This window comes from Duganella rivi, assembly GCF_009857435.1.
Lineage (GTDB): Bacteria > Pseudomonadota > Gammaproteobacteria > Burkholderiales > Burkholderiaceae_D > Rugamonas > Rugamonas rivi.
Map to the genome: position 1 here is coordinate 861379 of NZ_WWCK01000002.1, position 48985 is coordinate 910363.

General features: G+C 61.9%; 47 protein-coding genes (1 of these 47 cut by a window edge). 16 read left to right on the forward strand and 31 right to left on the reverse strand.

Features of this window, described 5'->3' with window-relative positions; genetic code table 11:
• The 3 genes in view from GTP45_RS08425 to dctP are tightly spaced (each overlapping or abutting the next) and all read right to left on the reverse strand, a layout consistent with a single transcriptional unit that may run on beyond the window.
• A protein-coding gene (locus GTP45_RS08425; protein WP_161013388.1) for a TRAP transporter large permease crosses the window boundary here: on the reverse strand, window positions 1-471 show its 5' portion. It extends 879 nt beyond the left edge of the window; the window shows 471 of its 1350 coding nt (coding positions 1-471); its start codon is at window positions 469-471; its stop codon lies off the left edge, out of view.
• Window positions 468-1025 (reverse strand): TRAP transporter small permease, encoded by a 558-nt coding sequence (locus tag GTP45_RS08430; protein ID WP_161013389.1) that lies wholly within the window; start codon window positions 1023-1025, stop codon window positions 468-470. The genes GTP45_RS08425 and GTP45_RS08430 overlap by 4 nt, the downstream gene beginning before the upstream one ends.
• Window positions 1022-2044 carry a TRAP transporter substrate-binding protein DctP gene (gene dctP / locus GTP45_RS08435; RefSeq protein ID WP_161013390.1) on the reverse strand — a complete coding sequence of 341 codons (1023 nt, stop codon included), beginning with the start codon at window positions 2042-2044 and terminating at the stop codon, window positions 1022-1024. Before dctP ends, GTP45_RS08430 begins: the two co-directional genes overlap by 4 nt.
• A 120-nt stretch (window positions 2045-2164) precedes the next feature.
• Here dctP and GTP45_RS08440 point away from each other — a divergent pair, with 120 nt between their 5' ends.
• Window positions 2165-2827, forward strand: a complete 663-nt coding sequence (locus GTP45_RS08440) for a GntR family transcriptional regulator (protein WP_161013391.1) — start codon at window positions 2165-2167, stop codon at window positions 2825-2827.
• A gap of 5 nt (window positions 2828-2832) precedes the next feature.
• Here the strand turns inward: GTP45_RS08440 and GTP45_RS08445 are convergent, their stop codons facing one another.
• Window positions 2833-3285 carry an RrF2 family transcriptional regulator gene (locus GTP45_RS08445; protein WP_161013392.1) on the reverse strand — a complete coding sequence of 151 codons (453 nt, stop codon included), beginning with the start codon at window positions 3283-3285 and terminating at the stop codon, window positions 2833-2835.
• A 113-nt stretch (window positions 3286-3398) separates the two neighbouring features.
• Between GTP45_RS08445 and GTP45_RS08450 the strand changes: the two genes are divergently transcribed.
• Complete coding sequence (locus GTP45_RS08450) at window positions 3399-3644, forward strand: hypothetical protein (RefSeq protein WP_161013393.1); 246 nt, start codon at window positions 3399-3401, stop codon at window positions 3642-3644.
• A gap of 7 nt (window positions 3645-3651) precedes the next feature.
• On the opposite strand, the gene GTP45_RS08455 is transcribed toward GTP45_RS08450, so the two are convergent.
• Entirely contained in the window at window positions 3652-4836 is a 1185-nt protein-coding gene (locus GTP45_RS08455; protein ID WP_161013394.1) for a multidrug effflux MFS transporter, read from the reverse strand.
• Window positions 4837-4985: 149 nt separating this feature from the next.
• On the opposite strand from GTP45_RS08455, the gene epsC reads away from it, so the two are divergent.
• On the forward strand, window positions 4986-5909 hold the full coding sequence (epsC, locus tag GTP45_RS08460) for a serine O-acetyltransferase EpsC (protein WP_161013395.1): 924 nt from the start codon (window positions 4986-4988) through the stop codon (window positions 5907-5909).
• 151 nt (window positions 5910-6060) lie between these two features.
• Here epsC and GTP45_RS08465 read toward each other — a convergent pair whose 3' ends face one another.
• The 5 genes from GTP45_RS08465 to GTP45_RS08485 are packed head-to-tail and all read right to left on the reverse strand — an operon-like array spanning window position 6061 to window position 10919.
• Complete coding sequence (locus GTP45_RS08465; RefSeq protein ID WP_161013396.1) at window positions 6061-7413, reverse strand: LLM class flavin-dependent oxidoreductase; 1353 nt, start codon at window positions 7411-7413, stop codon at window positions 6061-6063.
• Window positions 7413-8225, reverse strand: coding sequence for a MetQ/NlpA family ABC transporter substrate-binding protein (locus tag GTP45_RS08470; RefSeq protein ID WP_161013397.1), 813 nt, complete (start codon window positions 8223-8225; stop codon window positions 7413-7415). Before GTP45_RS08470 ends, GTP45_RS08465 begins: the two co-directional genes overlap by 1 nt.
• A gap of 15 nt (window positions 8226-8240) precedes the next feature.
• Window positions 8241-8933, reverse strand: coding sequence for a methionine ABC transporter permease (locus GTP45_RS08475; protein ID WP_174821640.1), 693 nt, complete (start codon window positions 8931-8933; stop codon window positions 8241-8243).
• Window positions 8926-9723, reverse strand: coding sequence for a methionine ABC transporter ATP-binding protein (locus GTP45_RS08480; protein WP_161013398.1), 798 nt, complete (start codon window positions 9721-9723; stop codon window positions 8926-8928). The genes GTP45_RS08475 and GTP45_RS08480 overlap by 8 nt, the downstream gene beginning before the upstream one ends.
• On the reverse strand, window positions 9723-10919 hold the full coding sequence (locus tag GTP45_RS08485; protein WP_161013399.1) for an acyl-CoA dehydrogenase family protein: 1197 nt from the start codon (window positions 10917-10919) through the stop codon (window positions 9723-9725). The genes GTP45_RS08480 and GTP45_RS08485 overlap by 1 nt, the downstream gene beginning before the upstream one ends.
• Window positions 10920-11114: 195 nt before the next feature.
• On the opposite strand from GTP45_RS08485, the gene ssuE reads away from it, so the two are divergent.
• From ssuE to GTP45_RS08520, 7 genes are all read left to right on the forward strand, one after another.
• Window positions 11115-11702 (forward strand): NADPH-dependent FMN reductase, encoded by a 588-nt coding sequence (gene ssuE / locus GTP45_RS08490; RefSeq protein ID WP_161013400.1) that lies wholly within the window; start codon window positions 11115-11117, stop codon window positions 11700-11702.
• Between the two features lie 9 nt (window positions 11703-11711).
• On the forward strand, window positions 11712-12692 hold the full coding sequence (locus GTP45_RS08495; protein ID WP_161013401.1) for a sulfonate ABC transporter substrate-binding protein: 981 nt from the start codon (window positions 11712-11714) through the stop codon (window positions 12690-12692).
• Window positions 12693-12716: 24 nt separating this feature from the next.
• On the forward strand, window positions 12717-13862 hold the full coding sequence (ssuD, locus tag GTP45_RS08500) for an FMNH2-dependent alkanesulfonate monooxygenase (RefSeq protein ID WP_217363336.1): 1146 nt from the start codon (window positions 12717-12719) through the stop codon (window positions 13860-13862).
• A 1-nt stretch (window position 13863) separates the two neighbouring features.
• Window positions 13864-14631, forward strand: coding sequence for an aliphatic sulfonate ABC transporter permease SsuC (ssuC, locus tag GTP45_RS08505; protein WP_161013403.1), 768 nt, complete (start codon window positions 13864-13866; stop codon window positions 14629-14631).
• A 9-nt stretch (window positions 14632-14640) separates the two neighbouring features.
• Complete coding sequence (locus GTP45_RS08510) at window positions 14641-15465, forward strand: ATP-binding cassette domain-containing protein (RefSeq protein WP_161013404.1); 825 nt, start codon at window positions 14641-14643, stop codon at window positions 15463-15465.
• Window positions 15466-15673: 208 nt separating this feature from the next.
• Complete coding sequence (locus tag GTP45_RS08515; RefSeq protein ID WP_161013405.1) at window positions 15674-16240, forward strand: YceI family protein; 567 nt, start codon at window positions 15674-15676, stop codon at window positions 16238-16240.
• An 85-nt stretch (window positions 16241-16325) separates the two neighbouring features.
• Window positions 16326-18092 (forward strand): amidohydrolase, encoded by a 1767-nt coding sequence (locus GTP45_RS08520; protein WP_161013406.1) that lies wholly within the window; start codon window positions 16326-16328, stop codon window positions 18090-18092.
• Window positions 18093-18164: 72 nt separating this feature from the next.
• Here GTP45_RS08520 and GTP45_RS08525 read toward each other — a convergent pair whose 3' ends face one another.
• A complete protein-coding gene (locus GTP45_RS08525; RefSeq protein ID WP_161013407.1) occupies window positions 18165-18752 on the reverse strand; it encodes a chromate transporter in 588 nt (195 codons plus the stop codon).
• Window positions 18749-19327 carry a chromate transporter gene (locus GTP45_RS08530; protein WP_161013408.1) on the reverse strand — a complete coding sequence of 193 codons (579 nt, stop codon included), beginning with the start codon at window positions 19325-19327 and terminating at the stop codon, window positions 18749-18751. The genes GTP45_RS08525 and GTP45_RS08530 overlap by 4 nt, the downstream gene beginning before the upstream one ends.
• Before the next feature lie 133 nt (window positions 19328-19460).
• Here GTP45_RS08530 and GTP45_RS08535 point away from each other — a divergent pair, with 133 nt between their 5' ends.
• Window positions 19461-19652, forward strand: a complete 192-nt coding sequence (locus tag GTP45_RS08535; protein ID WP_229258378.1) for a hypothetical protein — start codon at window positions 19461-19463, stop codon at window positions 19650-19652.
• A 255-nt stretch (window positions 19653-19907) separates the two neighbouring features.
• Here the strand turns inward: GTP45_RS08535 and GTP45_RS08540 are convergent, their stop codons facing one another.
• The 4 genes from GTP45_RS08540 to GTP45_RS08555 form a co-directional block, all read right to left on the reverse strand.
• Window positions 19908-20801, reverse strand: a complete 894-nt coding sequence (locus GTP45_RS08540) for a PAS domain-containing protein (protein WP_161013409.1) — start codon at window positions 20799-20801, stop codon at window positions 19908-19910.
• Window positions 20802-20929: 128 nt separating this feature from the next.
• Window positions 20930-21085, reverse strand: coding sequence for a hypothetical protein (locus GTP45_RS08545; RefSeq protein WP_161013410.1), 156 nt, complete (start codon window positions 21083-21085; stop codon window positions 20930-20932).
• A 41-nt stretch (window positions 21086-21126) separates the two neighbouring features.
• Window positions 21127-21489: a hypothetical protein gene (locus GTP45_RS08550; RefSeq protein WP_161013411.1), complete on the reverse strand. Its 363-nt coding sequence runs from the start codon at window positions 21487-21489 to the stop codon at window positions 21127-21129.
• Window positions 21490-21575: 86 nt separating this feature from the next.
• Entirely contained in the window at window positions 21576-21947 is a 372-nt protein-coding gene (locus tag GTP45_RS08555) for a hypothetical protein (protein WP_161013412.1), read from the reverse strand.
• 116 nt (window positions 21948-22063) lie between these two features.
• On the opposite strand from GTP45_RS08555, the gene GTP45_RS08560 reads away from it, so the two are divergent.
• On the forward strand, window positions 22064-22750 hold the full coding sequence (locus GTP45_RS08560) for a hydrolase (RefSeq protein WP_161013413.1): 687 nt from the start codon (window positions 22064-22066) through the stop codon (window positions 22748-22750).
• Here the strand turns inward: GTP45_RS08560 and GTP45_RS08565 are convergent, their stop codons facing one another.
• The 4 genes from GTP45_RS08565 to GTP45_RS08580 all read right to left on the reverse strand — a co-directional run bounded on the left by GTP45_RS08565 (window position 22751) and on the right by GTP45_RS08580 (window position 25093).
• Entirely contained in the window at window positions 22751-23374 is a 624-nt protein-coding gene (locus tag GTP45_RS08565) for a response regulator (RefSeq protein ID WP_161013414.1), read from the reverse strand.
• Window positions 23353-24072 (reverse strand): sensor histidine kinase, encoded by a 720-nt coding sequence (locus GTP45_RS08570; RefSeq protein WP_161013415.1) that lies wholly within the window; start codon window positions 24070-24072, stop codon window positions 23353-23355. Before GTP45_RS08570 ends, GTP45_RS08565 begins: the two co-directional genes overlap by 22 nt.
• Before the next feature lie 105 nt (window positions 24073-24177).
• A complete protein-coding gene (locus tag GTP45_RS08575; protein ID WP_161013416.1) occupies window positions 24178-24348 on the reverse strand; it encodes a hypothetical protein in 171 nt (56 codons plus the stop codon).
• A 121-nt stretch (window positions 24349-24469) separates the two neighbouring features.
• Window positions 24470-25093: a response regulator gene (locus tag GTP45_RS08580; RefSeq protein WP_161013417.1), complete on the reverse strand. Its 624-nt coding sequence runs from the start codon at window positions 25091-25093 to the stop codon at window positions 24470-24472.
• Window positions 25094-25393: 300 nt separating this feature from the next.
• On the opposite strand from GTP45_RS08580, the gene GTP45_RS08585 reads away from it, so the two are divergent.
• Window positions 25394-25828, forward strand: coding sequence for a hypothetical protein (locus GTP45_RS08585; RefSeq protein WP_161013418.1), 435 nt, complete (start codon window positions 25394-25396; stop codon window positions 25826-25828).
• A 196-nt stretch (window positions 25829-26024) separates the two neighbouring features.
• Here the strand turns inward: GTP45_RS08585 and GTP45_RS08590 are convergent, their stop codons facing one another.
• The 4 genes from GTP45_RS08590 to GTP45_RS08605 are packed head-to-tail and all read right to left on the reverse strand — an operon-like array spanning window position 26025 to window position 28089.
• The gene (locus tag GTP45_RS08590; protein ID WP_166454553.1) at window positions 26025-26666 is read right to left on the reverse strand and encodes a phosphohydrolase; all 642 of its coding nucleotides are present in this window, start codon (window positions 26664-26666) and stop codon (window positions 26025-26027) included.
• Window positions 26667-26674: 8 nt separating this feature from the next.
• Window positions 26675-27226, reverse strand: coding sequence for a GNAT family N-acetyltransferase (locus GTP45_RS08595; protein ID WP_161013419.1), 552 nt, complete (start codon window positions 27224-27226; stop codon window positions 26675-26677).
• Complete coding sequence (locus GTP45_RS08600; RefSeq protein WP_161013420.1) at window positions 27223-27813, reverse strand: helix-turn-helix domain-containing protein; 591 nt, start codon at window positions 27811-27813, stop codon at window positions 27223-27225. Before GTP45_RS08600 ends, GTP45_RS08595 begins: the two co-directional genes overlap by 4 nt.
• 42 nt (window positions 27814-27855) lie before the next feature.
• Window positions 27856-28089 carry a hypothetical protein gene (locus GTP45_RS08605; RefSeq protein WP_161013421.1) on the reverse strand — a complete coding sequence of 78 codons (234 nt, stop codon included), beginning with the start codon at window positions 28087-28089 and terminating at the stop codon, window positions 27856-27858.
• A 147-nt stretch (window positions 28090-28236) separates the two neighbouring features.
• Here GTP45_RS08605 and GTP45_RS08610 point away from each other — a divergent pair, with 147 nt between their 5' ends.
• Complete coding sequence (locus tag GTP45_RS08610; RefSeq protein ID WP_161013487.1) at window positions 28237-29307, forward strand: flavodoxin family protein; 1071 nt, start codon at window positions 28237-28239, stop codon at window positions 29305-29307.
• On the opposite strand, the gene GTP45_RS08615 is transcribed toward GTP45_RS08610, so the two are convergent.
• Window positions 29285-30670: an MFS transporter gene (locus tag GTP45_RS08615; protein ID WP_161013422.1), complete on the reverse strand. Its 1386-nt coding sequence runs from the start codon at window positions 30668-30670 to the stop codon at window positions 29285-29287. The two genes, GTP45_RS08610 and GTP45_RS08615, sit on opposite strands and share 23 nt — an antisense overlap.
• Before the next feature lie 60 nt (window positions 30671-30730).
• Window positions 30731-33550 (reverse strand): hybrid sensor histidine kinase/response regulator, encoded by a 2820-nt coding sequence (locus tag GTP45_RS08620; RefSeq protein WP_229258379.1) that lies wholly within the window; start codon window positions 33548-33550, stop codon window positions 30731-30733.
• Between the two features lie 102 nt (window positions 33551-33652).
• Here GTP45_RS08620 and GTP45_RS08625 point away from each other — a divergent pair, with 102 nt between their 5' ends.
• The gene (locus GTP45_RS08625) at window positions 33653-34282 is read left to right on the forward strand and encodes a LysE family translocator (protein WP_161013423.1); all 630 of its coding nucleotides are present in this window, start codon (window positions 33653-33655) and stop codon (window positions 34280-34282) included.
• 133 nt (window positions 34283-34415) lie between these two features.
• Here the strand turns inward: GTP45_RS08625 and GTP45_RS08630 are convergent, their stop codons facing one another.
• The 5 genes from GTP45_RS08630 to GTP45_RS08650 all read right to left on the reverse strand — a co-directional run bounded on the left by GTP45_RS08630 (window position 34416) and on the right by GTP45_RS08650 (window position 45954).
• On the reverse strand, window positions 34416-35108 hold the full coding sequence (locus tag GTP45_RS08630; protein WP_161013424.1) for a YceI family protein: 693 nt from the start codon (window positions 35106-35108) through the stop codon (window positions 34416-34418).
• Between the two features lie 366 nt (window positions 35109-35474).
• Window positions 35475-38132, reverse strand: coding sequence for a M1 family metallopeptidase (locus GTP45_RS08635; RefSeq protein ID WP_161013425.1), 2658 nt, complete (start codon window positions 38130-38132; stop codon window positions 35475-35477).
• Between the two features lie 85 nt (window positions 38133-38217).
• The gene (locus tag GTP45_RS08640) at window positions 38218-39216 is read right to left on the reverse strand and encodes a CheR family methyltransferase (protein ID WP_161013426.1); all 999 of its coding nucleotides are present in this window, start codon (window positions 39214-39216) and stop codon (window positions 38218-38220) included.
• A complete protein-coding gene (locus GTP45_RS08645; RefSeq protein ID WP_161013427.1) occupies window positions 39216-44093 on the reverse strand; it encodes a hybrid sensor histidine kinase/response regulator in 4878 nt (1625 codons plus the stop codon). The genes GTP45_RS08640 and GTP45_RS08645 overlap by 1 nt, the downstream gene beginning before the upstream one ends.
• On the reverse strand, window positions 44086-45954 hold the full coding sequence (locus tag GTP45_RS08650) for a putative bifunctional diguanylate cyclase/phosphodiesterase (RefSeq protein WP_161013428.1): 1869 nt from the start codon (window positions 45952-45954) through the stop codon (window positions 44086-44088). Before GTP45_RS08650 ends, GTP45_RS08645 begins: the two co-directional genes overlap by 8 nt.
• 231 nt (window positions 45955-46185) lie before the next feature.
• Here GTP45_RS08650 and GTP45_RS08655 point away from each other — a divergent pair.
• The coding region (locus GTP45_RS08655) for a CHASE domain-containing hybrid sensor histidine kinase/response regulator family protein (protein ID WP_161013429.1) at window positions 46186-48985 on the forward strand (2800 nt) is incomplete at its 3' end.

Sequence of the window (48985 nt, forward strand, 5' to 3'; positions counted from 1 at the left end):
CGGCGGCAGCAGGATGCCCAGCGTGCCGCCGGCGGCGATGATGCCGGCCGCGAAGCCCGGCGAGTAGCCGCGCTTGCGCATCTCTGGAATGCCGGCCGAACCGATGGCCGAGCAAGTGGCAGGCGAGGAGCCGGCCATGGCCGCGAACAGCGCGCAGGCAAACACGTTGGCGATGCCAAGGCCGCCGGGGACTTTGTGCATCCAGGTGTGGATCGCCGAGTACAAGTCCCGGCCCGCCGGCGATTTGCCGATGGCCGCGCCCTTCAAGATAAACAAGGGAATCGACAGCAGCGTGATCGATGCCATTTCTTCGTAGACGTTTTGCGTGATCGTGTCCAGCGAAGAGGGCGGCATGAAGAAGTACATAAAGCCAGTGGCGACCACGCCGAGCGCGAACGCAATCGGCATCCCGGAGAACATCACCACCAGCGTCACGGCGCCGTACAAGGCGCCCAAGGTCAGTTCACTCATGCTGCATGCTCCGGTTTATTGGTGAGGCGGGCCAGCGTTTGCAGCAGCAGTTGCAGCGTTAGCAGGGTCACACCGGCGGCCATCATGGAGTAGGGTATCCACAGCGGCGGCGCGAAAGTAGAGGAGGTGGTTTGGCCGTCAACCCACGCTTCATGGAACAGCAGCCACGATTTCCACGTGAAGAAAGCGCAGAACAGCATGGATACCAGATCGACCAGGAACAGCCGCACGGCATTCACGCGGCGCGGCAGCAGGCCTGCCACCGCTTCAATGCCGATATGGCCGCGGTGGTACTGGACGTAGGCGGTGCAGAAGAAGGTGACGCCGACCAGCATGAACACCGAGGCCTCGTCCTGCCAGTCGGTGGGCGCGTGAAAGAAGTAGCGCGACACCACCGAGTAAGTCAGCACCAGGGCAGTCAGCACCAGCGCCACCATCGACAGCGTCATGAGCAGGCGATTGAGCTTGTCCATCCACGCCGTTAGCGCGGCGATGACTGGATTGTCCGGCGGCGCCGGCCCGCGCGATGGCGCGATATCTACGCCGTGGCTCACAGCGTTTTCTCCGCCAGTTTAAGCAGGTTGGCGCAGCTGGCGTTCTTCTCGCCGTAGTCCTTCCACGCGGTGGCCTTGGCGATGTCCTGCCATTTTTTCAGCGCGCCGGCATTCATGTCGACGACCTTGGCGCCGGTTTTTTGGTAGACGGCGGCGACTTGCTGGTCGTCTTCCTTGGACGATTTGAGCGCGAAGGCTTCCAGTTCCGCGCCCACGGCCAGCAGCAGTTGCTGCTGGTCTTTTGGCAGGCGGTCGAACACGGAGCGCGACATCATCAGCGGTTCCAGCATGAACCAGTAGGAGCCGGCGCGCGCGGTGGTCAGCGACTTCGATACTTCTTCAAGGCGGAACGAGATCAGCGAAGTGGAGGAGGTGAGCGCCGCTTCCATCGCGCCGGTCTGCATGGCGGCGTAGATTTCATTGGACGGCAGCGTGACCACGGCAGCGCCGGCGGCCTTCAGCATCAAGTCCATTTCGCGCGAGCCGCCGCGGATCTTCATGCCCTTGGCGTCGTCGGGATCGACCACCGGCTTGCCGCGCGAGGCCATGCCGCCGCCTTGCCAGATCCAGCTCAGCATCACGATGCCCTTGTCGTACAGGATGCGCGCCAGCTCCTTGCCGACTTCCGCATTTTTCCAGCCGTAGGCTTGATCGTAGGAGGTGACGAGGCCCGGCATCAGGCCGATGTTTACTTCCGGGACTTCGCCGCCGGCATACGACAGCGGCACCAGCGACAGATCGAGCGCGCCCTTGCGCATGGCGGAGAACTGGGCGTTGGTCTTCATCAGCGAAGAGCCGGGATAGATGGAAAACTTCAGTGCGCCCTTGGAGCGCTTTTCCACTTCGGCGGCGAACATGCGGGTCAGACGGTCACGGAAATCGCCTTCCGTCAGCGTCCCGCCGGGGAATTGGTGGGAGATCTTGAGCGCGGTTTGCGCCCAAGCTGGTTGCAACAACAACGGGCTGGCGGCCAGTGCGCCAATGGCAGCCAATGCGGACCTGCGGGTGATTGCGGTCATACGTCCTCCAAGGGTTGATGTAAGGAAATATTATCTACTTCGCATTTGATATGCAATAATTTGTTTTGTGTATACAAGAATAGCGGTTGCGAATACATTGTCAAGCGATATAATGCAGGCATGACCACCCATTCCGCCTCCCTCCGCGAGCAAATCGAAGAGATGATTGCCGTCGGCCAGCTCAAGCCGGGCCAGCATCTGGACGAGACCGAGCTCGCCACGCGCTTCGGCGTGTCGCGCACGCCGATACGGGAGACCTTGATCCAGTTGTCGTCGATGGGCCTGGTGGTGATCCGGCCGCGGCGCGGCGCCATCGTGGCGGAGCTGGGGCCGCAGCAGCTGGTGGAGATGTTTGAGGTGATGTCGGAACTGGAGTCGACCTGCGGCCGCCTGGCTGCGCGCCGCATGACGCCGGAGGAGCAGCAAGCCTTGCTGGCCGCGCACCAGGCCTGCAAGGAAGCGCTGGACGCGCAGGAGCCGGACGCCTACTACTACAAGAACGAAGTGTTCCACGAGGCGATATACACCGGCAGCCACAATCAATTTCTGATCGAGCAAACGCGCGCGCTGTACCGTCGCTTGCGTCCTTATCGCCGCCTGCAACTGCGGGTGCGCAACCGCCTGGCCACTTCCTACCACGAGCATGACGGCGTGGTGCAAGCCATCCTGGACGGCGACGGCGAGCGCGCCGCGCAACTGCTGCGCGAGCACGTCATGATCCAAGGCCAGCGCTTCTCGGACTTGGTGGCGTCGCTGCCGCAGCTGCGGCAGGACGCGGCGTAATCCCTTTAGTGCTTGGCCGCGTTGCGCATGATGCGTACCGGCTTGGACTCCGGGCCGGTGGCGGGCAGCATGTCTTCCAAGGTTTGCTGATCGAGCACCGCGAGGAAAGCGCGGGTGGCGTCGTTGAGCGTGTGTTTCAGCTTGCAGTTGGACGTTAGCGGGCAGGTGTCGCTGCTGCGGTCGAAGCATTCGGCCATAAAGAAATCGGTCTCGGTGGCGCGCACCAGTTCTCCGATGTTGATGTCCTTCGGTTCCTTGGCCAGCCGCAGGCCGCCGTTACGGCCGCGCACCGTCTCCACGAGGCCGGACAGGCCCAGTTGGTAGACTACCTTCATCAGGTGGTTTTTTGATATCACATGCAAATCGGCGATGTCCTGGATGGTAACCAGTCGATCCCGATTGGCTGCCAGGTAGAGCAGCGTGCGCAGCGAGTAATCGGTAAATGAAGTGAGGCGCATTCGGTGGATCAGGCTTATGGCAGATTAATGCGCCATTTTACATGCTTGTTCGTGATCTTGCGCACCGACGCCGGCGGCGGTCCGCCGTAGCCTCAGCTTAATAGGGAGGCCGTATGGACAAGGAAGAGGAACGTCGCCGCTTCATCGGCGAGTTGTGGCAGCGCTTCGAGCAGCTGCAAGCGTGGGCGGTAGAGAATTGGCCGGACAAGGAACAGCCGCTATCGAGCGCGGATTTTGTCGAGGCGCGCAAGGAGATACTGGGCTTGCGCAATCCCACCCCGGCGGCCGCGCCGCGCGCGCCGGAGCCGGAGCAGGGCGGGCCGCAGTATATCGATATGAATCCCGCGCCGTGGCCCTGATCAGCCGTTAGTCGTGCACTACCGGCTTGCCGGCTTGCGCCAGCAGCCACGCCAGCAGGCTGATAACCAGGCTGGCAAGCACGCCCCACGCCAGCTTCAAGGCGCTATCAAACAGCAGCGGCGCGACCAGGCCCGAGACCAGTGCAAACAACAGCATCTGGATGAAGGACTGCATCGAGGCGGCAAGGCCGCTATTGTTGGGGAAGTACTCCAGCGCGATCAGCGACAGCGGCGTCATGGCCAGCGCGAGGCCGAACGAGTAAATAAACAGCGGCATCACGGCCCACGGCACGGCGGCCACGAAGGCGGCGTTGTAGGCGACGTTGATCATGCCGGCGCTGATCATCACCGCAAAGCCCAGCCACACTTGCGTCTTGCGCGAGAACTTGTGGGCGAATTTGCCGGACAGCGCGGAGCCGATCACCATACCGCTAATCAGCGGCACAAACATCCACGCGAACGCGGTCTCCGGCAGGTGCAGGATATTCATCACGAAGTAAGCGGCGGAGCCGATGTACAGCGCCACGCCCGCAAAGCACATGCCAACGGCGACGGCCAGCAGCAGGAAGTGGTGGTGGCATAGCACCTTCCAATAATTCTTGGCGATGGCGCCGAGGTGGAACGGGTGGCGATTCTTCACCGGCAGGCTTTCAGGCAGTGCGCGGTACACGGCCAGCAGCATCAAAATACCGAAGGCGCTGAGGAACCAGAACACCGAACGCCAGCCGAAGCTCACTTGCAGCCAGCCGCCCAGCACCGGCGCAATCGCGGGCGCAAGGCCGAACACCATCATGATGTGCGACAGGATCTTCTGCGCGGCAGCGCCGGTGAAGCGATCCTGCACGATGGCGCGGCCCACCACCGAACCTGCGCCCGCGGCCAGGCCTTGCACGATGCGGCAGGCCAGCAGCACACCGATCGACGGCGCCATCGCGGCCACCACGGAGGCGGCGATGTACAGCACCAGCGACACGATGATCACCGGGCGGCGGCCGAAGGAATCGGACAGCGTCCCGTAGAACAGCATCATGAACGCAAAGCAGAACAGGAACATCGACAGCGTCTGCTGGATCAGCAGCGGGCTGGCGTCGAAATGCTGGGCAATGGCCGGGAAAGAGGGCAGGTAGGTATCGATGGCCAGAGGGCCGACCATGGACAGGCCGGCCAACAGCAGCGTCAGCAAAATATTCATGAATAGCGTATTGTTCGTTGAGCCCGGCATTTTACGCGATATGCGCCATCCATATATGAAACGGCGAAATCCTTCGTTCGCTTGCGGCGAGTGGGTGGTTATGCTGTACCTTGGGCGACTGCGCCCGGGTTATTCGAATTCGAGACATTATGACTATTGATACTTTTGACGGCACTTCCGTCAAGCCTTCGCACTGGAACCTTGGCAGCGTGATCGAGCAGCTGCGCGTATCGCGCGAAGCCACGCACAACATCCGTCACCACGGGCGCGTGCGCGAGCTGCCGTCGCGCGATGCGCTAACGACCATCGTCAACGGCCTGCAAGCGGTGTTGTTCCCGACGCATTATGGCCGCCCCAACCTGACCGACGAGAGCATCGACTTCTTCGTCGGCGATACCTTGAACACCACCTTGAACCGCCTGGCGGAGCAAGTGCGGCGCGGTTTGCAGTTTTCGTCGGAAGAGGCGATTCCCGATGAAGAGGCGCTGACCAGGCAAGCGCACGACATCACGCGCCAGTTTGCAGCCAGTCTGCCGGAGGTGCGGGCCTTGCTGGTGTCCGACGTGCAGGCGGCGTTTTCGGGCGATCCGGCGGCGACCTCGGTGGCGGAGATCATGCTGTGCTATCCGGGCACCATCGCGATCTTGTATTATCGCTTGGCGCATAGCCTGCATCGATTGGGTTCGCCATTCCTGGCGCGGCTGATTTCGGATATTGCGCACTCGCTGACCGGGATCGACATCCACCCGGCGGCGCAGATCGGCGGCAGCTTCTTCATCGACCATGGCACCGGCGTGGTGATTGGCGAGACGGCCATCATCGGCCAGCGCGTGCGCTTGTACCAGCACGTGACGCTGGGCGCGAAGCGCTTCCCGGCCGACGAGCAAGGCGCGCTGATTAAAGGCGTGCCGCGCCATCCTATCGTCGAAGACGACGTCGTCATCTACGCCGGTGCGACGATCTTGGGCCGCATCACCATCGGCGCCGGCTCCACCATCGGCGGCAACGTGTGGCTGACCCAAAGCGTGCCGCCAGCCAGCAACGTCTCCCAGGCCCAGATGCGCAACGACTGAAGATTGAGCGCCACAGCCAACCCAAAAGGTTGGGGTCTGACCCCGTACGGGGTCAGACCCCTGTTCGCCGCAATGCGGGTTTTGCGATTCCCGCACACTCAGCAGAAAAACAGAAACTGAACCCGCTTGGTTTGGCTTTGCGGGCTAAAACCTAAGAAATCTCAACCTTCCTGCCATGATGCGTGGGCGGGAGGCGCGAACCCCGGTTGAAGACTTGTTCACGCAGCGTGCCGGCGGTGTAGCCGGTGCGGTAGCGGCCCCGCTGTTGGAGTTCTGGCACGATGAGATCAACCACGTCGCGCATGCTTTCGTGGGCTAGCGCGAAGGCGAGGTTGAAGCCGTCGATGCCGGTTTCGTCTTGCCAGGTTTCGAGTTGGTCGGCCACTTGTTTGGGATCTCCTACCAGCACCGGGCCGCGTCCACCCAGGCCGATGAATTCGGCCGCTTCGCGGACAGTCCATTTGCGGTTAGGGTCTGCTGCGCTGAACGAGGCCAGCGCGGAACGGCCGGCGTCGGAATCGATGTATTCGATGGTGGCATCGAGCGCGAACTTGCTGAAGTCCACGCCAGTCCAACCAGACAACAAGGCCAGCGCCGCTTCGATGTTGATGTGGCGCTTGTATTCTTCGTGCTTGGCTCGGGCTTCGGCTTCGGTCGGCGCGGTGATGATCAGTGCCTGGGCGTAGATTTTGAGGTCGTCGCTATTGCGACCGGTGGCGCGCAGGTCGTCCACGTATTTCTTCACCACCCGAATACTCGGCCCGCTCACGAAGGTACACTCGGCATGCCGCGCCGCGAACGCCGTGCCGCGCGGCGAGGTGCCGGCTTGGTACAGCAAGGGCGTGCGCTGCGGCGACGGCTCGCTCAGGTGGAAGCCCGGCACCTTGTAGTACTTGCCCTCATGCCGAATCGGATGGATGCGCGACGGCTCGGCATAGACGCCGCGCTGCTTGTCGTTGACCACCGCATCATCATCCCAGCTTTTCTCCCACAGCTTGTAGACCACGTCCATGTACTCGTCCGCGAGGTCGTAGCGTTCGTCGTGGCTTAGCTGTTGATTCAGTCCGAGATTCCGAGCCGCGCTATCCAGATAGCCGGTGACGATGTTCCAGCCGATTCGTCCGCGAGTCAGATGGTCTAGCGTCGAGATGCGGCGCGCGAAGGTGTAGGGATGCTCATACGTCAACGCGCACGTCACGCCGAAGCCAAGGTGCTTGGTGGCTTGCGCCATCAACGGCACCAGCGCCAGCGGATCATTCAAAGGCGCTTGTACCGCGTGCCGCAGGGCCGCATCAGCGCTGCCCTGGTAGACATCGTAAGCCCCCAGCACGTCGGCAAGGAAGATGGCGTCGAAACGGCCGCGCTCCAGCAACTGCGCCAACTCAGTCCAATGATCAGGATCGGTGTAGCGATAGCTGGTGTCGCGCGGGTGAGTCCACAGCCCGGGCGACTGGTGGCTCACGGTGTTCATCTGAAAAGCGTTGAAGCGTATGAGTTTGCGCATTACTTTTCCAGCGCGAGCTGATAGTCGGTCTTGGCGTAGTCGGCGAAGTACTTATTCGTGACGGCGAGGAATTCGCGCGAACGGTAGGCGGCGGCGATGTCCTTGGCGAATTGCTTGTCCTTGTCGGCGGTGCGCACGGCCACGAGGTTGGCGTAGGCTGGCGAGATTTTCTCGGTAATCAGCGCATCTTTCAGTTTCAGGCCCGAAGCCAGCGCGTAGTTACCGTTGACGAAGGCGTAGTCGGCATCCTGCAAGGAACGTGGCAACTGTGCGGCTTCCAGCGGCAGCAGTTTGATTTTCTTGATGTTGGTGGCGACGTCTTTTTCGGATGCCTTGAGGGGATCGGTTTTCTCGCGCAGCTTGATCCAGCCCAGTTGATCCAGCAGCACCAGCGCGCGCGCCTGGTTGGTCGGATCGTTCGGCAGGGCGACAGTGGTGCCTTCTTTAACGTCGTTCAGGGTCTTGTGCTTTTTGCTGTAGATGGCAATCGGCGCGGTTGGGATTTTGATCAGTTCCGACAAGGCCAGTTTGTGATCGGTCGAGAATTTGGTCAGGTAGATGATGTGCTGGAAGATGTTGGCGTCCAGCGAACCTTCGGCCAGCGCGTAGTTAGGCTGGATGTAGTCGTTGAATTCCACCAGCTTGACCTTGTAGCCTTGCTTTTCGAGGATAGGCTTGATGCCCAGCTTTACTTGATCGGCGTATGGGCCGGAGCTGGTGCCGATCACCAGTTCCTTTGGATCTTTGGCGTTGACGGAGAAGCTGATGGCGGCGGCAACGGCGGTCAGCAGCAGGTTACGGCGAGTGTTCATTGGGTGGTTCCTTGGTTAGTGTTTGTCGATGCGTTTGGCGATGCGGTTGCCGGTGAATTGGATCACTTGCACCATCAGGATCAGGATGGCGACGGTGGCGACCATGATGTCGGTTTCGAAGCGGTAGTAGCCGTAGCGGATGGCGAGGTCGCCGATGCCGCCGCCACCCACCACGCCGGCTACGGCGGAATAGGAGAGGAAGCTAATCGACAGCACGGTCAGCGCCAGCACGAGGCCGGAGCGGGCTTCCACCAGCAGCACGCGCAGGATGATTTGCAGTTCCGAGGCTCCCATGGCGTGGGCGGCTTCGATCACGCCGCGCGGGACTTCGCGCAGGTTTTGTTCGACCAGCCGCGCGAAGTAGGGGATGGCGGCGAACGATAGCGGCACGGCGGCGGCCAGCGGGCCGATTGAAGTACCGGCGATCACGCGCGTGAACGGCACCAGCGCCACCAGCAGGATGATGAACGGGAAGGAGCGCACGGTGTTCACGATCCAGCCGAGTATCAGCGCGGCAGGGCGGTTTTGCAGCGACTGGCCGTCTGCGACCAGGAACAGGACGATGCCCAACGGGCCGCCGATCAGGATCGCGGACGAGAGGCCGATGCCAAGCATGACCAGTGTTTGGCCGAGCGCTTCCCACATTTCGGGCAGCATGGCGTAGATGGCGCTGGCCGACGCGGCCAAGGAGGAGATGAGTTCAGACATTGGCGGTCTCCGGGAGCGGTGCGAGGGCGGCGAGCGCGTTGGTGGCGACAGAGGCGGCGAGTTCGCGGCCGAGGGCTGTGAAGCGTGGTGCGGACAGGCTAGCGGCGTCGTCGAGTGCGAATTGTTCGGCGATGGCGCCGTTTTCGATGACGGCTACGCGGTTGCAAATCTCGCCGATCACGTCCAGCTCATGGCTGACGATCACAATGGTCACGTCCAGGCGTTGATTGATGTCCTTCAGCGTCGCCAGTAGCGCGCGCGTGGTTTCGGCGTCGAGCGCCGATGTCGGCTCATCGCATAGCAGCACCGCCGGCTTGCTGGCCAGCGCGCGGGCGATGGCCACACGCTGTTTCTGCCCGCCCGACAGCTGCGCCGGATAGCTGGCGCTCTTGTCGCTCAAGCCCACCAGTTCAAGGCAATCCGCCACGCGAGCGGCGATCTGCTGCTTGGTCTGGCCTCCGTGAATATGCAGCGGGAAGGCGACGTTATCAAACACGGTCGCATTTTGCAGCAGATTAAACTGCTGGAAGATCATGCCGATGTTGGCGCGCGCATCGCGCAGGTCGCGCTTGGACAGCGAAGTCAATTCGCGGCCATCGACCGTAATCGCGCCTTTATCCGGGCGCTCCAACAGGTTAATCAATCGCAGCAGCGTGGACTTGCCCGCGCCGCTTTTGCCGATCAGGCCAAAAATATCGCCTTGGGCCACGTCCAGCGATACATCGCGCACCGCGTGAAAGTCGCCAAAGGATTTGCTCGCATGCTCGATGCGAATCAGGGAAGTAGTCATTATGAGTATGCAGTTGGTTCGGGCAGCGTACCGTCGAGCGCATAGCGTCCGAGGTCGCGAATCTTGTAATCGACCGGATCGTGCAAGGTATGCACGCGCACATTGCGCCAGAAACGGTCGTAGCCAAATTTGGTGGAAGTGGAACGCGCACCCGTCAGCTCGAAAATCTCGCTGCTGACATCCACGCCGGCGGTATGCGCCAGCACCTTGGCCTCTGCCACCGACACCGCCAACTCGCCGCGCTGCTGCGCCGTGACAGCCGCACCGAGACGGAACAAGCGCTCCAGTTCATGCGCTGCCTGATCGGCCAGCACCGCAGCAGGCCGCAGCTTCAGCCACAATTGGCCGAAGCGATGCTGCGCCAGCGGATCGGCGCCCGCCTTATCAACGCCGGACGCAAACCACGGGCGCGCTTCTTTGCCGATGTACTCGCGCGCCGCTTCAAACGCGCCTTCGCCGATGCCGAGGTAAAGATTCGCCATCACCAGCTGCGCCACCTGCGAGCGCAAGGTGGCCTGCGCGGTCGGCTTCACGCCTGGCGCTTGCAGTACCTGCGTTGAAGGCAGCGACACCTGGTGGAAATGCACATTGCCGCTATCGGTCTGCTTCTGGCCGAAAGCATCCCAGTCGGCTTGCACGGCGACGCCATGCTGGCGCGTCGGCACCACGCCAATGAGCGCGGACTGCGTCTCCTCATGCCATGCCGAGATAGTGAGCCAATCCGAGCCCACGGAGCCGGATGAAAAACTCTTCACGCCATTTAGCTCAAAACCGTAGTCGGCCTCCGTGGCGCTGGTACGTTTATCCAAAGGATTAAGGGCATTGCCCCAAAACAGATTCTGCTCCACAGTCTGCGTCAGGAAGCGGCGCTGCTGCTGCGGCGTGCCATACAGCTGTATGCCCGCCAATTGCAAATGGTGGAAGCCAAACACGTGAGCCAGCGCGCTGTCGGCTCGGGCCAGTATGCGGATTACTTGATAGACCGTGGGCCAATCCGCGCCTTGACCGCCGTACGCGGTAGGGATGGATAAAGTAAGCAGGCCGGATTCGCGTATCCATTCGCGCTCCTGCGCTGCGTGGCCGCCGGCCTGGTCGCGTGCATTGGCGCTGGCGGCGAGTCGCTGCGCCAGTTCGGTGGCGACGTGCAGCGGATCGTGCGCACGGTCATGCGACGTTTTTAATAGTGCTTGAGACATGGTATGTCCACTAAGTAGAAGGATCGGTCTTGCTAGTATGAAGACGCCACTAAACGCAGCAAACGAAGAATTCCGGCTTTTGATATGCAAAAAAATCATGCTATGGTTTTTGCATATCAAAACGTAAAACAATTCGTTTTGATTTCTATCGTGCGGATTTAAGCTCACTGCCACCATTCAAGACAGGGGACAGACATGAGCATTCTTCTACTCAGCGGCAGCCCGGCGGCGCCATCCAGCACCGGCCGTTTGCTCGATCACGTGGGTGACAAGCTGGCCGCGCTCGGCCACCGTCACAGCAAATTGCAGGTACGTGATTTGCCGGCGAAGGCTCTGCTGCATGCTGATTTTGCTGATCTGACCCTGAAGCGTGCTGTCGATGCCGTGGCCGAAGCGGAAGCCATCGTCATCGCCACGCCTATTTACAAGGCGTCCTACACCGGCGTGCTGAAAGCCTTCCTCGACCTGCTGCCGCAAGACGGCTTGAAAGACAAGCTGGTGCTGCCCTTGGCCACCGGCGGCAGCCAGTCGCACATGCTGGCGCTGGACTATGCGCTGCGCCCGGTGCTGCATGCGCTCGACGCGCGCCAGGTCTTCACCAGTATTTACGCCACCTCGCAGCAATTGACGTGGAATGATGTCAGCGGCTTGACCATAGACCAAGCCATCGCATGGCGCGTGCAGGCCGGCGTGGATGCGCTGTCGGCGGCGCTGAATGCGCAGCGCGGGCAGGCGGATGATGTATTTGTGGCGCAGGCGCAGCCTGTACGCCTTGCACGTTAAGGAGCAAAAATGAGTATCGATCAAAAACGCGCAGCACGCCGTCACACGCTTGGCTTGCTCTTCGCAGCGGGCGTGATGGCTGCCGGCGGCGCGCAAGCGCAGGCTCCGGCCAAACAGGAAGTCCGTATCGGCTATCAAAAGTACGGCACGCTGACTATCCTCAAAGGCCGCGGCACGCTGGAGCAGCGTCTCGCACAGCGCAACGTCACCGTGAAGTGGACTGAATTCCCGGCCGGCCCGCAACTGCTGGAAGGTCTGAACGTGGGCAGCGTGGACTTTGGCACCGTCGGCGAAGCGCCGCCGATCTTCGCGCAGGCGGCCGGCGCCAACCTGGTCTATGTCGGCAACGAGCCGCCATCGCCGGCCAGTGAAGCCATCGTCGTACCGAAGGACTCCAGGCTGCGCAGCCTCGCTGACCTCAAGGGCAAGAAGGTGGTGCTGAACAAAGGCTCCAACGTGCACTACCTGCTGGTCAAGGCGCTGGAGAAGGCGGGTCTCGGCTACAAGGATATCGATGTAGTCTACCTGCCGCCAGCCGATGCGCGCGCGGCGTTTGAGCGCGGCAGCGTGGACGCGTGGGCGATCTGGGATCCATTCCTCGCCGCCGCCGAGAAGCAACTGGGCGCGCGCGTGCTGGCCGATGGCAAAGGGCTGGTCGCCAATCATCAGTTCTATCTGGCCGCGCGTCCGTACGCTGAAAAGAACAGCGACATCGTCCGCATCGTGCTGGAAGAAATCGCCAAGGTGGACGAGTGGGGCGCGAAGAACCCGAAAGAGGTGGCGCAGATCCTGGCCTCGCAAACCGGTCTCGATGTGGACGTGGTGGCGCTGGCCGCCGGCCGCTACTCGTACGGCGTTAAGCCAATCACCAACGAGGTACTGGAACAGCAGCAGAAATTGGCCGATACCTTCGCCAACCTGAAGCTGATCCCGAAACAAATCGCCGTCAAAGATGCACAGCTGCCGGCCAAACAACTGGCTTCGCAATAAGCGCAACAAGGAATCAAGATGTCTCTGAATGTATTCTGGTTTATCCCTACGCACGGCGACAGCCGCTATCTCGGCACGTCGAAAGGTTCGCGTCCGATTGACGCCAACTATCTGAAACAAGTGGCGGTGGCCGCCGACACGCTGGGCTACGACGGCGTGCTGCTGCCGACCGGCCGCTCGTGCGAGGACGCGTGGGTGGTGGCGTCCTCGCTGATCCACGTCACGCAGAAATTGAAGTTTTTGGTGGCGATCCGTCCGGGCCTGACCACGCCGGGCCTGGCGGTACGCATGGCGTCGACCTTCGACCGCCTGTCGAATGGCCGCTTGCTGATCAACGTCGTCACCGGCGGCGATCAAGGCGAACTGGAAGCGGACGGCCTGTTTGCCGATCACGCCAAGCGCTACGAAATCTCGGATGAATTCATCCGCGTGTGGCGCGCTTCGCTGGCGGGCGAGGGCGGTGACAAGGGTTACGATTTCGAAGGCAAGCATATTCAGGTCAAGGGTGCCAAGACGCTGTACCCGCCGGTGCAAAAGCCGTATCCGCCGCTGTACTTCGGCGGTTCTTCGGAGCCGGCGCACGAATTGGCGGCCGAGCAGATGGACGTGTATTTGACGTGGGGCGAACCTCCGGCTGCTGTTGCGCAAAAACTGGACGACATCCGCGCGCGCGCCGCCAAACATGGCCGCACGGTGAAATTCGGCATCCGCCTGCACGTCATCGTGCGCGAGACGAACGAAGAGGCGTGGCGTGCCGCTGATGAATTGATTAGCCACTTAGACGATGAGACCATCGCCAAAGCGCAAGCAGCATTTTCGAAAATGGATTCCGTTGGACAGCAACGCATGGCGGCCCTGCACGGCGGCCGTCGCGACAAGCTGGAAGTATCGCCCAACCTCTGGGCCGGCGTGGGACTGGTGCGTGGTGGCGCCGGAACCGCGCTGGTGGGCGACCCCGAAACCGTGGCCGCGCGTATCAAGGAGTACGCAGACCTCGGCATCGAAACCTTCATCTTCTCGGGTTATCCGCACCTTGAAGAGTCGTATCGCTTTGCGGAGCTGGTGTTCCCGCTGCTGGGCAAGGGCAAAGACCACGGCGAGCAATCGCTGAGTGGCCCGTTCGGCGAGATCATGGCCAGCGACATCGTACCGAAGAAGAAGGCGGCTTAAGATGAGTGATCCAAAGCGCCAAAGCGCGTGGACGCCGTGGGTGCTGCCGGTGCTGCTGATCGCTGTGTGGCAGGTGTCGTCGCAACTGGGCTGGCTGTCCAGCCGCATCTTGCCGGAACCGTGGGCGGTGGCAAAAGCCTTCTGGGCACTGGCCGTCTCCGGCGAATTGTGGACGCATTTGCGTACCAGTTTGTGGCGCGCGGCCAGCGGCTTTGCCATCGGTGCGGGCCTCGGTCTGCTGCTTGGCCTGTTGACCGGCAGCTTCCGCCGCGCTGAAACGCTGCTCGACACCACGCTGCAAATGATCCGCAACATCCCGGCGCTGGCGCTGATTCCGCTGGTGATCCTGTGGTTCGGCATCGACGAAACGGCCAAGTTGTTCTTGCTGGCGGTCGGCGTGTTCTTCCCGGTGTACCTGAATACTTTCCACGGCATCCGCTCGGCCGATCAGGGATTGATCGAGATGGCGCGCAGTTATGGCTTGTCCGGCTGGCCGCTGTACCGCGACGTGATCCTGCCAGCGGCGCTGCCGTCGATTCTGGTCGGCGTGCGCTTTTCGCTGGGCCTCGTGTGGGTGCTGCTGATTGTGGCTGAGACGATTTCGGCGCAAGCGGGCATCGGCTACATGACCATGAATGCGCGCGAGTTCCTGCAAACCGACGTGGTGCTGGTGGGGATTCTGCTCTACGCCTTGCTGGGCAAGGCCGCTGATTTGGTATCGCGTGGGTTGGAGAAGCACTTCCTGCGCTGGAATCCCGCATACCGTTAAGGAGATCGCATGTTTATATCCCACGCTTTATTTGATAGCGGCGCGCTGCCACGCGAAAGCGCGACGTGGACTTCGGCGCCAACGCCGCCGGCCAAGCGGCAGGGCGTGTCGCTGGAGCTGGACAAGGTAAGCAAATCGTTCGGCAAGCGTCAGGTACTGAGCGACGTGCAGCTGGAACTGCATCCGGGCGAATTCGTCGCCGTGGTGGGCCGCAGCGGTTGCGGCAAAAGCACGCTGCTGCGCGCGATTGCCGGTTTGGAGAGCACCGATCAAGGCAGCATCGCCATCGGTAAGGGCGCGCTGGTGGCCAGCATCCGCATCATGTTTCAGGAAGCGCGGCTGCTGCCGTGGAAGTCGGTGCTGGATAACGTGGCGATAGGTTTGCCGCGCTCCTTGAATGCAGCGGCGGCGACGCTGGCGACAGTCGGCCTGGCGGAACGCGCGAATGATTGGCCGTCGGAGCTGTCCGGCGGTCAGCGCCAGCGCGTAGCATTGGCGCGCGCCTTGCTGCACGAGCCGCAGTTGCTGCTGCTGGACGAGCCACTGGGCGCGCTCGATGCGCTGACGCGGATCGAAATGCAGCAGCTGATCGAATCACTGTGGCAGGCGCGCGGCTTCACCGCCGTGCTGGTGACGCACGACGTGCAAGAAGCGCTGGCCCTGGCCGACCGCGTGGTGCTGATCGAAGACGGCCGCATCACGCTCGACCTCAAAGTCGACCTGCCACGTCCGCGCGCGCGCGGCAACGCCGCCTTCGCCGCATTGGAGCAACGCCTGCTCAGCCGCATCCTCCACCAAACCCCCGTCACCTCGGCCGTCGCGGCCGCAGCATAATAGTTAGACGGCTTACCCTGCTGGGTAAGCCGTCTACACGCCTTAAGACAGATACCGTTTGCTTATCGTTCCGTTATGATAACGGCTCGGTCGCATGATCGATTTTATCGATAGTAAAGCGGTAAATTTTTCGTTTTACAACTTTAGATGTCGCGAGCATAATCGTCCTTACTCGAACAATCTTGTTCACCACATTAGGAGTTTCTAAATGAAAAAAATCGTTGCCCTGCTGATCGCCGCTGGTGTTTCCCTGTCCGCATTTGCTGCTCCTGAGAGCTTCACCTCGGACGCTAACCACACCTTCTCGAGCTTCAGCTACAGCCACTTCGGCTACTCGACCCAGCAAAGCCGCTTCAACAACACCACCGCCAAGGTCACCATCGACCGCGCAGCCAAGACCGGTTCGGTAGAAGCGACCATCGATGCTAAATCGGTAGACACCGGCTCGAAACTGTTCGACGGCCACATCCAGGGCGAAGATTTCCTCGACACCGCTAAATTCCCAACCATCACCTACAAGTCGACCAAAGTGACTTTCAAAGGTGACGTTCCTGCCACCGTCGAAGGCAACCTGACCATCAAAGGCGTGACCAAGCCAGTGACCCTGACCATCACCCACTTCCAGTGCATGGATCACCCAATGATGAAGAAACTGGCTTGCGGCGCCAACGCGACCACCACCATCAAGCGTAGCGAATTCAACGCCGGCAAATACGCTCCGCACGTGGGCGACGACGTGACCCTGAGCTTCGCTATCGAAGCCCTGAAAGACTAATACCGGGAACTGAGCTCGCCTCAATTCTCTGACGCCGCCGGCGCTGTACCTCACGGCGCCGGCTTTTTATTTTTTGGGAGTAGTTATGAAATTGACGCAGCTCGCTTTCGCGGCGGCCATCGCCTGTGCGGCTTCCGCACACGCCGCCGGCACCGATCTGATTATCACTAACGGCAAGGTTGCCACCATGACCAAAGAGGGCGCGTTTGCGCAAGCCCTCGCCATCAAGGACGGCAAGATTGAAGCCGTGGGCAGCAACGCCCAGATCCTGAAACTCAAAACCTCCACCACCCAAGTCATCGACGCCGCCGGCAAGACCGTGATCCCCGGCCTCAACGACTCGCACCTGCACATCATCCGCGAAGGCCTGAACTATAACGCCGAGCTGCGCTGGGATGGCGTGACGTCGCTCAAGCAAGCCTTGCAGATGCTGAAGGAACAGGCGGCGCGCACGCCGGACGGCGCCTGGGTCAAAGTGGTGGGCGGCTGGAATGAATACCAGTTTGAAGAAAAGCGTTTGCCGACGCTGGAAGAAATCAATGAGGCAGTGCCGGACAAGCCGGTATTCCTGCTGTACCTGTACGGCCTCGGCTTCCTGAACAAGAAGGGCATCGAAACGCTGGGCTACAACGCCGACACCAAATTCAAGGACGGCGTGGTCGAGCTGGGCGCGGACGGCAAGCCGACCGGCAAGCTGATCGCCAAGCCGAACGCCATGATTCTGTACACCACGCTGGCCAAGACCGGCGCGCTGCCGCGCGATCAGCAGCTGAATTCGACCCAGCAGTACTACACCGAACTCAATCGCCTCGGCCTGACCAGCGCGATCGACGCGGGCGGCGGCGGCCAAGCCTACCCGGACGATTACGCCGTCAGCCTGGAGCTGGCCAAGAGCGGCAAGCTGACGGTGCGCACCTCCTACTACCTGTTCGCGCAAAAGCCGGGCAAGGAACTGGAAGACTATCAGCGCTGGCTGACGCTCACCAAGCCGGACAAGAACGACCACCTGTTCTACGCCAACGGCTACAACACCGAGGGCGGCGGCGAGAACCTGGTGTGGTCGGCGGCCGACTTTGAAAACTTCCTCGAACCGCGTCCCGACATGCCGGCTCACATGGAAAGCGAGCTGGAGCCGGTGCTGCGCCTGCTGATCAAAAACCGCTGGCCGTTCCGTATCCACGCCACCTACGGCGAGAGCATCGACCGCGATCTGGCGGTGATCGAGAAGGTCAACCAGGACACGCCGCTGAACGGCCTGCGCTGGTTCTTCGACCATGCCGAGACCATCAGCGACAAGCAGCTGGCGCGCGTGAAAGCGCTGGGTGGCGGCATTGCGGTGCAGGATCGCATGTACTTCCAGGGCGAGCTGTATTGGAAGCAGTACGGCGCACAGACCCGCCAAATGCCGCCGATTCAAAAGATGCTGGCGATGAAAATCCCGGTCGGTTTGGGTACCGATGGCACGCGGGTGTCGAGCTATGGCCCGTGGCCGTCGATCTACTGGGCGGTGACCGGCAAGACGGCCGGCGGCCTGAAGATCTGGCAGGACAAGGATGTGCTGAGCCGCTATCAAGCGCTGAAGCTGATGACGCAAGGCAGCGCGTGGATGAGCGGTGAGGAGAAACTGAAAGGCACGCTGGCCAAAGGCCAGTATGCCGACGTGGTGATCCTGCCGCAGGACTACTTCAGCATGGACGTCGAGAAGATCAAAAACCTCGAAGCCAGCCTCACCATCGTCAACGGCAAAGTGGTCTATGCCGCGCCGGAGTACCAGCAGTACGCGCCGGCCAAGCTCGGGGTAGAGCCGGACTGGAGCCCGGTAAAATACTACGGTGGGTACCAGAACAAATAAAACCCGGCAACCGGCGGCGGCCCGGGGTCAGACCCCGTACGGGGTCTGACCCCTCCGGCTTGAGGGGTAAGCCTACGCCGGCAAAAACCACCCAATGGCGGCACCCGCAGCCAGCAGCCATAGCAAATGAATGCGGGTGCGCCAGATCAGCAGGCCGGCCACGGCGGACACCAGCCACAGCGGCCAATCCGTCGCCGGATTGCCGTTGGCAGTGGCGAGGATCACGCCCACCGCCACCATCAATCCCACCACCACCGGCGCCAGCCCTTGCTTGAACGCCCGCACGCTGAGCAGCTCGCGGTTCTGATGGCCCCAGCGCGCCGCCAGATACGTCAGCGTGGTACTCGGAATCAAAATCCCCAGCATGGTCACCGCCACACCGGCAAACGCCATTGTGTAGCTGCCTGCGTTCAAACCCACATTCCAGCCCATCAGGGCCACGAACAGCACGTTGGGGCCCGGCGCCGCCTGGGCGATGGCAATCGCGTTGTTGAACTGCGCCTGCGTCAGCCAGTGATGTTCCACCACCAGGTAGCGGTGCATCTCGGTCGAAGTCGAAATCGCGCCGCCGATCGACATCAGCGACAGCAGCATGTAGTGCCCAAACAAACTCAGCCAGTCGGCCGCAGTGAGCACGATGTGAATCGGCGCCTCGTTCATGCCGACGCTCCCTTCAGCTTGCGATAAGTGAGGGTGTAGCCCAATCCTCCCAAGATCAGCAGCGTGTAGGCCAGCGGCAGTTGCAGCACCAGCACAAAGCCCACGCACACCAGCGCGATCAAGCCGGTCTGCCAGCGCGGCAGCCGATGCGAGCGCAAGGCCGAGGCCAGCTTGAGACCGGTCGCCGCGATCATGCCTGCCGTTACCGCCGCCATGCCGCGCAGCGCGCCGGCCACGCCGGGGTGGCTGCCATACTGCGCGTACAGCAAGGCCAGGCACAGCACCACCACCAGCGGCAGGCAGAGCATGCCCGCCAGGGCCGCCAGCGCGCCGCGCAGGCCAAAGTAGCGGCCCCCGATCATCAGCGACAAATTGACCACGTTCGGCCCGGGCATGATTTGCGCGACCGCCCAATCTTCAATGAACTCTTCCGGGGTCAGCCACTTCTTGCGCTCCACCATTTCGCGCTGCACGACCGCCAGCACGCCGCCAAAACCTTGCAAGGCCAGTACGGTAAACGAGACGAATAAATCGAGCAGGGAAGTGGGGCGGGGGCGATCAATATCGGGCGTCATACCGCATTATAGAACGGCAAAAAATTTAATTGCGGAATGATAGGAAGCTGCCATTGACTTTGCGCGAGCGTCGGCCATACTCCTTTAGCGCATCACCGATCGGGCGGCAGCCCCTAACTTCTCACCAAGGATCATGATGAACGTTTCATTCGTCCAGCAGCGCCAGGATCTGGCCAGCAGTGCAGTAATCGAACGTGGCATCACGGTGCAGAACAGCTTTAACACCGTCTGCGCCATTGAATACTTGAAATCGCACAACGTTAATCCGAAAGTCATCGAACGGGTCTTATTGCACCCCGATCAGCGCCGAAAAGCCGTGCATTGATATGCGTCTCCAGCGTTTACTTATGCACACATCATGTTGGCAAGAATTTTTTTGAAAAGTTTTCTTGTTACAAACCGTGAAAATCTAAGTTGTTGATTTTAAAGGGTAATGTTTTTGCCTTTTGGATGGGCAGTTTGTTGAAAACCGCGCCGTTACAGGCCGTATTCGTTGTCAATGGGGGTCTATCCACATAGATATCCACAGCAATTGTGGATATCCGAAAAAACGCTTATGGATCCGTCACTTAAGCGAAACTTAAAGCGGTTTTTTCAGCGCCTGCAATACGCTGCCGACCAGCACGGTACCGCCGTCGTCGCTACTGACAGTCACGCGCAGGCGCACTTCCTGGCCGTCGCGCCGCCAGGTGCTGATGACGTCCGTCCAGGCTTCGCCGTCGCGCAGCGCTTGCAGTGCGTCGGCTAGCTGGTCTGGCGGGTAGGGCGTCGGATGCAGCAGGCGCGGGTCGGCGCCGATCAATTCGTCGCGGCTGAACTGGTACACCGCGCACAGCTTGTCGTTGACGGTGGCAATGCGGCCGCGTTCGTCGAGCGTGGCAATCACGGCGTGCTGATCAACCGCGCCCAGCAAGCGGCGTGCTTCGTCCAGCTCGGCTTGCAGCGAGGCCGTGTGGCGGTGCGCTTCCTCCAGGCCGGCGTAGGCGCGCAGTGAGGAAATCACGGTGGTGAACAGCTTGCGCGTGGTCAGGTCGGTCTTGCACCAGAAATCGTTGATGTCGTAATCGAGGATGATGCTGTGCTCGAGCGCCTGCCCCGGCTGACCGGTGCGCAGCACGATGCGCACCAGGTGATTGTGCAGCTGGTCGCGGATCTGGCGCGCCACGTGCAGGCCGGCGTCGCTGGTTTCCATGATGACGTCCAGCAGCACCAGCGCGATGTCGGGCGTGTTGCGCAGCACGTTGAGCGCTTCCTCGCCGCTGTAGGCGTGCAGGAAGCTGAGCCGGCGCCCCTGGAAGCAAGCGTTACTGAGGGAGAATTTGGTCACCACGTGCACATCGACGTCGTCGTCGACGATCAACACGCGCCATGGCGGCGGCGCGCCGGCTGCGGCGGCATTGCCCGGGCGCGGCTGGCCGGCGGGCGCTGCTTCGTCTTCTATCATCCAATCGGTATCGTCGTCGTTCTGATTCATGCATCCATTCCCAGGTAAGTCGAACAGGCCGATCTCCAGAGTGACACTATTCCTCGCCAGCACTTTTGTCAAAGAATTCGCAGTGTGGCGCAGCAACGGTGTCGTACTTCGTACTTATGCACATTAAATTATTTTTCAAGAAGCGCAAAAGCCGCCGGGTGGCGACTTTTTGCATTTTCTAAGTAATTGATTTTAAACAGTAAAAAATCTGCCTGTGGATTGAGCAATTTATTGTTTCGCCCGTCGTTACAGGCGTTCTCGGCTGTCAAGAGGCGCTTATTCACACCCTTATCCACAGTTGGTGTGGATATCTGGAAAAACCACTTTAGATACGCCGACTTATCCCTTTTTGCTGAGAAAACACATGCGCAGCCTGTTTTATGTCTTGCGAGAGATGGCGGCTGGTCAGAATCAGGAATACCACCAGCGCATGCAGCGCCAGGGCGAAGGTCACTGCCGTGTTGGCTTGCGCCCCGGCCAGCGCCGGATAGGCCAGCAAAGCCAGCGCCGGCGACAAGCCGTAGCGGTCGGATTTTAACAGCTGTTTGGCATCGAGCTTGGCCCACGCGACGATGCCGGCGCCGAACAGGATCCAGCCGGCGGTCGGATATTGGAGGCTGCCCAGCACGAAGGCAGCCAGCAGGGCCATGGTGCTGACGGGCAGCGGCAGGTTGTGTAGACGTTTCATGATGTGCTCTCGGTATGCGATGGAGTCAGCTTACCGACAGCACGATCATTGGTAAAATTTATTGTTTCTATTAAATTGATAGGTTTTTATATATTAGCCAGCAGCTTGCGCACCGCGCCGTGCGCCATCACCAGTTCCGGGCCGTCGTGCAGCAGGGCGTTGTACTTGGCGCGGAATTCCTGATCGCCTTCTTCGCAGGGGCCGATCAGCATTTCCAGCGACTGGCGGAAGGCCTTGGCCTCGGCCGGCGTGACCGGTTCTTTATCGTCCAGCCGTTCATCGATTTGCGTCATCAGGCCGGATAGCTTTTGCAGCCAGGCGAAATGCGGATGGTTGGTGATCAGTTGCAAATGCTCAAGCGGGCTGCCGACGTTGCCGAAGTATTGGCTCTCAAGGTGGATCAGCTGCTTGTGCAGGTCGCGCAAGCCGCGCGCCAGTTGGTGGAGTTGTGTATTCATAGTGAGGCCATGTTAGCAGAGGCAGGGTGAGTGGAAAGCCTACATTTAGATGAGTAGTTTTTCAAGCGCGCGCCCCCTAAGATGGAGTTTCCTTTTACACCCAATGGAACCCCATCATGAGCAATCCTAAATTAGAAGTCCTGACCCCGCAGAACAGCCAGCTGATCTTCATCGATCACCAGCCGCAAATGGCGTTCGGCGTGCAGTCGATCGACCGTCAGGTGTTGAAGAACAATACCGTGGGTCTGGCCAAGGCCGCCAAGGTATTCGGCATTCCAACCACCATCACCACCGTCGAAACCGAAGCCTTCTCGGGCCACACCTATCCAGAGCTGCTGGACGTGTTCCCGGGCAAGGACATCCTCGAACGTTCGTCGATGAACTCGTGGGACGACCAAAAAGTGCGCGATGCGCTGAAAGCCAACGGCAAGAAAAAAGTCATCGTGGCCGGCCTGTGGACTGAAGTCTGCAACACCACCTTCGCCCTGTGCGCGATGCTGGAAGGCGACTACGAAATCTACATGGTGGCCGACGCGTCGGGCGGCACCTCGAAAGAAGCCCACGACTACGCCATGCAGCGCATGATCCAGGCCGGCGTGGTGCCGGTGACCTGGCAGCAAGTGCTGCTGGAATGGCAGCGCGACTGGGCCCACCGCGACTCCTACGATGCCGTGATGGCCATCGTGCGCGAACACTCGGGCGCCTACGGCATGGGCGTGGACTACGCCTACACCATGGTGCATAAAGCGCCGGAACGCACCACCAGCACCCACAAAGTGCTGCCGCCAGTGCCAGCGAAGTAATTAAAACACGCTGAGCAAGCCGCGCCGGGCCGCTACTGTAGCGGCCTCGGTGCGGCTTGCTACATTCAGCTTGGCGAGAATGTTATTGACGTGGAATTTGACGGTGCCAACTTCAATGTCGGCGCTGCGCGCGATCATCTTGTTGCTCTTGCCGGTAGCCAGATGGGCGAGGATTTCCAGCTCGCGCCGCGACAGCGGATTGCCGGCCTTGCGCTCGGCCAGCTTGCTGGCGACGGCGGCCGGTAGGTATTGCTGGCCGCTGGCCACAGTGCGCAGGCAGTCGACCAGTTGCTCGCAGGCGCCGTCTTTCAGCAGATAGGCCTTGGCGCCGGCCGTCAAGCCGCGGTAGACGTCTTCATCGCCTTGATGGGTGGTGAGGATGACGATGCTGGCATCGGGATCTTCGGCGCGGATGCGTTCAATGGCGTCCACGCCGTTCAAGCGCGGCATGCCGAGATCCATGATGGCTACGTCGGGGCGGTGCAGGCGGTATTGCTCGACCGCCTGCACGCCGTCGGTGGCTTGCGCCACCAGCCGGAATTCCGGCATGGCGCCGAGCAGCGCACTCAAGCCGGCCAGTATCAGGGGGTGATCATCCGCGATCAGGATCGAGATGGGGTCCATGGGGTGTACTCCTTGAAGCTGAGGTGAAAAGCGGTGCCGGCCTGGTCGCTGGTGTGCCACAGGCTGCCGCCGTGGGCTTGTGCGATGCTGCGGCACAGCGTCAAGCCCATGCCGGTGCCGCCGTGCTTGGTGGTGAACAGCGGCTGGTAAATGCGCTCGGCCAGCGCCGGCGCGATGCCGGCGCCGTTGTCGCGCACGCTGATGCACAGCGCACCGTTCACCAGCGCGGTTTGCAGCGCCAGCGTGCGGGCGCGGGCCTCGATCGCATTGAGCACGAGATTAATCACCACCTGCATCAGCTGCACGCGGTCGGCATCCAATTGGTAGTGATCGAGTCCGTAGTGCTCGGTGAGGGTGATGCCTTGCCGGCGCAGCTCGCCGCGCAGCAATTGCACGGCTTCGCGCACGGCGTCGTCGATGAAGAACAGACTGCGCTGCGGCGCTGCGCGGCTGGTCATGGCTTGCAGGCTGCGCACCATGTCGCCGGCCGCCACGCTGGCTTGCAGCACAACTTGCAGTGCGGCACGCGCCTCGGCGATGCGCGGCGGGTCTTGTTCCAGCCATTTCAGGCTGGCTTCGGCGTTGAGCTTGACGGCCGCCAGCGGCTGTTTGACCTCATGCGCGATCGACGCGGCAAATTCGCCCAGCGCGTTAATGCGCGCCGGACGCAGGTCAGGGGAGGGCTTGGTGCTGGCCATGCTGCAATCCACGATGGTGTTAGGTCAACACGCATGATGCAGCATCGGCCCGCCGCCGAAAATCCGGCATAGTTGCAAGCGCCGGATTACCCTATCGGGTTAGTCTTAGCTGCAGCGCTTTTTCCCCAGGCGGCTGCCGGTCGATGGTTCATCGGTGGAGCAGGCCGGGGCGGCGGCTGCGCTTTGATTCGCCGCTGCCGACGAGGTGGTTGGAACATCGGCGCAACCGGACAGTCCGCAGGCGATAAAGAGGGCAATGAATAGATACTTAGGCATGAAAGAAATCTCCGTTAATGAAGAGTTCAATAATGCAATACTGCTAAACATACCTAAAGTAAATATTTGTAAAAACGTGTCAAGCATCCCCCTTTATGGGGGGGGGATTCGGCCCGGTCTGTCAATTTAAGTGCACCAGCCCGCGCTTGGCGGCCACCATGGCGGCCTCGGTGCGCGTGCAAACATTTAACTTGGACATAATGCTCTTGACGTGGAACTTGACCGTGCCGACCCCGATGCCGGCCGCGCGCGCGATCACCTTGTTGCTCATGCCGCTGGCAAGGTGGCCGAGGATGTCGCGCTCGCGCGGCGTCAGGTGATTGCCGTGGATGCGGCTGGCCAGCTTGAGCGCCAGCTCCGGCATCATGAACTTCTTGCCCTGCAGGACGGCCTGGATGCAGGTCATCAGGTCGGCCAGCGGGGCGTTTTTCAGCATGTAGGCGTGGGCGCCGGCGCGCATGCTGCGGTCGGCGTCCTCCTCGCCGTCGTGGCCGCTGAGGATGATGACCTTGGCGTCCGGGTGATGGGCGCGGATGCGGCCCAGCGCTTCGACGCCGTCGCAATCGGGCAGGTTCAAGTCCAGCAGCAACAGGTCGGGCTGCAAGCGTTCGCACATCTCCACGGCTTGGCTGCCGTTGCTGGCTTGGCCCAGCAGCGTGAACTGGCCGTCGGACTCGATCAGCGCAGCCATGCCGGCGCGGATCAGCGGGTGGACATCGGCAATGACGACGGACGCGGTATTCATGGTCGGGCTCCTATGAAGGTTGATGAGACCATTCTCGTCAACCTTGCCCGCCGCGTATAGTTATACGAAGGTATAGGCGGTTAGGTCAGGGGGATTCCAAATGCCTCCGCTGTCTAAGATGATCTAATCGAATCTGTACGAGTCTAACGCGCTCTAGAACTGTATTCGGCAAGTCTAAAACGATCTCGGAAATCACGAAGAAAGTCTAATTCGGTCCTTTTTTAAGATGCGAAAGTCTAAAGCGAACCAAAGTTCGACCCAGTAGGTCTAAGTTTTAGACTGATTTGGAAAGGACTGATTATGGAAAGCGAAGAGAGGTACCTTATGTCGCTACCGTTCTCTGACGTGCTTGCTCTGAATATTCATCTAAAGGACACTCGGCCTGGCACCGAGCTTGATGCCTTCATAGCGGAGCTCGTTCGGCGCTGGTTGAGGATAGACAAGGAGCGACTGGCCATACGCAGGGACGGCCCTGCCATGCACGGTTTTCAATGGAAGAATCTTTTTCTACCGGAGGGAACTCATCTGCGCACTACCTATAATCAGATTGTGGAATTTGCCAAGGTTGAAGGCGATTACATTTTCTCTGATGATGGCGCGGCATTGACCCCCTCGCAATTTGCCAACCGTTATGCGCAAGGACGTAATGCATGGCGCTTTATTTGGCTACGTTTTCCTGGGAATGATTACTGGATACGTGCCAGCGATTGTAGACGGAGCATTAAACCGGTCTAAAAGTTCAGGCCAGGAGCAGATTTGCAGTCCGTTTTAGACTTTCGCTCCATACTAAGCGCCTGAATTAGACTTTTTGCTGATTTCTTTGGATCGACTTAGACTGGCACTTGCGATATTTCGACTCGATTAGTCCCGAATGGTGCGGATTGGACCGGATTAGATCATGTGGGGATTTTAACTACCGCATCCGGTGCAGCTAGGTGCTGAGCCGTTTAAGGCGTTCGAGCTCAGCGAGGAAGCGTTCGGCGGCGAGGGCGGGTGGCCAGGGCTCCCATGGTGTGCCGCCGTAGATGGCGTGCAGCGGATCGTCGCTCAGCGGCGGGACGGTGATCTTCAGTGTTTGCTGGACTTCTTGCGCTGACCAGCCGGCGACGTGCACGGCTTCGCTGGCGGCCGCGAGGCGGTCGGCTAGCTTGTGGGCGGCGTGTTCTTTGGCCGTCCAGCGCGGCAGGGCGTAACGCAGGAAGACCGCCGCCTCTAGCTTAACGGTCAGCGTTTTGAAGGCATCGCCCATGAAGGGCTTGAGCGGCGAGACGCAATCGAAGCCGAGCAGGCCTTCTTCGGCATCATGCAGTAGTTCACGCAGCGCGGAGATGGGCGATAGCTCTAAACCCATCGCTTCGCATGCTGCGGCGCGCACGTGCATCACAGTCAGCGAGTGCTGCGCCACCGATAGCGGCAAGGGCCACGCAGAATGTCCGCCCCAGCGATAGGTGCGCGCGAGGCCCAGCGCGAGGTCGCCGTCGTCCCAGTCAAACGGTGTGGGATCGAGCAGGTCTAGCCGCCGTCCTGACGGCATGCGCACCCATGCGCGCTGTTCTTGGTGTGATCGGGCCATGGCCCATTTTACACTTTAAGCTGCTTGTGCATGAACGTGGTGCCGCAGTAGGCGCCATCCGGCATCAGGGCGTAATTTGGCACGGTGCCCGCGATCTGCCAGCCGGCGCGTTGATACAGGCGCTCCGCATCGCCGCCAGTGACGGTGTCCAGTACCAGCACGGTCTTGCCTTCTTCGCGCGCGGCGTGGTCGACCGCCGCCATCAGCTCGGCGGCGACGCCACGGCGGCGGGCGTCGCGGTGCACCAGCATCTTGGCGATGTCGGCGCGGTGCGGCTGGTTGTCCGGCAGAGCAGTGATCAGTTGAACGGTGCCGATGATGCGGCCTTCGCTGGTTTCCGCTACCAGCAACACGCGTTCATGGCGCGCTGCGCCTTCCAGCACGCCGCGCCAGAAGGCTTGTGCCTTGGCGCGCGGCAGGGGCAGCATGAAGCTGACCGACGCGCCGCCTTCCACGCAATCGATTAAGACATCGGACAGCGCTTCGGCCAGTGGCGCTGCGTGTTCGCGCGCTTCGCCGGCGCTGATGCGGCGCACTGAAACGGCAGCGGATGTGCTCATGTGCTTCTCCTGCTGGTAGCTTGGATGTGGGTGGTCAGCGCAACCAAATAGCGTGCCTGATTGCGGGTGGGATTGTGGTAGACGATGTGACGATCGAGCCGCATGGCCAGCGTGTCGCCGGCCTCCAGCCGCCAGTGCTGCTCGCCGACGCTGATCTTCATCGCGCCTTCAATCATCCATACTTGCTGATGGATGTCGGCGTTGTGCGGCACGCTGTCGTAGGCGACGCGCTGGCCTGCGGGGAAGACCACGTCCACCAATTGCAGCGGCGACGGTGCGGCGGGCGACAGGCTGCGGCGCATGTAGCCGGAGCCGGGATCCGTCCATACCGGTTGATCGGCCACGCGCGCCACCGGTGACGGGGCGTCTTCCGGCGTGCCTTTGTCTTCGAATAATGCGGCCAGGGCCACGCCGAGCGCGCTGGCGAGTTTGTCGAGAACCGCGGCAGTGGGACTGCTCTCGCCGCGTTCAATCAGCGAAATATTGGAGCGGCTGACGCCGCTGCGCGCGGCCAAGGCGTCGAGCGACAAGCCTTGGTTGTCGCGCAGTTCCCGCACGCGGCGGGCGATAAGAAGATTGATGTCCATGGATTTCCATTTTACAGGAAATCCATGTCCAGTAAACTAGAATCAGCGTTTGCCGTCGGCCTTGTCGCCGCGTGCCCCGGCGGTGCGGTCGCGGTGAGTCACTGCTTTGGCGGTGGCGGCAGCGCTCTGTTGATTGGATGGCGTATCGTTGGCCCGGTCGCCGCTGGCGTGGTTGCCGCTTTGGGACATCCCTTCCGTATTGGGATCGTAGCCTTCGGATGGCATATTGGCGCCGGGTTTGAAGCCTTTTTCGCTGGGTTTATTGGGTTGGCTCATGATGTCTCTCCTTGTAGAAAACTGCATCCTAGGCCGCCTCGTCGGAAGCGTGGATAGGAGTACACGCCGTGGCCTTGTAGGAGAGTGTGTCAGCGCACGGAGCGGGGCTGGACGGTATGCCAAGCTGTAAGCTCAACGGAGACCATGATGACCGAGATCAGAAGAGGGCAGGCGCCCACGCCATTGAACCGCGAGGAGTTCGCGCTGCAGTTCATGCGCTCATTCGCCGATCCCGCGTTTGGCGCGGTAAAGGAGGCGCTGACACAGGTCGAGCAGGTCGCGTGGCAGAATTATGACGCAGGCCGCAAGGCGCCAGTAACGCAGAAGGCGGGCCCGCAGTTTGCCGATCCTGATTACGACTTGTCGGTGGAATGGAAGGCGACCCGCGACCGCCTGCTGGCGGCCGAACAGCGCCAGAAGGATCCGCAAACGCGCTCGCGGGTGCTGCTGATTAACGGCGCGGCGCGCAACGACGGCACCTGTCCCGGTGAGATCTCCAAGACTTACCGCATGAGTTTATGGGCGCAGCAGGTCTTGGCCAGCCTGGATATCGAAACCGATATGCTTGATCTCAGCCTGCTAGCTTCCAGCTATGACTTGCACATCCATCCCTGCAAAGGCTGCGTGTCCACCGCCATGCCCTTGTGCCACGGGCCGTGCAGCTGTTACCCGAATCACGGCGAGCGCCAGACCAATGACTGGATGGCGGAGATTAACGAGAAATGGGTGGCGGCCCACGGCATCATCATTTTGACGCCGACGTACTGGTATCAAGCGCCGTCCGTGCTAAAGCTGATGATCGACCGGCTGGTCTGTGCGGACGGCGGCAATCCCGATCCCACCAGCACCCATGGCAAAAAGGCGGCAGAGGCCAAGGCGCTGGAACTGAAAGGCTGGGACTATCCCAAGCACCTGGCGGGACGCGCTTATGGATTGGTGGTGCATGGCGATGTCGCCGGCATCGAGAGCCTGCGCCGCAATCTGGCCGATTGGCTGAACTGGATGGGTTTAATCGATGCCGGCCAGCAGTCGGCATTGGATCGCTATGTCGGCTACTACCAGAGCTACGCCGAAAGTCACGAAGCGCTAGATCTTGACGAGAAGTTCCAGCAGGAGGTGTGCAACGTGGCGCGCGCGGTGGCTGCCGCCGTCGGCCAGTTGCGCAGCGGCGCGCTGCGCAAGCCGGACGCCGCGCTTACTCCGGCGCGGAGGAAGTGACGGCCAGTCGCGCGAAGCTGGCGATGCTGGCGACGCCGGCAAATACCGCCGCCAGCACCAGCGCATACGCGGTGCCGCGCGTGGACGACAGTGTGAAGCAATAGGCTACCAGCGCCGCACCGGTGGCTTGTCCGATCAGGCGCGCTGTGGCGACGATGCCGCTGGCGCCGCCCGCGCGGTTCGGCGGCGCGCTGCCCATAATGGCCTTGAGATTCGGCGCCTGGAAGAAGCCGAAGCCGATGCCGCACCACGCCATGCGCCACGCGATGTCGAACGCCGACGGCTGCGCCGGCAGCATCAGCATCGCCACCAGGCCGGATGACAACAAGGCGAGGCCGATGCCGCCAAGCGCGCCCGGTGCATAGCGGTCGCTCAGGCGGCCCGCTATCGGCGCCATCACCGCCACCAGCACGGCCCATGGCGTCATCAGGAAGCCGGTTTCAATCGGCGAGCGGCCTAGCGTATGCTCGAAGTAGAACGGCAGCGAGACGAAGGCCAGGCCCTGTGCAGCAAAGGTGCATGCCGCCGTCAGCGCGGACAGCGCAAATAGCGGGCGCTTGAACAAGTCCACCGGCAGCATCGGCGCGGCGTGGCCGGACTGGCGGCGCAGCAGCAGTGCAAAGAAGATCGCCGTGGCGATCAGCTCCGGCAGCAGTTTATGCCAGCCTTCCTGATGCGCAGCGTCGCCAAAGGTGAGGATCAGCAGGCCGAAGGCGAACACGTTGAGCAGCGCAGTTGGCGCATCAATGGTATGAGTGGCGCGCGGCGAATGCGGCAAGGCGCGGCGCGCCAGCAGCACGGCGATCACGCCGAGCGGCACGTTGATGGCGAACAGCCAAGGCCAAGGCGCTACGGCCAATATCAGCGAGGCGGCGGTCGGGCCGACCGCAAACGCCACCGCCACCACCAGCGAATTCAAGCCGAAGCCTTGGCCGTGCAGCCGCGCCGGGAAGATGGTGCGCACCATGGCGGTGTTCACACCCATCATGGCCGCGCCGCCGATGCCCTGGAATAGCCGCGCAATCACCAGCGACGGCAGCGACCATGCCAGCGCACAGGCCAGCGAGGCGGCGGTGAAGATGGCCAGGCCGAAGATGCACACGCGCCGGTAGCCGATGACTTCACCGAGTGCCGCAAACGGCAGCAGCGTTGCCACCATGGCCAACTGGTAGACGTTGACGATCCAGACCGAGGCCGCAGGCGTGGTATTGAGTTGATCGGCAATTGCCGGCAGCGCCGTGTTGGCGATCGCCGTATCGAGCGACGCCATGCCGACGCCGATGGCAACCGACAGCATGGCAAGCCGCCGCGCATCGGGCGGCAGGCCGTCGCGCGCAGCCAGCGCGCTATCTGGAGTGTTCATGTGAGATCCGATGCAAGATGGAGCAAGTCCATTATTGTCGCGGAAAATGCGAAAGCTTGCTTAGGCCGTCGCCGCGCTGCGCAAATCGGCACAAGCCTTGTCAAGGGCTGCTTCCACGCCTGGTAGCATGTCGATAACTTCCTGCAGGTCGCCAGCCGTGGCGGCGGTTTCCATCGCATGGCACAGTGAATGCAGGTGGGTGGAGTTCAAGTAGCCCGCGCTGCCTTTCAAGGCATGGATGGCTGCCGCTGCGGCGCTGCTGTTACCGGCGACGACGGCCGCGCGCGCGGTCTCCAGGCGGCGCGGCGCTTCATCGAGGAAGGCCTGCGTGATGCGCTGCATATGTTTGTGCGACAGGCCGGCCAGCGGCATGATGTGCACTGTGTCCGGCGCTGCCGGCACTACGCCGAATTGCTGATCCAGCGCTTCAAGACGTTCGGCCGCCATGCGCGTGGCGTCGGTTGGGCGCAGCCGGCGGCCGCGGCTCAGGTGCTGGGCGATGACTTTTTCTATTTGATCGTACAACAGGCGCTCGTCCACCGGCTTGCTGAGGAAGCCGTCCATGCCGCCGGCCAGGTAGCGCGCCCGGTCATGGTCGCTGGCGTTGGCGGTCAGCGCGATGATGGGTATGCTCGGGTCGAGCACACGGTAATCTTCGCTGCCGCCTGCGCGGATCAGGTGCGCTGCCTGCTCGCCGTCCATCATTGGCATGCGGCCATCCATCAGCACCAGGTCATACGCTGCGGTGCTCAGCGCGTGCAGCGCTTGCAGGCCGTTTTCGACGATGCGGATGTCGTGGCCCATGCCTTCCAGCAGCGTGCTGACGATGATCTGGTTGGTGCGCACGTCCTCCGCGCACAGCACGCGCAAGCGATAGGCGTGATGTTCCTTGCGCGGCGAGGTCTCGGGGCTGATGGCCGGCGCCGTGCCCAGGTGCAGCGGCAGCGTGAAGCTGAAGGTGGAGCCGGCGCCGACGCGGCTCTCGGCCTTAATCGAGCCGCCCATCAGTTCCACCAGTTCCTTGCAGATGGCGAGACCGAGGCCGGTGCCGCCGTAGCGGCGTGTGGTCGAGTGGTCGGCCTGCTCGAATTTTTGGAACAGGCGCGGCAAGGTCTCGGCCGGGATACCGGGGCCGGTGTCGCTGATGTCGAAACTGACGCTGGTGCGGCCGTCGGCGGTTTGCAGCGCCGACGCGTCGAGCCGCACTTCGCCACGGTCGGTGAACTTGATGGCGTTGCCGAGCAGATTAAGCAGGATTTGCCGCAGGCGCGTTGGGTCGCCGCGCACATAGCGCGGCAGATCCAGCGCCAGGTCGCAGCGCAGCAGCAGGCTCTTGGCGTCGGCTTGCTGTTGCAGGATGCCGATGGCGTCGTCGATCAGCGCAATCAGGTCGAAGTCCACGGTTTCTATCGACAAGCGCCCGGCGTCGATCTTGGAAAAATCGAGTATGTCGTTCAGGATGGCTAGCAGCGATTCGCTGTTTTGCAGGCCTATGCGCAGATATTCCTCGGTGCGGCCGCGTACCGACTGGTCGCGCATCGCAAACTTGATCATGCCGATTACGCCGGCCAGCGGCGTGCGGATGTCGTGGCTCATGGCGGACAGGAAGTCGATGCGGTGGCGGCTGACGATTTCCGCGTGCTCCTTCGCTTGCGTCAATTCCGCCGTGCGTTCTTCCACGCGCTGCTCCAGCGTGTTGCGCAGCAGGCGAATCTGGTCGGCCAGCGCGAACGCCAGCAGCACGCCGTCCAGCGTGCCGCCCAATAAGGTGAACAGCTGCGCGTTGGTCACCACCGCCGGAATCAAGCCTACGTTGGCCGGCAAGATAAATAGGCCCGGCACCATCAGCGCCACGAAGCCCAGCACGAAGAAGCGCGCCGGGTAGTAGCCGCGCCGCCAGACCACGATGCCGCTGGTAAGCGCCATGACCATCCAGACCGTGATCACAATGGTAGCGATGGTGTGCGCGTAGCTCAGGGCGAGGAAGCAGCTCGGCAGCGTGACCAGCGGCAGCACGATGTTGATGCGGCTGAGCGCATACAGGCGCGGCGCGTTTTCCTTCAGGCGCAGGAAAGTGGTGTAGAACAGCGTACTCAGTACCGGCAGCAGGAAGAAGGGCACGTAGTGCCAGTGCAGGTTATGCCAGCCGAATAAATCGGCCGACAAGTGGAAGGTCATGCCCCAGGCAACCGCGTAGCACAGCACGTACAGCGAGTAGTACAGCGAGGAGCGGTCGCGCGTGATGGAGTAGATGAAGAAGTTGAACACCGTGAGCGCCAGCAGCGCGCCGATCGACCCGATAATCAGCACGTTCTCTTTCGCCACCAGTTGCTGGTAGGCGGGACGCGGCAGCACCGAAAACACCGGCGTGCGCGCGTAGTAGGGGCTGGAGAAGCGGATCAATACCTGGTAGCGCTGGCCCGGTTGCAGGTCGATGTCTTTACCGTAGTGCAGGAGGTAGGAGTGCGGCTGGCGATAGCCGGTCAGCATTTGGCGGATGCTGCCGTCCTCGCCGTAGATTTGAATATCGACCATGTCGATCAGGGTGTCATTCGGATCGATCACCCAATGCGGCTGGCGGCTGTCGTTGCGCAGTTCCGCGTACAGCCAATAGCTGCCGCCCAGAAGATTCACTTTGTCGGCGGGCTTGAGGCGTGCCAGCATGGAGGGCAGGCCGGAGGCATCGACTGGGTAAGGCTCGCCGCCGTCCGCGTACAGTCGGCCGGCTTTTGCCAGGTCGACGCTGGCGTCGGACAGGTTGACGGTTTGCGCGCGCGCCGTGCCGAATGACGCACACAGTGTGCAGACAGCCAGCAGCAGGAGCAGAGCATAGCGATGCAGGTGCGCGGTGAGGCTGTAGATCATGCTCGCTGTGCTCATTCGTATTCCGTGCGGCGGCTATTTATCAATGATGTTAAAAGCCATTTTAAACGAGAATTAACGATTTGGTATGATGAGGTTTTTGCGTCCAAGGAAACCATCTTGTTAATTTCGCCAGAACAGTTCATAGGATTTCTCAGCGCCGCGCTGCTGATTACGATCTCGCCCGGCCCGGACAACCTGATGGTGCTGAGCGTGGGCATGTCGCGCGGCCGCAAGCAGGGCATGATGTTCGGCCTGGGTTGCGCGTTGGGCTGCTTGAGCCACACCATCCTGGCCACGCTGGGCGTGGGTGCATTGATTAAAGCTTCGCCCATGGCGTTCAGCGCCTTGAAGGTACTGGGCGGCGCATATTTGATCTGGCTCGGCTTTGGCGCCTTGCGCAGCCGCGGCGGTGCGCGTGTTGAGGGCGCGGGCTTGCCTGATGAAAGTCTGACCAGGCTATTCACCAAGGGGCTTTTTGCCAATGCAATCAACCCGAAGGTGGTGCTGTTCTTCCTGTCTTTCCTGCCGCAGTTTGTAGTGGCCGAGCGCGGCGACGCCGGCTGGCAAACGGCGCAACTGGGCTTGCTGTTCACGATGCAGGCGGTTGTGCTGTTTGGTTTGCTCGGCTACTTCTCGGGCGCGGTCGGGGCGTGGATTAACCGCACGCCGAGCGCCGGCAAGTGGATGGATCGTGTGGCCGGTGCGATTTTCGTTGGCCTTGGCCTGCGCCTGATCGTCGCGCGTTAAAAAAAAGATTGTTCTGTCATCAGGGCGTCATGCGGGACTGAGATACTGTCTTTGCTCTTTCAAGTCTCTCCCGATTTGAAACCTTGTGCCCGCAGCGCTTACCAAGTGCTGCGGGCTTTTTTTGGCTTTATTTTTATTTGGTGCGCAAGTCGAAGCGCAGTTCCATCTGGTCTTGCACGGACATGGCGCCGGCCATGACGGAGAAGGGCGTGAGCCCGAAATCGGTTTGCTTCAAGTTGACCGTGCCTTTGACGGTGATGACGCCGTTCTCTTCGCGCAGTTCGACCGGAATCGCAAGCGTGCGCGTGACGCCGTGCAGGGTGATCGAGACTTGCAGCGGCTGGCCGTCGGCCACGCGCTCGGCGTGCACGTTCACGATGGGATAGCGCTCTGCGTCCAGTACCTTGGTCAACATATTGTGGCGTGTGCCTTCGATGGCGTCTGCCGACGGCTGTTTTTCGAGACCGGCGATTTGGCGCAGGTCTGCTTCATCGATTTTCATCTCATCGAGACGGAACGTGAAATCGGCGCGGTTTTGCGATGGCGAAACGCTGCCGGTGACCGTATGGCTAGCCACCACATGATCATGCCCGAGGCGCGCCAGTACGCCGCCGCGCCGCACCGTGGCGACGATCAGCGAGTTAGCGGTGTCGATGCGCAGCAGCGGGCCGGCGTTGTCTGCCTGCGGCGTTGGCACGGCCGGCGCTGCTGGTGGCGCAGGTGCCGCAGGGGCCGCAGGTGCTGTCACCGGTGCCGGCATTTGCGCGCACGCGCCCAGCAAATACAAGGCGCTCAGCGCTGTAATGATAATTTTTTTATGCGTCATTTGGCCGTCATATTATCCAATTATTATCGCTTGCGCTGGTGACAGCGTGTTCCAGTTGGCCCCGCGCCCAAGACGGTACGGGATCCCACGGAGCATGGCTCAGCAGGCTGGCCGGTGGCCTGAAACACCGGCACCATCCCTCTGTTTAAGCTTCCTTAATGAAGTCCTAAGCCTGTACTTGCCAATCGATGGCAAAGTAGCACCCATAGCGCAAGGCTAAGCCCAGCGCCCGGTTGCCGGACCGTTCAAGCCCGGCACAAATTCCGTTCCGCTGACACCATAGTCAACGAACAACCAAACATCCCCACGCTCTCGAGCGTTTTGCAACCAGCACCATCTCGCGATGATGCTGGTTTTTTTTTGCCCTTAGCCGCCGTGCTGCGCCAGCCACGCGTCGATCTGCGGCAGGCGCAGACTGCGTACCTTGATGCGGTACTCGACCGAGGCAATCGCCGTCTTGGTGTCGCCTGCCGCTTCAGGCGCCAGATGCTGTTTGGCGTAGGCTTGCAGCTTGCCGACCATGGCTGGATCAGCCGAGTGGCTGCCCAGGCGCGGGAAGTAGCGGCTGTGCGAGCCCGGTTCGACTTTGCTTTCCACTTCCTTGATGTGGGCGATGGCGAAGTCGAAGGCCAGGTCAGGATGGCGCGCCGCTACTGCGCTAATGATCGATGCGCCTAGCGTGGCGCCCGGTTCGTCGGTCAATGCCAGATCCAGCGCGCGCTGCGCCAGCGCCTTGTCACGCGCCGAACCGAGGAAGGAATACAGCTCGTCCTTGATCATGCTTGATTCTTCCACCTTGGCGGCGGCGCGCAGCTGCTCCCACGTCGCCGCGTCGGCATTCGCTGCGATCACGGCGAGCACGGGGCGGCGCAGTTCAGCAGGGATGGCGTTCTTGTCGGCCGCCGATGCCGCGTACAGGCGGCGCGCTTCAGCCACTACGGCGTCGTCGCCGGCTTTGCCCAAGGCGCTGATCAGCGTCTCGCGCAGATTGGCGACCGGCGCTGCTTCGTCCTTGGCGGCGCTCCAGCCGACGCGGGCCAGCACCGGCGACAGGCGCGCGCGGGTGAAGCGATCCAGCGCCGCGCGCTGTTCCGGCTTGCCTTCGTAGCTGTCGCGCAGGCCCGCCAGCACCAGTGCGATCTTCTGCCACACTTGCGGCGAAGCGTCTACCGGCGTGCGGTTGGCCAGTTCCATGAAGCCGGAAGCCGGCATTTGGCCTGCCAGGCCCAGTGCCCAGGCATCGGACAGCAAACCCAGTTGGTCGATGGCCGGCAGCTGCGCGTAGGCGTCGGCCAGCGCGGCAAACGCCTTCGGCGCGTACAGCGTGCGGTAATAGCCGCTTTGGCCGGCATTGACCAGCACCGCGCCGCAACCCGGCAGCGTCAAGGTGGCTTTGCCGCCGCTGACCACTGTGCGTACGGTGGCGCTGCCAGCGGTCTGCGCGATCACCGGCACGCGCCAGTTCAACGGCTTCTTGTTTTCCTGATCCTTGCTGTATTCACCCTGGGTCAGCTGGATGGTGGTCTTGCCGTTTTTGCAGACGGCATCCGCCACGCGGATCAGCGGCACGCCCGGTTGCAGCGTGAAGTCATGGGCGATAGCCTTGACCGGCTTGTGCGCGGCCTTCTCGACGGCGCTCCACAGATCGTTGGAGCTGGTGTTGGCGTAGGCATGCTTGGCCATGTAGGCGCGCACGCCGGTGCGCCATGCGTCTTCGCCGACGTAGTTTTCCAGCATGCGGATCACCGCCTCGCCCTTGTTGTAGGTGATGTCGTCGAAGGCCTGGCTGGCTTCATCCACGGTGGTGATGTGCTGCACCACCGGGTGGGTGGTGGCCAGCGCGTCGCGCTCCATCGCCGATTCGCGTGTGCCGACGGCGCGCAGGTCCCAGTTCCATTCCGGGTGCAGGCGGTTGGTGGTGCGCGACTCCATCCACGTGGCGAAGCCTTCGTTCAGCCACAAATCGTCCCACCACGACATGGTGACCAGGTCGCCGAACCACTGGTGGGCGATTTCGTGCGCGGCAAAGACGAAGGTGGTTTGCTTGTCCGACTGGGTGGCCGTGCGCGGATCGAGCAGCATGGCGTATTCGAAGGTGAAGATGGCGCCCCAGTTTTCCATCGCGCCGAACGATTGGCTGCGGCCCGGCGCGGCAATGTTGTCCAGTTTCGGCAGCGGGTACTTGACCCCGAAGTAGTCGTTGTACTCTTTCAGCACGGCGCGCGAGGTGTCGAGCGCAAACTGGGCCTGGCCTACCACGCCTTTTTGCGTGACCACGCCCAGTTCCACGCCGCCTTCCATGGCGGTGGCGCGGTCAAATTCGCCCAGGCCGAAGAACAGCAGGTAGGTCGACATCCTGGGCGACGTGGCGAAGCGCACCAGCTCGCGGCCGTCGGCCAGCTTGGCGGTGGTGGCGATCGGCATATTGGAGATGGCCATCTGGCCGGCCGGGATGGTCGCTTCCAGCGCGAAGGTGGCCTTGTAGAACGGCTCGTCCCACGATGGGATCATGCGGCGCGCGTCGGAGGCTTCGAACTGGGTGTACAGGGCGCGCTTCCTGGCGCCGCCGTTGTCGTAATCGAGCGAGAACAGGCCGGCCGGCTGGGTGCCGATCACGCCGGTGTAATCGAGTTTGAGCTGATAGCTGCCCGGCTTGAGCGCTTCGGCGAAGGTAAAGGTGGCGGTTTGCTTGGCGGCGTCGACGTCGATTTTGCTGGCCGCTTGCACCGGCTTGCCCGGGCCGGCGCTGATGGCGGCGCTGCTGAATTTCAGGTCGGCGGCGTGCAGCGTCAGACTGGTGCTGGCTTGTTTGAGATTCAAGGCGATGGTGACGCTGGCGCTAAAGCTGCTGTTGGCGGCGTCTGGCGTGAGCGAGACGGCGTAGTGCGTCGGCACGGCGTTGCGCGGCAGCTGGGTGGTGACCTGCGCGGTGGCGGCGGCGGGTGCCGCAGCGGCCATGGCAGGGGCGGCGGCGGACAAACCCAGCGTCGCCATCACGGCGAGCGAAATCAAACTGCGTTGCATGCTTATCCTTTTTATTGAGTGGCCTCGTGGGCAAGCGTGCAATCTACGGCGAAGCGCGGGCGCTGTCAAATCCCCGATTGGGAGGCTAGGCGATGCGCTTGTACCAAGGCTGGTGGGCGAGTAACTGCTTGTAGTGATGCGATAGCGGATCGTGGTCGTCCAGCGGGCGATCCAGCGCCAGTGTGCCGAAAGGAGCGAGGCTGTCGTCGAACAGCTGCAGCACGCGTTTGCGCAGCGCCGGGCCGAAGTCGGGCAGGGCGCGGTGGCCGAGGATCATCTGGAATTCGTTGAAGGAGGCGTCGGTGACCAGGTTGTACTGCGCCCAGGTGATGCGGCTGTTCAGGTGCGGTTTGAGCACCGCATGCAGGCCGTCCGCACTGACGTCGAAGTAGTCGATCAGTTTTCCGATGCCGCCGCTGCGCACGTAGTTGGCTTGCAGTTCGCTCAGGTTGGTCATGGGCAGGCTGGCTTGCAGGGCGTAGGCCAGCATGGCGTCGCTGGCGACGGTGGCGTAGATCTCGGTGCGCGGCGCGAGTTGTTCCTGTTCGAGCAGGATGGCCAGCGTCCATGCTTGCTGGACGCCGGCGCAATCGGCCAGCCAGACCCGCGGCAGCGCCGCGCCGTGCAGGCATACGCCGAGCGATAGACGCAGCATGGACACTTCCAGCGCATTGTCGAACATTTGCGCGGGCGTCACGTAGAGGGCGCGCAGCAGGGTGTTGTAGGCTTCGTCGTCGTCGTGCAGGATGCGCGATTGCAGGGCGGAGATGGTCGCCAGGCCGAGTTCTGCGCGCAGCGCCTGGACTTTGCGCGTGACCACGGCCCGCTCGTAGCCGCGGAAGTCGTAGCCGTGGCATTGGAACAGCGCTTCGAGCAGCAGCTCCAGTTCCAGTTCCTCGACGGACGATGGCGAGTGGCGGCGCGCCGCACCGCCGCCGGTGACGAGTACCGGCGCGCCGCCTGGCGAGGACTGCGGGGCTTCGGCGGGCGAGTTGGCGCCGCCTCGCTCACCAGGCGCGCCGGTGTCCGCGGTGGACGGGGCGCCGGCGAGGGCGGCGCGGATGGAGGCGAGTATCGACGACATCAATGCAGCCACACACGCATCAGCGACAGCAGCTGCGCCACGTCCACCGGCTTGGTGATATAGTCCGACGCACCGGCGGCGATACATTTATCGCGGTCGCCCTTCATCGCCTTGGCGGTCAGCGTGATGATCGGCAGCGACTTAAACTTCGGAATGCGCCGTATCGCGCGCATCGTATCGTAGCCGTCCATCTCCGGCATCATGATGTCCATCAGGACGATCTCGATGGTCGGATCGCGTTCCAGCACCTCGATGCCATCGCGCCCGTTTTCGGCAAACAGCACCTGCATCTGCTGGCGCTCCAGCAGCGACGACAGTGCGAAAATATTGCGCAAGTCATCGTCGACGATCAGCACTTTGCGTCCCGCCAAGCCGCCTTCGGCCGCGTGTATCTCCTCCAGCATGCGGCGCTGCGCTTCCGGCAAGCTGGCCTGCGAGCGGTGCAGGAACAGCGCTGTTTCATCCAGCAGCCGCTCCGGCGAGCGCGCATCCTTGATCACGATAGTCTTGGCATAGCGCTTCAGCTTTGCCACTTCCTTGCGGTTCAAATCCTTGGCGGTGTTAATCACGATCGGCAGGTCGCGCAGCGATTCATCCTTGCCGATGATATCCAGCAGATCGAAGCCGCTGATATCGGGCAGCGTCAAATCCAGCACCATGCAGTCGAAGTGCTGCTCGCGCAGCACGTCCAGCGCTGCTTGGCCGGTTTCCACCGCCACGATATGAATGTCCACGTTGCCGATCAGCGCAATGATCGCATCGCGCTGCGCTTCTTCGTCATCCACCACCAGCAGGCTACGTTTCCCGCCCAGCAGGAATTTCTGAATGCGGCTGAATTCCTCCTGTAAAGCCTCCTTGCTGATCGGCTTATTCAAGTACGAGATGGCGCCCAGGCGCAGTGCGCGTTCACGCTCGCGCAGGCTGGACATCACGTGCACCGGAATGTGGCGCGTGCTCGGGTCGCGCTTCAAGCGATCGAGCACCGTGAAGCCGTCGATATCCGGCAAATCCAGATCAAGGAAAATCGCCGACGGCAGATAATCGCGCGCCAAACTCAGGGCCGAATCGCCCTGCATGGTAATGATGCCCTTGAAGTTCTTCTCGCGCGCAAAGCCCAGCACAATTTGCGAGAAGCGGTCGTCGTCCTCGATAATCAGCACCGATGGATCGCCGGGCGCCACCAGCCCGCGGTCATCGCTGCCGCTGTACTCGTCCATGTCCGCGTCCAGCTCCACCAGGCTTTCCAGGTGCTGCTGGGGCGGCGAGTACACCACCTGCGGCGCCGGTGCCGGCAAGCGCACTTGCGGCGCGCGCACCGTGTCGTAGTTGATGAAGCCCGCGCGGTTATACGGCAGGAACAGGGTAAAGGTCGAACCGCTGCCGACCACCGACTCGACGCGAATCTCGCCGCCCAGCAGACGCGCCAGCTCGCGCGAAATCGACAGGCCCAGGCCCGTGCCGCCGTACTTGCGCGCGGTAGAACCGTCGGCCTGCTGGAACGCTTCAAAGATCAGTTGCAGCTTGTCGGCCGCGATACCGACGCCGGTGTCGCTCACTGCAAACGACAGCACTGCGTCCGCGTGCATCAGGTTAGGGTGGTCGCTGCTGAAACCACTGGTGACCAGGCTGATATTCAACGACACTTGGCCATGCGTGGTGAACTTGAACGCATTGGACAGCAGGTTTTTCAACACCTGCTGCAAGCGCGTGGTGTCGGTCATCATGGCGGTCGGCAGATTGTCGCGCAACTCGACATAGAAGCCGAGATGCTTGGCCTCGGCCATGTGACGGAAAGTACGATCCACGTAATTGCGCAGATTCTGGAAGCGGTACTCCGACACGTCCAGCGTGACCGTACCGGATTCGATCTTCGACAGATCCAGGATGTCGTTAATCAGCGTCAGCAAGTCGGAGCCGGAGCCGTGGATGGTCTTGGCGAATTCCACCTGCTTGCCGGACAGGTTGCCGTCCGGGTTATCGCCTAGCTGCTGCGCCAGAATCAGCAGCGAGTTCAGAGGGGTGCGCAGCTCGTGCGACATATTCGCAAGGAACTCGGACTTGTACTTGGAGGACAGCGCCAGCTGCGTGGCTTTTTCTTCCAGCGCCAGTTTTGCTTGCTCCACCTCGCGGTTCTTCCGTTCCACCTCGATGTTTTGCTCGGACAGCAGACGGGCTTTTTCGGCCAGCTCCTGGTTGGTCTGTTGCAGTTCCTGCGCCAGCGATTGCGACTGCGTCAGCAGGGACTCGGTACGGCTGTTCGCCTCAATCGTATTCAGCACCACGCCGATCGATTCCATCAGCTGGTCAAGGAAGGAGAGGTGAGTTTCGGTGAAGCGATCCAGCGAGGCGATCTCGATCACCGCCTTCACCTGCTGCTCGAACAGAATCGGCAGCACCACGATATTCGTCGGCGGCGCTGCGCCGAGGCCGGACGACACCACGATGTAATCGCGCGGCACATCGGTCAGCCAAATCCGCACCTTCTCCAGCGCGCACTGCCCAACCAGGCCTTCGCCCGGCAGGAAGGAAGTCGGCAGCTTGCGGCTGGAACGATAGCCATAGCTGGCGATCATGCGCAGGCGCGCATCGCTGTCGCCCGCATCCATCATGTAGAACACGCCGTGGTGCGCCGACACCAGCGGCGCCAGCTCGGACAGAATCAGCTTGGTCACCGCCTGCAAGTCGCGCTGGCCTTGCAGCAGGCGGGTGAAGCGCGCCAAGTTGGTTTTCAGCCAGTCCTGCTGCGCGTTCTTCAGCGTGGTGTCCTTCAGATTACGGATCATCTCATTGATGTTGTCCTTCAGGTAGGACACCTCGCCACGCGCTTCCACCTGAATGGAACGGGACAAGTCACCACGCGTTACGGCGGTTGCCACCTCCGCAATCGCGCGCACCTGGTTGGTCAGGTTAGCCGCCAGCTGGTTGACGTTCTCGGTCAAGTCCTTCCAGGTGCCGGCCACGCCGGACACGTTAGCCTGGCCGCCCAGCTTACCTTCCGTTCCCACTTCACGGGCAACGCGCGTCACCTCGGATGCGAAGGAGGACAATTGGTCCACCATCACGTTGATGGTGTCTTTCAGTTCCAGGATCTCGCCCTTCACGTCCACCGTGATTTTCTTGGACAAGTCACCGCGCGCCACCGCCGTCGTCACCGCCGCGATGTTACGCACCTGGCCCGTCAAGTTGGACGCCATGAAGTTCACGTTATCGGTCAAGTCTTTCCACGTACCGCCCACGCCCGGCACGTACGCCTGGCCGCCCAGCTTACCTTCCGTACCCACCTCGCGCGCCACCCGCGTCACCTCGGATGCGAAGGAGGACAATTGGTCCACCATCACGTTGATGGTGTTTTTCAGTTCCAGAATCTCGCCCTTCACGTCCACCGTGATTTTCTTCGACAAGTCGCCGTTTGCCACGGCGGTGGTCACGTCCGCGATGTTACGCACCTGGCCCGTCAGGTTGGACGCCATGAAGTTCACGTTATCGGTCAAGTCCTTCCAGGTGCCTGCCACGCCGGACACGTTCGCCTGGCCACCCAGCTTACCTTCCGTACCCACCTCGCGCGCCACGCGCGTTACTTCCGACGCGAAGGAGTTCAATTGGTCCACCATCACGTTGATGGTGTTTTTCAGTTCAAGAATCTCACCCTTCACGTCCACCGTGATCTTCTTCGACAAGTCGCCGTTTGCCACGGCGGTGGTCACCTCCGCGATATTACGCACCTGGCCTGTCAAGTTACCTGCCATGGAGTTCACCGAGTCGGTCAAGTCCTTCCAGGTGCCGCCCACGCCTTTCACCTGCGCCTGGCCGCCCAGCTTACCTTCCGTACCCACCTCACGCGCCACCCGCGTTACCTCGGAGGCGAAGGAGGACAATTGGTCCACCATCACGTTAATGGTGTTTTTCAGTTCGAGAATCTCGCCCTTCACGTCCACCGTGATTTTCTTCGACAAGTCGCCGTTCGCCACCGCTGTCGTCACCGCCGCGATGTTACGCACCTGGCCTGTTAGGTTGGACGCCATGAAGTTCACGTTATCGGTCAAGTCCTTCCACGTGCCGCCCACGCCCGGCACGTAAGCCTGTCCGCCCAGCTTACCCTCGGTTCCCACCTCGCGCGCCACCCGGGTCACTTCCGATGCGAAGGAGCGCAGCTGATCCACCATCACGTTGATGGTGTCTTTCAATTGCAGGATCTCGCCGCGCACGTCCACCGTAATCTTTTTGGACAAGTCGCCGTTGGCCACCGCCGTGGTCACCTCGGCGATGTTACGCACCTGCGAGGTCAAGTTACCAGCCATCGAGTTCACCGAGTCGGTCAAGTCCTTCCACGTACCGGCCACGCCTTTCACCTGCGCCTGGCCGCCGAGCTTACCTTCCGTACCGACCTCGCGCGCCACGCGCGTCACCTCGGAAGAGAAGGAGGACAGCTGCTCCACCATGGTGTTGGCCGTCATCGCCGCCCGCAGGTATTGGCCTTTCAACGGATGGCCGTCCACTTCCAGCGACATGGTCTGCGACAAATCGCCTTTCGCCACCGCGCCGATCACGCGCGCCATCTCGGAAGTCGGGCGTACCAGGTCGTCGATCAGCGTGTTGACGGAGCTGATGATGGTGGCCCAGCCGCCGACCGTATTCGGCATCTCGGCCCGCTGCGTCAGGCGGCCCTCGCGGCCCACCACGCGGCTCACCTCCGTTACCTCGCGCACCATGCGCGACTTGGTGTCGATGATGTCATTGAGCGTGTCGGCGATCTTGCCCGCCATGCCGACCCAGTCGGAGGGCATGCGCACGGAAAAATCGCCTTTTTTCAGGGCCATCAGCGTCGATAGCAGCAGCTTGGCGTCCAGCTGTTCGCCCATATCGGTCATATTATTCATGGCTAATGTCCTCGTTGCTTGAGATATTCAGATCGGCCACGCTGGTTTGTTCCAGCAGGCCGGCCGCTGGCAGCGGCGGATAAAACAGGGCGCCTTGGCAGGTGTGGCAGCCCAATTCTTGTAGCACTTCCAGTTGCTGGCGCGTTTCCACGCCCAAGGCGACCACGCGCATCGACAGCGCGCGCGCCAGGTGGATCACGGCGGCGACGAGGTCGGTGCCGCCTTCGTCGTTGCCGATACCGTGCACAAAGCTGCGGTCGACCTTGAGCGTGTTGAGCTGCCAGCGCTTGCACGCCGCCAGCGAGGAGCGCGCGCTGCCGAAATCGTCCAGCGCCAGCCGCACGCCGGTGCTTTGCATCTGCGTCAGCATTTGCGCCAGCGCTTCGTTCGCGTGCAGCAGCAGTTTTTCGCTCAGTTCTATGCCGATGCTGCCGGGCGCCAGTCCGTGCTTGCGCATGGCCGGCAGCAGCACTTGCAGCAGGTCTGCATGCAGCTGCGGCGTGGCGAGATTGAGCCAGATGCACAGCGGTTGCGCCGATTGTCCGCTCAGGCTTTGCCACAGCGAGGCTTGCGAGCAGCATTGCGCGATCACCCAGGCGTCGATCCGATCCAGCAGTGCGCGCTCCTGTACAAAGGGCAGGAACTGCGCCGCCTCCATTAAACCATGCGCCGGATGACGCCAGTACAGCAGCGCTTCTGCCGCAATCACGCGGCCGGTGTTGAGATCCACCTGCGGCTCGTAGCGCAATTCCAGCTGGCCGGCGGCCAGGGCCTTGCGCAGTTCCAGCGTCCAGCGCTCGCGTTCCCGTTCGCGCACGTTCAACTCTTCATGGAAGAACTGCACCGGCGTGGCGCCGTTTTGCTTGGCGTGGTACATCGCGGTATCGGCGTTTTTCATCAGCGCTTGCGCGTTGGCGCCGTCCTGCGGATACAGGGCGATCCCGATGCTGGCCGCCGTCTTCACGCGGTGGCTGCCGATATCGAAGGGCAGGGCGCAGGCCATCTCGATCTTGCGGCCGACCCGCGCGGCATTGGCGGAGGCGGACTTGCCTTCGATGAGCACCACGAATTCGTCGCCGCCCAAACGCGCCACGATGTCGGCCACGCGCACCGCCGCCGTCAGGCGCGCCGCCACTTGGCGCAGCAGTTCGTCGCCGGCCTCGTGGCCGTAGTTGTCGTTGATCGGCTTGAATTTATCCAGATCGAGGAACAGCAGCGCAAAACCGACGCCGCTGCGGTCGGAGGTCGCCACCGCGTGCTCCAGCTGCTGGATCAGGGCGCGGCGGTTGAGCAGGTTGGTGAGCGCATCGCGCGTGGACAATTCATGGGCGCGCGTTTCCGCCAGCTTGCGCTCCTTAATCTCCTGTTCCAGTTCGGCGTTGATGCGCTCCAGGTCTTGCAGGCGCTGCACGCGCAAGTCCTGGTTGAGCCGCGCCAGTTCCTCGGTCTTGATGCGCAGCTGGATATTCTTCTTCGCCATTTCGACGAACACCGCCACCTTGGCCTGCAAAATTTGCGGGATCACGGGCGTGAACAGGTAATCGGCCGCGCCTTTTTGATAGGCCTTCAAGCGGTTCAATTCATCGGCATAGTGGGCGGTGATGAAAATGATCGGCGTGCCGGCCGAACGCGGGTGCGAGTGGATTGCTTCCGCCGTTTCGAAACCGTCCATGCCGGGCATGCTGACATCCATCAGGATCACGGCGAATTCGTGGCGCAGCACATGGCGCAGCGCTTCCTTGCCGGAGCCGGCGCTGATGAGTTCGTACACGTGCTGGTCGGCATCGTCCAGCAGCAGGCTCTCCAGCGCGTACATGCTGGCCGGATCGTCGTTGACGAGAAGGACTTTGGGAATCTGCACGGCGTTTTGGACTGTCGCAAGGAAAGTAAATGGTTGCGTTATTTTATCGTTTTACCAACTTCTCATCCAGCTTACAACAACAAAAAATCGTAACGGAATTTTTCTTTCCTAAGCGCACGATTGACATGCCCCGCGCGGCCCAATTCTCACCAATTCTTCCACTGGTTCCCGCGCGGCATTGATAGTATCCTGCTGTGATGCAAAAGATTTCCTTTTTAAAAGCGGCTCTGCATGCTGAAATCGGCTAACAGGAGAAACGTCATCACCGGCACGCGCCTGATTTTCTGGGGCGTGGGCTGCGCCTTGGCGGCCGGCGTCGGCGCGCTGCTGTACAGCGCCGCCGCCCGCACGGTGGATGACGATGCGGCGCAGCGCTTCGAGAATCTTGCGCGCAGCACGCAGTATGGCATCTCGGCCCGCATCAAATCCTATTCCGATCTGACGCGCGGGGTGGCCGCGCTGTTTCAAACCTCCGACAACGTCACGCGCAAACAATTCAGCCAGTACGTCGCCAGTCTCGATGTTCCGCGCTACTTCCCGGCCATCGAAGCGCTGACCTGGGCGCCGCTGGTGACCGACGCCCAGCGCGACGCTTTCGTCGCCGGTGTGCGCGCGGAAGGCTATCCAACATTCGACATCAAGCCGGCGGGCCGCCGCGCGCAGTACGCGGTGCTGACTTATCTCGAACCGGCCGCCATGCTGGAGGAGCGCCTTGGCGTCGATATCGGCGCCAACCCGGCCATCGCCAGGATGCTGGCTGCTTCGCGCGACAGCGGCCAGGTCGCCGCTTCCGGCCAGCCGATTGTGGTCAATTTGCCGACGCCGCACTTTGGCCTTGGCGTGCGGCTGCCGGTGTACCGGCGCGGCATGCCGGCTACCACGGTGGCGGAACGGCGCGCCGCTTATCTGGGTTCGGTCGGCGCGGGCTTCAGCATTCCCCGGCTGGTGCAGGGCGCGATTGATGAAATGACGGTGCGCCAGGTGCATCTGACGCTGTATGCCGACGGCAGCGCCGACGTTGAGCAGCGCCGCCTCGTGATCGAGAAGACCGACCGCCTGCTGTTCGACGATACCGGCGCCATGGTGCCGACGGTGCTGCCGGCGGAGGAGCGCGATCAGCATTTCGAAACCGTGCTGCCGATCGATTTCAACGGCAGCTTGTGGAAGGCGCAATTCCGCGTGCGCAAGGATGCGCTGCTGACCGGCTTCGATATCTACTTCCCGTGGATCGCGGCGCTGACCGGCTTTGCCGGCGTGCTGCTGCTGTATAGCTATGTGTTCGTGCTGTATGCGTCGCGCCGGCGCGCCATCAAGCAGGGCTTGTTGCTGGACACGGTGCTGAACAACGTCGACGCCCACGTCTATATGAAGGATCAGAATCGCCGCTACATCTACGTCAATGCGCGCATGGCCGACTGCATGGGCCTGCCGGTGCAGGACATCATCGGCAAGCTGGATCGCGAGCTGATGCCGGCCGCAGTGGCGGATGCGCAGTGGGCGCTGGAGCGGCCGGTGTTTGCCGATAACACCAAGCGCGCCGGCGAGACCCAGTTCGTCGGCCGCGACGGCGTGGTGCAGCATCAGTGGACGGTGAAGGTGCCGGTGGAGCTGGGTCGCTCGTTCATGGCGGTGATCGGGATGTCCACCGACGTGACGGAGCTGCATAAGCTGAAGGACGAAGCCGATGCGGCCAACCAGGCCAAGAGCGACTTCCTGTCGAATATGAGCCACGAGATCCGCACGCCGATGAATTCCATCATCGGCATGGCGCACCTGGCGCTGAAATCGGTCACGCATCCGAAGCAGCGCGATTACCTGCAAAAGATTTACCACTCGGGGCAGCACCTGCTGGGCATCATTAACGATATCCTCGATTTCTCCAAGATCGAAGCGGGCAAGATGGACTTGGAGGTGCTGGACTTCACGCTCGATACGCTGCTGTCGAATATCTCCAGCCAACTGGGCGAGAGCGCCCATGCCAAGGGGCTGGAGCTGGTGTACGAGATTTGGCCCGGACTGTCGCACCAGCTGCGCGGCGATCCGCTGCGGCTGGAGCAGGTGCTGCTTAACTTTGCCAGCAACGCGATCAAGTTCTCGGAGCATGGGCAGGTCATCATCCGCGCGCGGCCGCTGGAGGAGCGCGACACCCACATCATGGTGCGCTTCGAGGTGGTCGATCACGGCATCGGCATGACGCCGGAGCAGGTCGAGCAGCTATTCCAGTCCTTCCACCAGGCCGATACTTCGACCACGCGGCGATATGGCGGCACCGGCCTTGGGCTGGTGATCAGCAAGCAGCTGGCGGAGCTGATGGGCGGTGGCGTCGGCGTCGACAGCAAGCCGGGCGAGGGCAGTACCTTCTGGTTCACCGCGCGGCTGGCCAAGGGCGTGCGCTTCCTGCAGTCGAACGACGAATCGGTGCAGCCGGATGTGCTGGATACTATCCGCGGCGCGTCCATCCTGCTGGTCGAGGACAATATCTTTAGCCAGCAGGTGGGGCAGGAGCTGCTGGAGGATGCCGGCGCCACGGTCTGCGTCGCCAACAACGGCAAGGAGGCGATCGACTTGCTGCTCAAGGAACGCTTCGATTGCGTGCTGATGGACGTGCAGATGCCGGTGATGGACGGCTACGAGGCCACGCGCCTGATTCGCGCCCATCCCAAGCTGTCGGCCACGCTGATTATCGCGATGACCGCCAACGCCGGGCGTGACGACCAGCAGCGCTGTCTCGACGCTGGCATGGACGAATTTGTGACCAAGCCGATTGCGCCCAAGCTGCTGTTTAATATGCTGTCCAAGTGGATGAGCCAACGGACGCGCGAGTCCGCAACTGCGCCGCGCAAACCGGCGCCGCCTCCGCCGTCGTACTTCTCGGTGCTGCCGACGCCACCGGTGTTTGTGCCGCGCCAGATGACGCCATCCGCGCCGGCGCGGCCATCGCTGCGGGAGGCGGCGGCCGCAGCCGCTAATGCCGCCGCCGCAGCGACAGCGGCGGCAATGACGCCGCCGCTGTCTGCCGCGCCGCCGGGCA

What these genes read in the sequence shown, in the direction of transcription:
- GTP45_RS08440 (WP_161013391.1), top strand. Translation starts at nt 2,165, where the DNA reads ATGACCACCCATTCCGCCTCCCTCCGCGAGCAAATCGAAGAGATGATT.
- GTP45_RS08510 (WP_161013404.1), top strand. Translation starts at nt 14,641, where the DNA reads ATGTTTATATCCCACGCTTTATTTGATAGCGGCGCGCTGCCACGCGAA.
- GTP45_RS08540 (WP_161013409.1), bottom strand. Translation starts at nt 20,801, where the DNA reads ATGAATCAGAACGACGACGATACCGATTGGATGATAGAAGACGAAGCA.
- GTP45_RS08590 (WP_166454553.1), bottom strand. Translation starts at nt 26,666, where the DNA reads ATGGCCCGATCACACCAAGAACAGCGCGCATGGGTGCGCATGCCGTCA.
- GTP45_RS08520 (WP_161013406.1), top strand. Translation starts at nt 16,326, where the DNA reads ATGAAATTGACGCAGCTCGCTTTCGCGGCGGCCATCGCCTGTGCGGCT.
- GTP45_RS08465 (WP_161013396.1), bottom strand. Translation starts at nt 7,413, where the DNA reads ATGCGCAAACTCATACGCTTCAACGCTTTTCAGATGAACACCGTGAGC.
- GTP45_RS08480 (WP_161013398.1), bottom strand. Translation starts at nt 9,723, where the DNA reads ATGACTACTTCCCTGATTCGCATCGAGCATGCGAGCAAATCCTTTGGC.
- dctP (WP_161013390.1), bottom strand. Translation starts at nt 2,044, where the DNA reads ATGACCGCAATCACCCGCAGGTCCGCATTGGCTGCCATTGGCGCACTG.
- GTP45_RS08515 (WP_161013405.1), top strand. Translation starts at nt 15,674, where the DNA reads ATGAAAAAAATCGTTGCCCTGCTGATCGCCGCTGGTGTTTCCCTGTCC.
- GTP45_RS08620 (WP_229258379.1), bottom strand. Translation starts at nt 33,550, where the DNA reads ATGAGCACAGCGAGCATGATCTACAGCCTCACCGCGCACCTGCATCGC.
- GTP45_RS08630 (WP_161013424.1), bottom strand. Translation starts at nt 35,108, where the DNA reads ATGACGCATAAAAAAATTATCATTACAGCGCTGAGCGCCTTGTATTTG.
- GTP45_RS08610 (WP_161013487.1), top strand. Translation starts at nt 28,237, where the DNA reads ATGACCGAGATCAGAAGAGGGCAGGCGCCCACGCCATTGAACCGCGAG.
- GTP45_RS08585 (WP_161013418.1), top strand. Translation starts at nt 25,394, where the DNA reads ATGGAAAGCGAAGAGAGGTACCTTATGTCGCTACCGTTCTCTGACGTG.
- ssuC (WP_161013403.1), top strand. Translation starts at nt 13,864, where the DNA reads ATGAGTGATCCAAAGCGCCAAAGCGCGTGGACGCCGTGGGTGCTGCCG.
- ssuE (WP_161013400.1), top strand. Translation starts at nt 11,115, where the DNA reads ATGAGCATTCTTCTACTCAGCGGCAGCCCGGCGGCGCCATCCAGCACC.
- GTP45_RS08555 (WP_161013412.1), bottom strand. Translation starts at nt 21,947, where the DNA reads ATGAATACACAACTCCACCAACTGGCGCGCGGCTTGCGCGACCTGCAC.
- GTP45_RS08525 (WP_161013407.1), bottom strand. Translation starts at nt 18,752, where the DNA reads ATGAACGAGGCGCCGATTCACATCGTGCTCACTGCGGCCGACTGGCTG.
- GTP45_RS08570 (WP_161013415.1), bottom strand. Translation starts at nt 24,072, where the DNA reads ATGGCCAGCACCAAGCCCTCCCCTGACCTGCGTCCGGCGCGCATTAAC.
- GTP45_RS08455 (WP_161013394.1), bottom strand. Translation starts at nt 4,836, where the DNA reads ATGAATATTTTGCTGACGCTGCTGTTGGCCGGCCTGTCCATGGTCGGC.
- GTP45_RS08640 (WP_161013426.1), bottom strand. Translation starts at nt 39,216, where the DNA reads ATGTCGTCGATACTCGCCTCCATCCGCGCCGCCCTCGCCGGCGCCCCG.
- GTP45_RS08495 (WP_161013401.1), top strand. Translation starts at nt 11,712, where the DNA reads ATGAGTATCGATCAAAAACGCGCAGCACGCCGTCACACGCTTGGCTTG.
- GTP45_RS08595 (WP_161013419.1), bottom strand. Translation starts at nt 27,226, where the DNA reads ATGAGCACATCCGCTGCCGTTTCAGTGCGCCGCATCAGCGCCGGCGAA.
- GTP45_RS08445 (WP_161013392.1), bottom strand. Translation starts at nt 3,285, where the DNA reads ATGCGCCTCACTTCATTTACCGATTACTCGCTGCGCACGCTGCTCTAC.
- GTP45_RS08565 (WP_161013414.1), bottom strand. Translation starts at nt 23,374, where the DNA reads ATGGACCCCATCTCGATCCTGATCGCGGATGATCACCCCCTGATACTG.
- GTP45_RS08605 (WP_161013421.1), bottom strand. Translation starts at nt 28,089, where the DNA reads ATGAGCCAACCCAATAAACCCAGCGAAAAAGGCTTCAAACCCGGCGCC.
- GTP45_RS08530 (WP_161013408.1), bottom strand. Translation starts at nt 19,327, where the DNA reads ATGACGCCCGATATTGATCGCCCCCGCCCCACTTCCCTGCTCGATTTA.
- GTP45_RS08550 (WP_161013411.1), bottom strand. Translation starts at nt 21,489, where the DNA reads ATGAAACGTCTACACAACCTGCCGCTGCCCGTCAGCACCATGGCCCTG.
- GTP45_RS08600 (WP_161013420.1), bottom strand. Translation starts at nt 27,813, where the DNA reads ATGGACATCAATCTTCTTATCGCCCGCCGCGTGCGGGAACTGCGCGAC.
- GTP45_RS08645 (WP_161013427.1), bottom strand. Translation starts at nt 44,093, where the DNA reads ATGAATAATATGACCGATATGGGCGAACAGCTGGACGCCAAGCTGCTG.
- GTP45_RS08575 (WP_161013416.1), bottom strand. Translation starts at nt 24,348, where the DNA reads ATGCCTAAGTATCTATTCATTGCCCTCTTTATCGCCTGCGGACTGTCC.
- GTP45_RS08485 (WP_161013399.1), bottom strand. Translation starts at nt 10,919, where the DNA reads ATGTCTCAAGCACTATTAAAAACGTCGCATGACCGTGCGCACGATCCG.
- GTP45_RS08450 (WP_161013393.1), top strand. Translation starts at nt 3,399, where the DNA reads ATGGACAAGGAAGAGGAACGTCGCCGCTTCATCGGCGAGTTGTGGCAG.
- GTP45_RS08470 (WP_161013397.1), bottom strand. Translation starts at nt 8,225, where the DNA reads ATGAACACTCGCCGTAACCTGCTGCTGACCGCCGTTGCCGCCGCCATC.
- GTP45_RS08535 (WP_229258378.1), top strand. Translation starts at nt 19,461, where the DNA reads ATGATGAACGTTTCATTCGTCCAGCAGCGCCAGGATCTGGCCAGCAGT.
- GTP45_RS08560 (WP_161013413.1), top strand. Translation starts at nt 22,064, where the DNA reads ATGAGCAATCCTAAATTAGAAGTCCTGACCCCGCAGAACAGCCAGCTG.
- GTP45_RS08475 (WP_174821640.1), bottom strand. Translation starts at nt 8,933, where the DNA reads ATGTCTGAACTCATCTCCTCCTTGGCCGCGTCGGCCAGCGCCATCTAC.
- GTP45_RS08635 (WP_161013425.1), bottom strand. Translation starts at nt 38,132, where the DNA reads ATGCAACGCAGTTTGATTTCGCTCGCCGTGATGGCGACGCTGGGTTTG.
- GTP45_RS08580 (WP_161013417.1), bottom strand. Translation starts at nt 25,093, where the DNA reads ATGAATACCGCGTCCGTCGTCATTGCCGATGTCCACCCGCTGATCCGC.
- epsC (WP_161013395.1), top strand. Translation starts at nt 4,986, where the DNA reads ATGACTATTGATACTTTTGACGGCACTTCCGTCAAGCCTTCGCACTGG.
- GTP45_RS08615 (WP_161013422.1), bottom strand. Translation starts at nt 30,670, where the DNA reads ATGAACACTCCAGATAGCGCGCTGGCTGCGCGCGACGGCCTGCCGCCC.